The organism is Paenibacillus sp. sgz302115 (genome assembly GCF_056120445.1).
Genome location: NZ_JBVYOK010000014.1, coordinates 1 through 57,671 on the forward strand (window position 1 = coordinate 1; position 57,671 = coordinate 57,671).

Sequence of the window (57,671 nt, forward strand, 5' to 3'; positions counted from 1 at the left end):
CTTAGTACGAGAGGACCGGGATGGACGTACCGCTGGTGCACCAGTTGTTCCGCCAGGAGCATGGCTGGGTAGCTACGTACGGACGGGATAAGCGCTGAAAGCATCTAAGCGTGAAGCCCCCCTCAAGATGAGATTTCCCAGTATGTAAGACCCCTTGAAGACGACGAGGTAGATAGGTTGGAGGTGGAAGCACGGTAACGTGTGGAGCTGACCAATACTAATCGGTCGAGGGCTTATCCAAACAACTAAAACGCAGATTTCGTTTCGGATTCAGTTTTCAGGAATCAAGTTCCTGAATCATGCATTTGCACTGCAAGTGCCCGTTTGGTGGCGATAGTGGAGGGGTTCCAAGCGTACCCATCCCGAACACGACCGTTAAGCCCTCCAGCGCCGATGGTACTTGGACCGAAGGGTCCTGGGAGAGTAGGACGCCGCCAAGCGGAAATCCCCACACACCCTGTGGTATTTTTTTTGCCCTTATTAGTTGAATAGGCATATGTAAAAGGGCCTTTAGCTCAGCTGGTTAGAGCGCACCTCTGATAAGGGTGAGGTCAGTGGTTCGAGTCCACTAAGGCCCACCATTTTCCCTGATAGCTCAGTTGGTAGAGCACTCGACTGTTAATCGAGTTGTCACAGGTTCGAGTCCTGTTCGGGGAGCCATTTGGAGAGGTGTCCGAGTTTGGCCGAAGGAGCACGATTGGAAATCGTGTAGGCGCCACAAGCGTCTCGAGGGTTCGAATCCCTCTCTCTCCGTTCTGAATAGACTTCACTGTAGGGATGAGAATCCTTGTTGGTTCGTTGGAGCATAACCTTCGTTAGGAATTACATCGTAATCTCGAACGAAGTGAGAGTATCCCTCTCTCTCCGTAGTAAGTCTTCTTTATGCACTATCTTTATTTACAGCAAGGCCCGTTGGTCAAGGGGTTAAGACACCTCCCTTTCACGGAGGTAACATGGGTTCGAATCCCATACGGGTCACCAATTACATCTTCGAATTTTGGATGAGAATCCACTGGTTCGTTGAAGCATAGGCTTCGTAAGGATTACTTCGCAATCTCGTAACGGATTGGAGAGTATCCCATACGGGTCATATTATGGAGGCTTAGCTCAGCTGGGAGAGCATCTGCCTTACAAGCAGAGGGTCGGGGGTTCGAACCCCTCAGCCTCCACCATAGATTAATAACTGACGCGGGGTGGAGCAGCCCGGTAGCTCGTCGGGCTCATAACCCGAAGGCCGCAGGTTCAAATCCTGCCCCCGCAATATATCCCCAAAGGGATCCCAAAAGTGCTTATCTTGGAACCGTGGTGTAGTTGGCCTAACATGCCTGCCTGTCACGCAGGAGATCGCGGGTTCGAATCCCGTCGGTTCCGCCATATAAATTTACTTCAGGGATGAGAATCCATTTTAGGGTTCGTTGGAGCATAAGCTTCGTTAGCAATACATCGCAATCTCGTAGCGAAGCGAAGAGTATCCCGCCCTGTTCCGCCATTTGACTAATTATATTTGTTGGGGATTAGCCAAGCGGTAAGGCAACGGACTTTGACTCCGTCATGCATAGGTTCAAATCCTATATCCCCAGCCACTTCACACCATATTGTGAAGCTAAGCTGTGAAGGTGAATCCGGGTATACTCGGAAGAGACCTTATGTGAGAGCCATTAGCTCAGTTGGTAGAGCACCTGACTTTTAATCAGGGTGTCGAAGGTTCGAGTCCTTCATGGCTCACCATTTTCTTATGAAGTGTGCGCGTGTGGCGGAATGGCAGACGCACCAGACTTAGGATCTGGCGTTTCACGACGTGGGGGTTCAAGTCCCTTCACGCGCACCATGTTTTTGCGGACGTGGCTCAGCGGTAGAGCATCGCCTTGCCAAGGCGAGGGTCGCGGGTTCGATTCCCGTCGTCCGCTCCATATAGATTTTGCGCCCTTAGCTCAGCTGGATAGAGCGTTTGACTACGAATCAAAAGGTCGGGAGTTCGAATCTCTCAGGGCGCGCCATTATTACTTCTAGTATTAAAATAACGGGATGTAGCTCAGCTTGGTAGAGCACCTGGTTTGGGACCAGGGGGTCGCATGTTCAAATCGTGTCATCCCGATTTTATACCTGTGCGGGTGTAGTTCAATGGTAGAACTTCAGCCTTCCAAGCTGATAGCGTGGGTTCGATTCCCATCACCCGCTTAAATGTTAATATATAGAACTGGAACCCTTGCGAAGCAAGGGCTTTTTATCGTTTAACAGTGTATTATTTGCTAAAAATATATTGCCTTGCAGGTGGAATTGAACTATAATTTCATTGAACAGGCGGTGAACTAAAAGAATGAGAAAAGAAGACTTATCCTCCAAGCTGACCAGCCGTGACTTACAGGCCATTGAACGGCGGGCGCAGCTTCTGGAATCAGCTAAAGAGTTATTTGCCTTGCATGGCTACCATGCAACCACAACCCGTGGAATTACCAAACATATTGGCATGGCTGACGGGCTGATTTATCATTATTTTCCGGACGGCAAGAAACAGATCCTCGATACGATTATGCAGGATTTTCTGGAAGAGCGGTATCTGCAGATTGAAGCAGACATCGCTTCTTTAGACAAGAAAGCACCGATCCGTGAAATGCTGATTGCACTTGGCAAAATTCTATTCACTTATATCGCCAAGGACAAAAATGTTCTGTTGATTCTGCTTAGGGAAAAGAACATTCTTCCCGAAACTTACATGGAAAGCTTCAGCAGACACATGCAGATTCTTACTGGTCAGACGATGAAGATGCTGGAGCAGCGAGCCGAACGCAGCGAAATTCGCACCATGGATTTTTGGATGATGGGTAATCAGTTCTGGAGCGCCATCTATTCTTATCTTGTTCAGGATATGCTATTTGAACAATATAATATGTATGCCGTAGACTGGGATACCTATCTGGAACAGATTGTAGACTATACATTGTTGACCTGGAAAATAACTTAAAAACTGTTTTCCAGTTTTTTTAAATCAATTTAGTTCATCGAATGTTCAATGAAAAAAATATATAAAGGAGCGATTTATCATGAAATTCTATTTTAACGATCAGGCATTCTCTTTTGAATTGTTAAGAGCAGCGACATATGCGGGGTATCAAGGTGCTGAAATTGGGGAGTGCCTGGCAACAGCCTCCAAAATTACAGAGGGGGATTTCGAAAGCTGGTTTCTGGAATGGCACAAAATGGCTGACAAAACGGCTAGCACAGCGGAGGATTGTCTGAGCAAACGCCATAAAGTAAGTGCAAGAGAGGCCTACCTTCGTGCGCACAATTACTACAGAACCGGTGAATTCTTTCTGGATGGCACAGATCCAAGAAGAATGGAGAATTTCGACAAGAGCGTGGACACCTTTGAAAAGGCGATGGATCTCTTGGATACTCACTATGAAATTGTAAAGATCCCTTATGGTGATACTTACTTGAAGGGCTATTTTTACGGAGCAACAGCAGATCCAAGAAATGCTTTGACAGCTCGGCCAACGCTTCTGTTTATCGGGGGGTATGATTCTACGCTTCAAGAACTGTATTTCTGCGGTGCAGCACCGGCCATTAAGCGAGGATACCACTGTCTGGTGTTTGAAATGCCGGGACAGGGAGAAGCACTGCGCAAACAGAACCTGTACATGCGCCACGATGCTGAAGTTCCGGTAGGTGCCGCTATTGATTATATGGAAACAAGAAGTGAAATTAGTATGGACAAAATTGCACTGCTTGGGATGAGCTTAGGCGGCTATTTTGCACCAAGGGCAGCAGCGTTTGACGACCGAATTAAAGCCTGCATCGCCTTTAATGTCTTCTACGATACCTTTGATTCTACCTTGAATCAAAATCCGCAGTTAGAACAATTACTCCAGTTACCGGAGGAACAGAGAGAACAACTGCTGGCTGTGGCGGAAAAGGGCAACTCCAATCTGCGCTGGATGTTAAATAACGGAAAGTGGGTGTTTGGCTTACAACACCGCTACGAATTGTTTGAGGAAATGAAGAAAGCGACCTTGAAAGGAATTGCGGGGAAAATCAAATGCCCTGTGCTGCTGACAATGGGGGAGACCGACCATTTTGTATCTGAGGATCAGCTATCGGCATTGATTGATGAGATCAAATCACCCATGACCATCCGGATCTTTACCAAAGCCGAAGGCGCCGAGGAGCATTGCCAGGAAGGAAACCACGCTCTGTTCCATCAGGTGATGTTTGACTGGATGGATGAAATTTTTGACAACTATTGAAACCAGGTGAATTATGTACAAGGAAGAAATCAACAAGGTGGCACTCTCCGCGAAAATAAAAAGTGATTATCTGAATGAGAGTATCGTGAAATATTTTTTGCTGGCGGTCATGTCAGGCTTCTTTATAATCATTGGAATCGCGCTTGCTTTCTCAACTGCAGGAATCATTAATGTGGACGGAAAATTATACGGAAAGATTGCAGTCGGGCTTACCTTCCCAATCGCCCTTGGTCTACTTTACTTCGCAGGTGGAGAGCTTTTTACCGGAAATTGTTTTGTTCTTTCTGTCGGCCTTCTGGAGAAAACCATAGACCTGAAGAAAGCAGTGCAATTGCTGCTGGCTTCTTACCTCGGCAACCTGACCGGTTCCATAGTATTGGCATTTATATATGTGAGAAGCAAGGCCCCGATGGGTCTCGCAGACCGTTATATTGAAAAAGTCGCGGAAAGCAAGCTGACAATCCCGGCAGGTGAATTGTTTTTACGGGCGGTGTTATGTAATTTTGTAGTATGTCTGGCCATCTGGCTCTGCTATAAGATGAAAGAAGAGATGGCTAAGCTGTTCATGCTGTTTTGGTGTGTGTTTGCCTTTGCCACTCCGGGCTTTGAGCACTCGATTGCCAACATGGGGATATTCGCCATATCGCTCATGCTACCACACGCGGAGTCACTTACAATAACCGGCGCTGTCCACAACCTTGCATGGGTTACTTTTGGAAATATCATCGGCGGTTCCATTTTTCTGGCTTTGCCATACTGGTTTGTCAGCAAAGGGAGAAAGTCGGAAATGATGGTCTAGTAAGCTTCTAGGATAGTCCTGTGAACTTATTCATGGGGCTATTCTTTTTTGTATTCACCCGCAGGACAGACTCCTTGTGTTTCTTGGTGCGCTTCGAAAGGAACTGATATGATAATAGTGGCGAGTACAACGGTATAAATAACTGGAAGTTAAGGGGCTTACACAATGATTGACAAGGTAATTAGAATCTTTAAGATTATCAATGCAATCCAGTCTACTCCAGGAATTACGGCCAAGGATTTGGCGTTCCGGTGTGATGTGCACATTAGAACGATATACAGGGATCTGGAGATTATTAGCCATTTTGCACCTGTCGCGAATGAGGGCAGGGGGACGGGGTATAGGTTTTTGGGAAAGTTTTTTTTGTATCCGCTGGATTTCTCCGAGCAGGAGGCGCTGGCCTTCTCACTTTTGCCTTCTGTGCTAACTCCGGATAAAATTCCTCCAGGCTTCCATACAGCCTATGATAAGGTCATGGGTACACATCTGAAAGAGAAATCCCAGCAAAACGGGATTCTTGAGAATATTGCCGATATCATCCAAATGGGAAAACCGGCTTACCGAAAAGAAAGCCGGAATTTTCTGCAGCCGATCATCGGAGCCATTCTGGAGCAGCGGCGCATTCGGGCGGTGTATCACTCACAACTGCGCAATACGCTGACAGAACGGGAAATTGATCCCTACTATTTGATTCCGCGTGATCAGCGCTTTTATCTGATTGGTTATTGTCAGCTCAAACAGGCGATCCGAACGTTCCGTATCAGCCGGTTTCAACAGGTGGAGGTTATGCCTGTAACCTTTGATAAAGGCAATTTCAATATAAAAAAGTATCTGAAGAATACCTGGTCGATTGACCGGGGGAATAAAAATATCACATTCAAGGTGCGTTTTCATCCTTCGGTGGCACGTTATATTAAAGAAGAAGAGCTGTTTGTTCATCCCCGGATGAGCGATGAGCAGGATGGCAGTCTGCTGTTCGAAGTCACGCTCAACAATGAGAAGGAATTCATGAAATGGATTCTGCAATATGGATCGCATGCAGAAATCCTGGAGCCGGTGTCAGCCAGAATAGATCTGAAGCTGCAACTGGAGCAGTGGATGAGCATTTATCAGAGGAAGGAAAAATAGCGCTGCACGAATAAGCCCCGCCCTTAAAGGGTGGGGCTTATTCGTGCAAATACGGACTGGGATTACTCTGATTGAGGTACAGTCAGGCCCAGACCGTCAGCGATCCGCTGGCCGAATTCAGGGTCGGCTTTGTAGAAATGGCCGATTTGGCGGAGTTTGATCTCATCTTTATCCACTGGAGTCATAGCGCCTACGATATTGCGGACGAGACGGGTCCGCTCCTCTTCGCTTAGCAGGCGGTACAGATCACCAGGCTGTGTGTAATGATCGTTGTGATCGTAAGCCACACTGTCTGCCTGTCCGGTCACTTCAAAAGCTGCCGGCTTGTGCGCTGGTGACTCCGTCGCTCCGCCGAAGCTGTTCGGCTCGTAATAGACTGAACCGCCGCCGTTGGCTCCAGGGTGCATAGCGCCGTCGCGCTGATTGTTGTTGACTTCAGCAATTGGCCGGTTGATCGGCAAATGATTATGGTTCGCGCCTACCCGGTAGCGGTGGGCATCGCCATACGCGAAGAGGCGGCCCTGCAGCATTTTATCGGGGGAAGCCTCAACTCCGGGAACAAAAGAGCCAGGAGAAAATGTAGCCTGCTCCACTTCTGCAAAATAATTCTCCGGATTGCGGTTTAGTACCATGCGGCCGACCTCAATCAGAGGGTAATCCTTTTGTGACCATACCTTGGTAACATCGAAGGGGTCGAAACGGTACGTATCGGCATCCTCTACAGGCATGATCTGGACATACAGCCTCCAAGCGGGGAAATCCCCCTGAGCAATCGCATTGAACAAATCCTCTGTATGATAATCCGGGTTGTCTCCGGCCAGCTTTGCGGCAAGCTCCACGTCCAGATTTTTTATACCCTGCTCTGTTTTAAAATGGTATTTGACCCAAACGGAGGAGCCTTCCGCGTTCACCCATTTGAAGGTGTGGCTTCCGAAGCCGTGCATATGACGGAGTGTGGCCGGAATGCCGCGGTCGGACATCAGAATGGTGACCTGATGCAGCGATTCAGGGGAAAGGGACCAGAAATCCCAGACGGCATTAGGATTTTTCAGATGGGTCTGCGGATGGCGTTTCTGGGTATGGATAAAGTCCGGAAATTTGATGGCATCGCGGATAAAAAAGACAGGTGTATTGTTGCCGACCAGATCGTAGTTGCCTTCCTCTGTGTAGAATTTCACGGCAAAACCGCGCGGATCACGAACGGTATCGGCTGAGCCAAGCTCCCCGGCAACGGTGGAGAAACGGATGAACATCGGTGTGCGTTTGCCCACTTCGGATAAAAAAGCAGCTTTCGTATATTGGGACAAATCCTGTGTAACTTCGAAATAGCCATGCGCGCCTGCGCCTTTGGCATGAACCACACGCTCAGGAACACGCTCCCGGTTAAAATGCGCCAATTTCTCCAGCAGATGCACATCCTGCAGCAAAGTGGGTCCGCGCGACCCTGCAGTCATAGAATTCTGGTTGTCCCCGACAGGTGCGCCCCAGCTTGTTGTAAGTTTGTTATGGCTCTCGCTCATGAATACAATCACCTCGTATTAGGATTTGATTTTAGAATAAGTATAAATACTATAATATCAAAAAAATTTAAAATTTCAATCTTATTTTATAATTATTTTAAATAAGGCTAGAGATGATGTTCTTTGGGAGATGGTGAAGGACTATTTGAGGGTTATTGCTGATAAACACAAGGATACTGCTTTTTCTGTTGTGTCCGGGCGCGAGAATGAACGATAATGAGGGTATTGGGGTTAATGGTGTTCAAGCGATCAGGAGGAGACAGCATGCTCGAAAGACTGATTACACTGCCGTTCACGATGACGGAGGATGAGCGCAGAGAGCTGCGCATGCTTACGCTGAAGGAGAATATCTCCAGAGGGAAGCTGTTTGCCAAAATAATTATAGGCATCGAATCCGTGTTGGCGGCGGTTGACCTGGCGGCATCCATCACCAAGATACATGAGAGCTTTCATTTCAGCTTTTATTTTATAATGTATGTCTCTATGATTGGACTCAATGTGGCCTTTCTGCTCGGGGCGGCGGCCTATGAAAGAGATGCTAAGCTGGCAGAGGGAGGCTATCGGCTGTATGAGAAGCTTTTTATTGCCTATTCGTATTGCTTTGTGATTTGGGGCAGTGTAGTGACCTTGGCGGATCAGCGGCTGTATGGACAAGTGATGGCCTTTGTCATTAATCTGGTGAGTATTTCGGTTATTTTTTATTTCAATAACAGGATGGTTCTGCGGCTGTATGGAAGCTCAGCGGGACTGCTGTATATCGGACTGCCCTTTTTTCAAGCGTCTTCGAATGTGCTGATTGGCCATTATATCAATCTTACCTTGTTCCTCTTCTTTATCTGGATGGCGTCGAGAATTCTGTATGTGAACTTTTGCAGCAATTATTACAACCAGATTTTGCTGGAACGCAGTCACCGGAAGCTGGAGGAGCAAATTGTTCAGAATGAAAAAGTACATATGGAGCTGGCTCAGGCCAATAGGGAATTGCAAAGGCTGTCATTCACTGATGCGTTGACGGAAATTCCGAACCGCCGTGCCTTCGACCAAAAGATGCAGGAGTTGTTAAGTGAGAACGGAGAACCGCACAGTTCCGTGGCCATACTCATGATAGACATTGATTATTTCAAGCTGTTCAATGACAATTATGGGCATGCCGAAGGGGACCGGATCATTAAAGAGGTGGCCCAGGCGATTCAGGCAGAGATCGCAGGCGATTGGCGTTTTGCGGCCCGGATGGGGGGAGAGGAGTTTGTCGTCGCGGCACTTAATACCGGTGTGGATGAGGCGACGGAGCTGAGTGAAAGAATTAGAAGCCGGATTGAGAAAATGGCTTTTCAGCACGATTATTCCCGAGTGAGTTCTTACATTACGGTCAGTATTGGAACCGCTGCGGGTGAAGCGGCAGGTGCCGGAGAGGTAGCTGCACTGGTGGATCTGGCAGATCAGGGGTTATACCTCGCCAAAACAGGCGGACGCAACAGAGTCGCCACTGCCAGCGGTAATATGCAAAAATCCCGCCTGCAGCCATAGCAGCAGCAGACGGGACAGAATGGCGAGCCTTAACCTTTGATATACATCCGGTTGTAATATTCATCGAGCATACGTTTGCTGGCGAATTCGGTACGGGTGGTTTCGATGCTCTTGTGCATCATCTGTACCCATTTCTTCTTGTCCTCATAGAAGGTCGGGAGCACACGTTTCAAGAGCGTATCGTACAGAGCGTCGCTGTCATGCTGGTCAAGCACTTCAAAGTCTGAGGTCTCGAAGCCGTCGCCGATCTGCCAGCCGTTCTCGCCGTCAATGCAGGCTTCCGGCCACCAGCCGTCGAGGATCGAGCAGTTCAGGACGCCGTTCATGGCGGCCTTCATACCTGAGGTGCCGCTGGCTTCCAGCGGACGGCGCGGATTGTTGAGCCAAATGTCGGAGCCGCGTGTTAGCTGTGCCCCGATGGTCATATCGTAATTTTCCAGGAAAACGACGCTTTTCGGGTATTTTTTCATCATCGCCACGAGATTGCTGACGATTTTTTTGCCGGTGTCATCCAGAGGATGCGCTTTGCCTGAAAAGACGATTTGGATGCGGCCGCTTTCCAGGTAAGGTGCAATGATTTCTGGCTGGGAGAAAATCAAATCACTGCGCTTGTACGGCGCAGCCCGCCGCGAGAAGCCGATGAGCAGGTTATCGGGATTAAGGGAAATACCGGAGCGCTCCTCAATGAAGCTGATCAGCTCACCCTTGATCTCCTTATGTGCAGCCCACAGGTCGCCGCCGTCCTCATAAGCGCGGGTTATCCGTTCATCCACCCAGGTAGGGGTATGAATGGCATTGGTGATGCCGATGATCTCCGATCTGCCGGCAACTTCCTTCCACATTTTATTGGCGGTATCGGCATGCAATTGAGCTACAGCATTCGATATACGCGACAGACGCAGTCCGGCCACCGTCATATTGAACGGATCACCGCCGATGCGCTCCATTTGGCTGCGGGTCAAGCCGTTAAAAGCGCCCATATACTCCAGCCGGTCAAGCGGATGAGTCTCGTTGCCTTCCTTAATCGGCGTATGTGTAGTGAACACAACCTCTTCCCGCGTAGCCTTCCAGGCTTCTTCAAAGGTGCTGCCGCCGGACATTTTTTCACGGATCAGCTCGATGGCCGCCAGTGCCGCATGTCCCTCGTTGAAATGGTAGACATCAATCGGAATCTCCAGCGCGCGCATAGCTTTTACCCCGCCGATCCCCAGGACAATCTCCTGCGCAATCCGTTCCTCGCCAAACCAGCCGTACAGTTGGCCCGTAATCCAGGCGTCGCCGTTCTCGGGAATATCTGTATCAAGCAGATACAAGGGATTGTTGCCAAAATGATCGGTTCGCCACACTTTACAGACCACATCAATCTTGCGGACCTTTACGGTGACCTTCACCCCTGTATCTTCAAGAAAATCATAGATGTAATTGTGATAGGAGTCGTAAGGATTGCCGCTTGCATCAATCTTCTGGTCCGTGTAGCCCTGCTTCCACTTCAGTCCAATCGGGATGATCGGAGCGCCAATATCCTTGGCACCCTTGATGTAGTCTCCGGCCAGAATGCCCAGGCCACCGGCGTACATTTTGAAGTCGGAATGCAGTCCGTACTCCATGCTGAAATAAGCTACTGACGGTAATTGGTTCTGGTTCACTTGATAAGCCTCCTAAATACGATTTGGATTAAAAACTGGCATTGCTGCAGGCTTAATCTAGGGTGCAAACGTTTGCCCAATAGAGCGCAAGTTGATCTGGAAAACGATTCCACACCTATTCTAGCATATCTGCCAGAAAAAAGCATACTGAAGTTTTTAAAAGAAAAATCAGTAGGTCCGTATGGCTAGTACGATGGTAGCGTTGCAATTATTGCCCCGAGCTAAATATCCTAAAAATCCATAATCGCTTATAAAGCCGAATCCGGCAACCGAAATTAATAAGGAAGCACACCACAACCTAGGGGGGAACCGAACTTATGAAAAAAAGCATTAGCATCCTCGTAAGCTGCATTCTGGCAATCAGCCTGATGTCGGGAACGGCACTGGCAAAATCCGAGCACGGCAATGGCAATGGTAACGGTAACGGCCAAGGCCAAGGCCAAGACAACAGCAATGGTAATGGCAAGGACAAGGGCAATAAAGAGGAAGCCATCGTTGTACCTGCTAGTGCACCAGCGGCAACAACAGTTAACGAAAAGGATAAAGGGAAAGACGAAGATAATCAGAAGGACAAGGATAAAGATAAAGAAAAAGATAAGGACAGAGATAAAGATAAGGACAAAGATAAGTTTGAAAAAGAAACGGTTACTTCTGTTACTTATGCTACCTACGGAAAGGGCCACAATGGGTACAAGGGACTTCTGCATGCGATTGAAAATGTGAAGGATAAACCGGCGGGGGCAGTGATTGCTGAGCTTTTGCTGACCCGGTATAGCACGGAGCTGACCCCGGAAATGAAAGCAAAGCTTGAGGCGATTAAGGAGAAGGATGCGGCCCTGTCGGCGCTTGCAGATATGCTAAAGGAGCGGGGAAGCGTAACTGATGCGGTGTACGTGCAAAAGGAAGCTATTTTAGCCAATGTGAAGAACCTGAACGCTTATAAAAAGCTGGGCAAGCTGTATGAGCAAGCCGGAAAAAAAGGAATAAAGCTGTACGTGAACGGGGAAGAGTCCACCTCTGAGGTTGCCCCTATTCTTACAGCCGGAAGCACCTTGGTGCCGTTCAAAGCCATTGCCGAAGCATTGCAGGCCGAAGTGGTCTGGAACGGACAGGAGCGTTCTGTTACCATGACTAAGGATGGTATTACGGTGAAGCTATTTATTGATAAAAAGATTGCCTATGTCAATGGTCAGCCTGTCACTCTTCAAGCACCGCCGGCAATTGTAAAAGGCAATACGGTCGTACCTGCCCGTTTTGTCAGTGAAGCGCTGAAAGCCACTGTGAAGTGGGAGCCGGAATCCCAATCGGTAGTCATCTACGAAGAATAGGGATCGGGACTGAGGTTGTATGCCAAGAATTTGGCGGGCATAATAAATTATATCTCAAAGATGCGGCACGGCAGTGATTGCCGTGTCTTTTTTTAGTAAGATAAAATGCAATAAGAAGTTTGATAAAACAGGGCCAGCCCAGTTAAGATAGAGAGTAATACGTTAGGATGGTGGACAAGTTGAAAATAGTCGTAATTGGAAGCTTGAATATGGATATGGTGGTGCGTACGGAGCGTGCTCCGGAGGCCGGAGAAACCTTGTTTGGACAGGGCTTTGCGCTCTCGCCGGGAGGCAAGGGGGCCAATCAGGCGGTTGCCGCAGCGCGTCTGGGCGCAGAGGTGACAATGATCGGGAGCGTGGGCCGGGATGCTTTTGGAGGCGAGCTACTTGACGTGATGCGGCAGGAAAAGATCCGTACAGATCATATTGTGCAGAGCGATACTCATTCTACCGGCGTCGCATCCATCGTTGTGGACGGGGAAGGGGAGAACCGGATCATCGTCGTGCCTGGCGCGAATATGGGGCTTGGCGTGAGCGACATTGCGCTGCTTGAGCCGGTGCTCAAAGAGGCGGGCATTGTTGTGATGCAGCTTGAGACGGATCTCGCCATGTGCGAGCATGCTGCTTCAATAGCATACAGCTTTGGTATTCCGGTCATTTTGAACCCGGCTCCGGCGCAGGAGCTTGGACGTGATCTGCTGCAGCATGTCACATATCTGACTCCTAATGAGACAGAGGCGGGGATACTGGCCGGAATGGCTGTGAACAGTGTAGAGGATGCAGAGCAGGCGTCGCGGATTTTGCTGCAAAAGGGGGTGCAGAACGTCATTGTGACGCTCGGCTCCAAGGGTGCGCTGATCGTGAACAAGGATGGGAGTCAGCATGTCTCCGGATATCCGGTGCAGGCTGTAGACACTGTAGCCGCAGGGGATTCCTTCAACGGAGCGCTGGCTGTGCAGCTTACTGGCGGCAAACCACTGGCGGAGGCGGTCCGATTTGCCAATGCCGTCGGAGCGCTGGCTGTCGGCAAGCAGGGCGCGATTCCATCGCTGCCGTATTTGCCGGAGGTTGAGCAGTTCCTGCGGGATGCTGCTGAAAGGTAACTTTATATAGAGAAACGCTGAACCATAAGGAGCTGATCAAAATGAGCGGCACGGTAACAGTTAAAGATGTCACCCTCGGCGAAGGAATGCCGAAAATCTGTGTTCCGCTTGTCGGTACGACAGCAGGCGAGCTGATAGAGGAGGCAGAAGCACTAAAGGCGCTGGCGCCGGATGTCGTGGAGTGGCGGAGCGATTTCTTCACTGAGGTGGAGGAGCCTGCGGCAGTTCTGGGTATGCTTGAGCAGCTTCATGCCATCCTGCCGGATATTCCGCTGATTTTCACTTTCCGCAGCGCCAGAGAAGGCGGCGAGCGGGAGATCAGCGCAGAATACTACATTTCGTTGAATCAGGCCGCAGCCGGGAGCGGCCACGTCGATATTATTGATGTTGAGTTAGCTGGCGAGGAAGCGGATGTCCGCGGACTGATTGCCGCCGCGCATGCCTGCGGGGTGTTCGTGATTGTCTCGAATCATGATTTTCATGGAACACCTTCTGAGGAGGAGATTGTCTCCCGGCTCCGCAGGGCACAGGAGCTTGGCGGCGATCTGCCGAAGATTGCCGTTATGCCGCAAAATGCAGGCGATGTATTAACTCTGCTGGCTGCAACGAATACGATGCAGGAGCAGTATGCGGACCGGCCGATTATTACGATGTCGATGGCCGGAGAAGGGGTCATCAGCCGTCTGGCCGGGGAAATTTTTGGATCCGCGCTGACCTTCGGAGCGGCGCATAAGCCTTCGGCCCCGGGCCAGGTGGCTGTGGCTGAGCTGCGCAAGGTGCTGGAGCTGCTGCACCGCAGCCTGTAGCGGGATTAGCGCACAGGACAATCCCGCAAGCGTGTACCCAAGCAGGGTGTACGACCGCTTTCTGAAATGCAGGCAGCTCCGGTGGAGGGGCTGTCTTTTGCTGTATTTTCAGATAATTGGCTATTCCTGTGGAGCAATGCCCCGTTCCTTAAATACCTCTTTGGCTACAAAGGTCGCATTCAGCACCCGCGGAAATCCTGTGTAGGGCGTACAGTGAAGAATCGCTTCGATAATCTCTTTTGGGGAGAGTCCTACGTTAAGGGCGGCATTGATGTGAACGGTGAGCTGCGGTTCGCAGCCGCCCAGAGTAGTGAGCGAGGAAATGGTGATTAATTGCCGCTGCTGCAAATCCAGCCCTTCACGGGAATAAATATCGCCAAAAGCAAATTCAATCACAAACCGCCCCAGATCGGGAGAAATATCCTTCAGCGAGTTTATTACATTTGCCCCGCCAGTGCCATCCACTTCCATTAATTTGTTCCATCCGCGTTCATAACGTTCCGTTGTCATAAAATAACCTCCGTCTGATAAGGAATATTGTTGCTGAACTAAGGTTACAGCTTAGAGCGCGCTCTAATGCAAGCGCAAATAGTATGTGATAAGATCTGGTTATGGAGAACTTACTTACGATTCAGGAAATGTCCCGGCTGACGGGGCTGTCGGCACATACGCTGCGGTATTACGAGAAAGTGGGCATGCTGGAGGGAGTGGCGCGGAATGAACAGGGCTACCGTGCTTATTCGGAGGCGGATGTGTCCTGGGTGCAGTTTCTGCTGCTCCTGCGGGAGCTGGATATTCCGATCCGTGACATGAAGCGTTATTCGGACCTGCGCAGTCAAGGCCCGGCCACCGTCCATGAAAGACGGCTTATGCTGGAAGCCCACCAGAGCAGGGTTCAGCAGCAGGTGCAGAAGCTTGGCGAGAATTTGGAGAAGCTTACCAGCAAGATTGAGTATTATAAAGAAATGGAGAAGGGAGAAGCTTCGGCTATAAAATAGAGCGGCACTGGGAATATCCACTGCCGCTCCATTACTATACAAATTGTGTTTTGCTGCACTCACTAAAGGTGCATCTGTCCGTATCGTCTACTCCTGCTTCGCGCCGGTATAGACATGTACGGCATCCCGCAGAAACCGGGCCAGGCCGGGACGGGTTTTGTCGTAATAAGCGGTGAACCGCTCATCGTCAACGTACATCTGCGCTACACCTGCATGGGCTTCCTTGGAGTAGGTATCCCAGTAGAAGGTCAGCCACTGGCGGTGCAGGTCAGCCGCTTTTTGCGCCAGCTCGCTTGCCGAATCGCCTTCCTCCATCGCTTGCTCAAGTGCTTCGAACATCTCCTCCTCAAGCTGCTGTATGGCGGCGTGCTGCTCCTCGGTCATATTTTTCAGCTTAAGGTTTGATCTATCGACAGCCTCATCACCGTATTTGCTGCGGATCTCCTGTCCGTACTTCTGCTCATTATCGTCAATCAGCTTTTGCTTGAAGCCTGAGAATTTCTCTTCATTGCTCATGGTTATTCTCCCTTCGGCTTGTGCCAGTGTTTTCTCGACGTTCAGGATAAGCGTATCGAGCTGTTGTCTGCGCTGAAGCAGCTTGTCATGATGCTCGCGCAGGGCACGGGTTCCGTCAAAGGCCGGGGCGGTTATGATTTCTTTGATCCCTTCGAGACTTAATCCCAGCTCCCGGTAAAAAAGAATCTGCTGCAGGCGGTCCACCTCGGCTTGACCGTAGATACGATATCCCGAGGAGTTGATTCTCGCCGGCTTGAGAATGCCAAACTCATCGTAATACCGCAGTGTCCGCGTGCTGATTCCCGCAAGTAGCCCGAGCTTTTGCACGGTGTATTCCATTCGCTTCAGCCTCCAAACTATTCTCAGCGTATACGCTGCCTAAAGTGCAAGCAGCTGCTTACAAAATGAATCTACACCTTTACGCAGCGGCAATGTCAAACATTAATTTTTCCGGGAGGGGAAAAAACAGCGGCAGTCTCCCTAGTATGTCCACTAAAGAAACTGCCGCGATCATATGACGAGTATAGGCTGCTCAATTTCTATTTCTTGCCGAGCTGTGCCGCAAAATAAGCCTGCAGCTCCGCCAGCTTCCGGGGATCGGCCAAGGCGTCTTCGCCAGGGAAGTAATGCTCGGCGACCAGCTCCCAGGTGGGAACGATTTTTTGCGCTTTCATCGCTTTGATGGCGATCTTGACAGTTTTGCGTTCTCTGGCGTTGGAGAAGGTGTCCACGTAGTGCTGGGAACGCTCGAAGTCGAGCTCCGGGAAGACGGCGCGGAAAATATCCGCAGTCATCTTCGCATCGTCCAGCGCACGGTGCGCGGAACCGGAAGGCTCCAGCCCGAACAGCGCCATCGCTCCTTCGACGCTGATATCGTTGGTGAGGCCGCGGGCGCGCAGCACGCCTTTGAGCAGATCGAAGTAGGTGGCGGCGAGCCAGTAGGCATCGTCCATTTTGTGCATGCGGATATCCTGAATGATCCGTTTCATATCTTCGCCGCCCCAGGTCAGGAGCAGCACGCCGTCCTTGCTCTGATCAAGCCAGGCCCGAAAGGCGGTGATAACCTTGGGAAAACGGTCGGCCACGTCGATATCCTCTTGGGGGATGCCGGTTTTTTTCTTGATGAAGGAATTCAGGGTAGAGAAGTATATGGGTTTGATCAAAGCCGTGAATTCATCCTTATATTGCAGTGAAGCGTCTAACCGGACGGCTCCAATCTCAATGACCTCCATAGGGTGCTCGCTGGCAAATTTGCGGCCGTTGAATTCGATGTCCAGAATAATATAATCCACAGGTGAGGCCTCCGTTTCAGTGACTGGCGCCAAGTTTCCCTTAAAAATGCGCCGACTCCTCTATTTTAGCAAAAAAAACGCATGAATGGGGAATTCAGAGGGATTCTGCCGATAGTCATGCAGGGAGGAGGGTACCGGGGTGTCGAATAGGTGAGGGATATGGGGGAAGTGAAAGGAAATCTGGAGCTGCTGGAAATGGGCTTCGGTTAATGTAGTTTACGAGTAGATTAGGGGGTATTGTCATGGAAGAGAATGCATTACTGAAAGAGCATATCTGCGGGCTGGAAAAGCTGCTCTTGAGCGCGGAGGTACGGACATCACCGGAAAAGCTGGCGCTTTTGCTCACGGATGATTTTGTGGAGTTCGGAAGCTCCGGCAGGGTGTGGTATAAGAAGGATATGATGGGGGAAGAGGGAGCAGGTGTGGTGAAAATGACGCTGAGCGAGTTCGAGCTTTATCCACTGTCCGAAGAGACTGTACTGGCTACTTACCGGACCTGTAACGCTGGAACCGGGAGGGTGACCCTCCGCAGCTCAATATGGAAATTCCGGGATGGGCGCTGGCAGATGTTTTTTCATCAAGGGACCCCGGCCTGGGTGGGGGATTGAAACCAACGGGTATTAACAGAGGGGCGTATGTGGAAAAAGTACAACTAATCCGGGCGACTGCACGTCCGAAACAATAGTAGTGGGAAAAAGTACAACTAATTGGACCGAATGGAACAGTAACCTTTGATTTTGGTTGAAATAAGTGGAGAAAATCCAACTAAAGCCTGCTATGGCGTGGATTTCAGCAGATTTAGTGGTACTAATTCCACTTAAACTAGGCCGGCAGCCTAGGCTTGGCTCAAGTGACCGGGATTTCGCCGGGTTCAACGGTTAGCCGCAGCACGTCTTGCCAGCACAGCAAAGAGAGGGTTCTCATAACGAGGGCTCTTTCTCTGTTTGTGTGCACTACACCTAGTCCCGGATCACATGCCCCTGCCCGGGTGTGATTTCCACGAATCCGGCCATTTGCCGGGTTTGGTAGCGAATGGGCTTGCTGCTGCCCATGATGAGGATGTTGCGGATGTCGGCTGTGCCTTCCGAGGGGAGGGCAAAGGCCTTGATATAGGGGAATTGTTCGCTTAGCGTTGTGTGGATGGCGCTTATCAGGCGGTCTTTTTCGCTGCGGCCCATCAGGTTCATGATGATCGAGCCGCGGCTGTTCAGCTTGGAGCGGGCCAGGGCGAAGAACTCGCTGGAGACCAGATGCTGCGGAGTGCCGTCTTTGGTGAAGGCGTCCAGCAGGATGAAGTCATAGCGGCGGTCCGGCTCGCCTTCCAGAAGGAGGCGTCCGTCACCGACTACAACATTATCCTGGCTGTAGCCAAAATGCTGCCTGCTCAGCTCCACGACCTCCGCGCTCACCTCGGCAATCTTAAACGACTTCTCTGCGAAGTATCTGGCAATCGTTCCGATGCCGTGTCCAATGACAAATACATCCTCGAAAAAAGGCTCGCCCGCCTCCATGAGATGGATCATCGCTCGCGGATATTCAAAGACCACGCGCCGGGGGTGGTTCAGATCGAGTGCGCCTTGAATGGCGTCCCCCGAAAACTGCAGCACGCGGAATCGGCCTTTCTCACCATATAGTTCTGTCGTATCGTACACCTGGATTTCCTGCCCGTCACCGGCTGAGCTTAACCATGGCTGCAAAGGGATCAATCTCCTTACACTATTGAAATGCGTTTATATTCGTTCGGCGTGATGCCGACGATTTTTTTGAACAGCTTGTTGAAATAGGCGGGATCGGGATAGCCGACCTCGGCCCCGATTTCATGAACCTTCAGGTCCGGGGCATGCTTCAGCAGTTGTTTGGCCTGGCGGATACGGATTTCAATCACATAATCGGTCAGAGTCAGCCCGGTCTCCTGCTTGAACAGCTTGCTTAAATAGCTTGGCGTCAAAAATACCATGCCCGCCAGCATGTTCAGATCGGCGTGCTGGCTGTAGTTGGCCGCTACCCAGCGCTTCACGCTCTCAACGGCTGTGCCGGAGAGCTCCAGGCGGTGGGCGCGGATGGCGCTTAGCGCTTCCGAGATGGCGGAGGTGAATAGACGGCTGATCTCGCCAAAGCTCATGCAGGTCCCGATTTGCTCCTCCAGGGCAAGCCCGCTGCTGCTGCTGCGGTACATCGCTTCGAATTCCTGAAGCTCCTTGCGGGCCATGTCCTCAACCTCACGGCAAGCCCGCAGAATCTGTTCAGGAGAGGCATGCTGAGACTCCAGCACGGAGAACAAAGCATGAATCCGTTCCAGGACCCCGGGCACATTCAGAATCTGCAAATCATGGATCAGCGGCCCGCGCAAGGGCGTAAAGGGGTCGCTCAGACTTTTGTCCGCAGCGGAAAGCTCTTGAACTGTAATATAATGCAGCGGCTGCGGATTGTAAATCCCCGCATCACAGGCCCGCTTGGCTTCCACGTAAGCCGCTCTCAGCATGGCGGGATCGCTGTAGGAGCGGCTGGCTCCGGCATGCAGCGGCTGTCCGCCGCTTGCGGCGCTGAGAGGCTCGCCGAGCATCGCGAGTTCGGCAGCCGTAAGCGGCTCTGCGGAATACCAGATCCATGCATAGTGCCCTTTCTGCACCTCAAGAGCGTCCAGCAATAGCCCCTTCACTTGCCGAAGATGGTCTGAACAGGCGCAGACGGCTTCGCGGGAGCTTCCTTTGAGCACAAGCACGGTGAAGCAAGGCAGGGGCAAGAGAAGGCCGCTCAGCAGAACCGCAGACGGCTGCTCAACATGCAGCAGGGAGAGCAGCAGCCCGGAGCGCTGGCGTTCCTCCTTCTCGCGCTGCTGCTTCCGCTCCTCATCCAGATGGTAGAGCACCTCAAAGAGCTGCTCCTTGTTGATCGGCTTCAGCAAATAGTCTACGGCCGAGCTGCGGATCGCCTCGCGGGCATAATTGAATTCAACAAAGCCGCTCATCAGCAGGGTGCGGATGTGCGGATGTGAGGCTTTGAGGCGTTTGATCAGCTCCAGCCCGTCGACTTGCGGCATCCGAATATCTGTAATGACTACATCAACCTGAAGGCCGGGGAGGGCGTCAAGCAACTGCTTGCCGTCAGCATAGGTTCCGGTAACCAGGAACCCGCTACTCTCCTTGAGGACCATCCGGGCTAGCCCCTCACGGATCAGAATCTCATCATCTACAATTGCAATACGCAGCAATCCAGCTCGCCTCCTTCTGACTACTTGGATTAACCCTCACGGAGACGGGTAGAGAGGCCATCAATCCGCAGGGTAACACGGGTGCCTCTGCCAGGCTCGCTCTCCACATTGAGCCCAAACGAAGGGCCATAATACAGGCGCAAGCGCTCGTTCACATTCCGCAGCCCAATGCCGAACATTTCACCGTCGGCCCCGCTGCTCAAGCTATGGTTCAAGGCGTGCAAAGTGTCCTCATCCATGCCGACGCCGTCATCCTCTACGCAAAATACCGCTTTGCCGTTCTCCTCCCGGCCGCTGATGCTAAGTGTGCCCGGTCCTTCCTTCGGCTCAAGGCCGTGGAAGACAGCGTTCTCGGCAATGGGCTGGAGCACCAGCTTAATGACGGGAATGGGGAGCAGGGTCTCCGGCACATCAATATGCAGCCTGAATTTGTCCGGGAAGCGGATTTGCAAGAGGTCCAGATAATTCCGCACATGGTCCAGCTCATGGCGGATCGTGACCATCTCCTCGCTGCGGACCAGCCCATAGCGCATCTGCAGTCCCAGCAGATAGGTCAGCTCCGCTACGCGCGGATCATCACTGCCCTCAGCCAGCATGCGGATGGATTCCAGCGTGTTGTATATGAAATGCGGGTTGATCTGATTCTGCAGTGCCCGCATATCGGCCTTCTGTTTTCTTTTCTCCGTAATGGAGACCTCCTGAAGCAAATCCTTGACCCGCACAATCATCCGGTTGAAATGGCTGCCGAGCATGCCGATCTCGTCGTTGTATTTGGGATGCAGCCACACCTCCAGGTTGCCGTGCTGCACCTGCTTCATCAGCCGGACCATTGATTTCAGGGGCTTCGTCAGCGCGTATGAAATAATGGTAGCCACGAACAGGGCGAACGCAATAATCGCCAGCGTTGTCAGAATGAGCGTATTGCGGTTTTTCTCCACCGGCGAAAGGATGCGGGAGAGGGGAATGGTGACCATTGTGGTCCAGCCCGTTTGCTTCGATACGGTATATACAGCCAGATAGGACTGCCCATCCAGCTTAATTTGAAAATGCCCCTGAGCCAGCTTGACCTGATCCAGCAGCAGTTGTCTGGTGTGAGCCTGCTCCTCCTTGACCCCACCCTTTGTGCCTTCACCGGCATAAATCAGCTTCCTTTGATCATCCACGACCATTGTGCTGCCCTGAGTAACGGCATTTACCGGCTCCACAATGCCTTTGAACAGGTTGATGTCGATATCAAAGACGAGAATCCCGATATTGTTCAAGGTGCTTACGGATTTAATGGTACGCAGCACACTGAAGACTTCCCGGTGTTCGGACGAATTCACCCGGATGCTGTGTCTGCCCTGTACGACAGCAGATGTCCCGCCGGCTTCGCTGAGTTTTTTCCATGAGGCCAGCCGTTCCGCCGGAAAAATTTCATTGATGCCCGCAGCCCTGTCATAAAAAATGGTATCATGCTGGTCTGCCATATAGACGGCCAGAATCTCGCTTTTGGTGTGCTTCAGGTAGCTGAGGAACATCGACATCGCGGTATTTTTTTCCCAATCGGTGCTTGGCTCGGCCAGGTAGAACTGCACATCGGTATTGTACAGCGGCAGAGAAGTGTATCTTTTCAGGTCGGCAACGTAGCGGTCCATGGTATCCGAAGCATTCGAGGTCATCTGACCTGCGCTTTCGGTAGCGCTCTCCAGAACGGAATTGAACATGGAGCGGGAGGACATATAGCTGACATAGGTAATGGGTATGGAAATGAGAAACACAAACACGACAATGAGCTTCCGCTCCATCGGCAGATTGGCCAGGAACAACCACATTTTGCGAAAAAACCTCAGAAAGGCAGATATCATGCTGTTATTCCTCTCCGTACATGCCGCTTACTTGACCGCGCCGCTCGTTACGCCTTCAAAGATATAACGCTGCAGGAAAAAGTACAGAACCACTGTAGGCAGCAGAATCAGCAGTATCGCCGCACAGATCAGGTTCCATTCACCCGAATTGACCCCCTGGAAACGCATCAGGATGGTGGTGACAACACCAAGGCTCTGTTTGGGCATATATAGGTAAGGGATGTACATGTCGTTATAAATGCTGATCGTCTTCAGAATAACCAGCGTCGCCGTGGCCGGAGTCAGCAGCGGGAAGATGATCGAACGGTAGATTTTGAAGAGGGAAGCGCCCTCTACCATCGCACTCTCGTCGAGATCGACAGGAATGTTGCGGATAAACTGCAGGTACAGAATAATCTGGATCACGTCTGCGCCGATATAGAGCACGATGGGGGCGCCGAGCGTATTGTATAGGCCCATATTCTTAATAATGCCGAAGGTTGCTACTTGAGTGGTAATGCTTGGAATGATGGTGGCTACCAGATAAGCTCCGAACACAATCGGCTTCAGCTTAAAAGAGAAGCGGCCCAGCACGTATGCAACCATTGTCCCAAACAGAATGTTCAGGGTCAATGTAATTATGATAATGATGAGGACATTGCCGAAGCCGCTGAGCAGACCCCCGCGCTGGAAGACGGCGACAAAGTTGTCGAAGTTCAAAAAGCTCTTGGGCAGCGCCATAGAGCTGCTGGAATTGAACTCATCCGTAGATTTAAAGGCGTTGACCACTACTACATATGGGGGAAAGAGGACGACAAAGACCCCGATCAGGAGCGATAAGTATTTGATTACATCGGTGAAGCGGAACTTGGTGTGTGTCATAGTTACTTGTCTCCTCCCCGGCTCAGAACTAGCTGCTGCACCAGCAGCACGATAACGACAAAGAACAGCAGAATGATGCTCATCGCCGATGCCAGGCCGTAATTGTTAAAAGCGAATGCCGTTTCGACTACGCGCTGCACATAGGTCTGGCTGGCGCCGGCAGGGCCGCCTTTGGTCAGCACAAACGGCAGATCGAACACTTCCAGCGCACCGGTCACGGTCAGGAAAAGATTGAGCTGGATCACAGCCTTCATATTCGGCAGGGTAACTCTCCACAGCGTCTGAAAGGAGCCTGCGCCGTCGATCTTGGCAGCTTCATAAATATCGCTTGGAATGGCCTGCAGGGAGGCAATGTAAATAACCATGTTGTAGCCCATGAAGCGCCAGAAGCCGGTGGAGGCTAGTGAATAGTTGACCAGCCCTTCGGTCCCGAGCCAGCTGGTCTCTGCCAGATGCGTAAGCCCGAGGCTGTTCAGGAACAGATTCAGCGAGCCGTTCGTGGTATCGAAGACATAACCGAACATAAACGCAACAGCGACACCGTTCATAATGTAGGGCAGGAAGAGCATAATGCGGAAGCCGTTGCGGCCCCGCAGCCTGCTGTTCAGGACGACGGCGAAATAAATGGCTACGATATTCTGGACAATGCCCATGACGAAGTAGGCAAAGTTATGCGCGAATACCTTGAAGATATCAGGATTGCTGAACACCTCACGGTAGTTGTCCAGACCGACCCAGGGCTTCTCAGGACTATAGCCATCCCAGTTCGTGAAGCTGTAGTAGATCAGCTTAAGTGCCGGATAATACGTGAATGTAGCCAGCAGCAGCAGCGGAATAAGCAGGAATGAGATGATAATGATCGTCTTCTGTTTGTTATAGGATAACGTTCCGAACATGGCTTGACCTTCTTTCCTTAAGCTATTGACGGCAAAATGGATTATCCGTGAAGGCGATAATCCATTTTGCGCCGTGTTTATGAGGCCTGACTGTGCAGCGTGAGTCTTAGATCAATAGCCGAGTTCTTTTTTGGCCTTGGCCCAGGCTTTGTTCCATTTGTCGAATACGGTCTGCGGATCTTTGGCGAGTACAAATTCCTGCGCCATAGCCGGCAGGTCGAGCTGTGCTTTATTGGTGATTTCCGTAACTTTGGCGTCGTCAACGGTGCCTTCCTGCAGCGTTACGCCGGTGGCCTGGAATTCCTTGAGCTGGGTCAGCTTGGATTCCTTGCCTTTGAGCGGAGAGATAAATCCGGCAAAATCCTCATAACCGGAATCTTCGATCATCCATTTCACGAAGGCTTTGGCAGCGTCTACATTTTTGCTGTCCTTGGATACTGCATAGAAGAAGTCAGGGCTGAGCGGTGCGGTCAGTTTACCCGAGTTGTCATATGGCAGCGGGAAGAAACCTACGTTGTCGGATGTTGCACCTGCGCCGATGACTTGATTGATGACCCAGTTGCCAAGGAAGTACATGGCGAACTTGCCGGATGCGATGTCTTTCTTGGACTGTTCCCAGTTGGTGGAGTTGATGTCTTTTTCTAAGTAGCCCTTTTCGTTAAGCTCTCTTAACAGGCTAAGTGATTTGCCGTATCCATTATCCATTGTGAATGGAGTGTCGGTGTTCAGCTTCTCATTAGGGAAGTCCGGTTTGCCTTCAATGATGCGCGGCACTGCATATACCCAGTCGTTCAGCGGCCATTTGTCCTTGAAGTTGGAAGCAAGTGGAATGACACCTTTGGCTTTCAGCTTCTCGCAGGCGGCGAGGAATTCATCCCAGGTCTTAGGGATTTCGGTGATGCCGGCATCGGCGAAGGCTTTCTTGTTGTATACGATACCGGAGGTGGAGTTACCGGTTGTAATTCCGTAGAGCTTGCCTTCGTAGGATTTGAAATCTTTGAAGGTAATCTTATCGTTCAGGCCGAGATCGTCAAGTGAGGCAAAATATTTCGGCAGGTCGGAGTTCGGGATGGTAGGGACAAACATAACGTCTGGCAGCTCTCCGCTGGCCATTCTGACTTTAGCTTGCTGGTTGTAGTCGGTCTGGGAGGCTTCGAATTCAACCTTAATGTTCGGATATTTCTCATTGAAGCGCTTTACATATTCGTCATACTCTTTGCCGATCATGTCGGTTCTGTTGGTGAGGAAGGTGATTTTGCCGCTGATATCGGAGCCGCTGGCCGCTGCCGGTTCAGTGGTCGCTGCCGCATCGCCGCCGGTGTTCTCTGGAGCTGTAGACTCTGCGGGCTTGTCGGTGGCTGTAGCGGCGTTATTGTTGCCATTGGAGCCACAGCCTGTCAAGGATAGAGAGAAAACCATGATGATAACAAAACATAACGAAAATAACTTGTTTCTCATTGCGTTGTCCCCTTTTCGTGTTATTGTTAGCGTTTACATCATTTATTATAGCGATGAATTTACCGTTGAGAAATGGAGTGATTTATTATTTATTGTCTTCATTTATTCTGTTTGAAAGAATATAATTAGTGTATTGCTAACAATAAGATAACAAAATAGAATGAATATGAAAACGATTTATATTCGTATTTTAGGAGGCCCCATGAAACAAATGCAACTTCAATTGAACAACTGGGAATTTAGAGCCTGCGGTGATGACGCGTGGCTGCCGGCAGCCGTGCCGGGAACGGTGCATACTGATCTGCTTCGCAATGGACTTATTCCGCAGCCTTTTAATGGAAAGAACGAGCACGAGCTGCAATGGATCGACAAAAAGGACTGGGAATACCGGACGGTCCTGCAGCTAGATGAGGAATGGGAGCGTCTCGCAGTGACCGAACTGGTCTTCGCCGGTCTGGACACGTATGCCGATGTTTTCGTAAATGATGTCCATGCGCTCTCTGCGGACAATATGTTCCGGTCCTGGACCGTGGATGTGAAAGAGCTGCTGCGGACGGGAGAAAATGAAATTCGCGTCAGATTCCGTTCAGTGGTGCAGGAGGATCTGCCTAAGCTGGAGCAGCTCGGCTATGCGCTTCCTGCGCCCAATGACCAATCGGAGCTGGGCGGGCTTGGGGAGCAGCAGATCAGCGTGTTTGCCCGCAAAGCTCCTTATCATTATGGCTGGGATTGGGGTCCGAGATTCGTGACCAGCGGCATCTGGCGCGAAGCGGTGCTGGAAGGCCGGGACAGTGTGAAGGTGACTGATTTATATATCCGCCAGAATGCGGTCACAGCCGCAGAAGCCAGGCTGACGGCGGTGGTAGAGGTGGATTCGCCGGCAGGCTGGGACGGGCTGCTGCGGATCAGCTCTGGCGGACAGGAATGGATGAAGTCCGTCTCGGTACAGCCGGGTAAGCAGATTCTGGAGCTGGAGGCTGTAGTTGATCAGCCCCGTCTCTGGTGGTGCAACGGACTGGGTGAGCCTAATCTGACCGCGTTCCGCGCGGAGCTGCTGCAAGGCGGCAAAGCCATAGCGCAGGCGGAGGTAACTACCGGGCTGCGGGAGATCAAGCTGATCCGGCAGCCGGATGAGCGGGGGGCGTCGTTTTATTTTGAACTGAATGGTGTTCGGGTCTTTGCCAAAGGCTCTAATCATATTCCGAACGACAGTTTTTCCACAGAGGTTACTGAGGAGCGTTACCGTCATGAGATCGCTTCAGCGGTTGCGTCCAATATGAACATGCTGCGGGTGTGGGGCGGCGGTATTTATGAAGAAGATGTTTTTTACCGGCTGTGCGATGAATACGGTCTGCTGGTGTGGCAGGATTTCATGTTCGCTTGCAGCATGTATCCCGGGGATGAGCATTTCCTGAAGAGTGTGCAGGAGGAAGCCGAGTACAACGTGCGGAGACTGCGCAATCATCCGTGCATCGCCCTGTGGTGCGGCAATAATGAGATGGATTCAGCCTGGGCGCATTATGAGGAGAACATAGGCTGGGGCTGGAAAGAGAAGTTCAGCCAGGATATCCGTGAGACATTATGGAAGGATTATGAAGCTGTGTTCCACCATATTTTGCCGGAAGCTGTAGCTGCCGGTCACCCGGATGTGGATTACTGGGCATCTTCTCCGCTGCGGGACCTTACCGGGGATGCCAATCAGCACGCGACAAGGATTGCCGGTGAGGGCGATATCCATTATTGGGGCGTGTGGCATGCGAGCGAGCCTTTTGAGAACTACAATGTCAAGGTAGGCCGCTTCATGAGTGAATACGGCTTCCAGTCCTTTCCTGAGCTGAAGTCGGTGCTTAGCTACGCGGAAGAGAGCGATATGGCGCTGGAATCGGAGGTCATGCTGGCCCACCAGAAGAACGGACGCGGCAACCTGCTGATTAAGGAGTATATGGATATTTATCTGCCGGAGCCAAAGGATTTCAGAGGGTTCCTCTACATGAGCCAGATTCTTCAGGCAGAGGCGATGCGGATTGCTATTGAAAGCCATAGAAGAAACAAGCCTTATTGCATGGGTACGTTGTATTGGCAAATGAACGATTGCTGGCCGGTGGCCTCCTGGGCGGGCATGGATTATTACGGCCGCTGGAAGGCGCTGCAATACACGGTGCGTAAAAGCTTCCAGGAGCTAATGCTCTCTATCGTCAGCATTGACGGAGAGAACCTTCAGGTGCATGCCGTGTCCGACCGGCAGGAAGTCACTGACGGCGTGCTGCAGATCCGGCTGCAGGACTTCAGCGGCACTCTGCTGCAGGAATGGTCTGAGCCGGTGACGATGGCAGCGGATTCGGCAGGGATTGTATTTACAGCGAAGCTGGCCGATCTGCTTGCGGACCACGATCCCGGCCGGGTGCTGTTGACCGCGTCTCTACTGGCAGGCAGCGGACTGTCCGCGCATTCGCGGCACTACTTCGCATCCGCCAAGGAGATTGCAATGACCCGGCCAGCCCTTGCAGTGGAAGAGGTTCCGGGCAGCGGCGGACTACGCTTCACCGTAACCAGCGATGTGCTGGCGAGAGGGGTGTATCTGACAGCGGACGAGGAGGGAATCTTCTCGGACAACTACTTTGACCTGCTCCCGGGCGAGACAAAGATCGTGGAATTCTTCCTGCGCGGCAACGCGAACGAGGACTTCATTCCGGCTGCACCGAAGGGTCTGGAGGTTCATTCGATGGCGGATTATGTGAACGGCAGCCTGGTGTAAGCAGGAAGAGGCTTCGTGAATCCGAGCGATGGCATTTTTTCTGAAATAGGCTTAATTGAAATGTACTGTTGTTGATTCTGTTGAACTAAAGAAAACATAAAAAGGGCAGAAGTGACGGAGGGGAAGTTTGGATACTTACGGAGCGGTAGCGTCCGCCTGAGAGCTTTCCGTAGGAAAGCTGGCCGTATGATTAGGCTGTCTGCGGATTTCCACCGCGAAGAGCGGTATAAATCAAGAAATCTGCAGACGGGCAGCGGCCGGAAGTTCAAGCATTCCCCGCAGTTACGACCAGCCCCTAATATGGAAATCTATAGTTCAACGGATATAACTTTCAGGAGAGAAGGAACTAAGGCTATGGCAATTTGGATACAGGAAGACAAAGGGATATTCCATTTGCAAAGCAAGGGCATGAGCTACATCATCGAGCTGGTCAATGACTATCCGGCGCATGTCTATTGGGGGAAAAAGCTGCGCTACGGCAGCAATCTGGAAGGCTTGCACCCATTGGTGACAGGCGGCTCGCTTGACCGCCTGCCGCAGGAATACCCGCAGTACGGCACGGGGGATTTCCGCGTGCCTGCGTACCAGGCGAAGCTTGAGGATGGAACACGGATCACTGAGCTGCGCTACCAGGGATACCGCGTAATGGAAGGGAAACCGGCACTCGCCGGGCTGCCTTCAGTCTATGTGGAGTCGGCGGAGGAGGCGGACACGCTAGAGCTTACGCTGCGCGATGACTATGCCAAGCTGAACGTGATCCTGCGCTATACGGTGTACAAGGAACTGGATGTGATTGCACGTTCCGTGGAATTTGTAAATGACGGCCCGGCTCCGCTGCAACTGCAGCGTGCGCTGAGCGCCTCTGTTGATTTCCAGGTAGGCGGGATGGAGATGATCTATCTCTCCGGCGCCTGGTCGCGGGAAGGCAATATCACCCGCAGACGTCTAGAGCAGGGCAGCACTGGAATCCAGAGCCGGCGCGGGATGAGCAGCCACCAGCACAACCCTTTTGCCGCGCTGGCTAAGCCCGGCGCGGATGAGAACCGGGGGGAAGTATACGGCTTCTCCCTGGTGTACAGCGGCGGCTTTGAAGCTGAAGCAGAGGTCGATTCATTTGGAATGACCCGCATGGCCATCGGGCTGAATTCGTTCGACTTCTCATGGAAGCTGGAGCCGGGCGAGCGGTTCCAGACCCCGGAAGCCGTCATGGTCTACTCGGGACAGGGAATCGGGGAAATGTCCAGAACCTATCACCGTTTGTACCGGACGCGGCTCAGCAGAGGACAGTACAGGGATAAGGAGCGGCCTATCCTGGTGAACAACTGGGAAGCAACCTATTTCAATTTCAACACCGAGAAGCTGGAGGCGATTGCCGCCGAAGGCGCAAAGCTCGGCATCGAGCTGTTCGTGCTGGATGATGGCTGGTTTGGCAAACGGGATTCGGACAACTCCTCGCTAGGCGACTGGACCGAGGATCTGCGCAAGCTGCCCGGCGGTCTGTCCGATCTGGCGCAGCGGGTGAACGGTCACGGCTTGAAGTTCGGCCTATGGGTCGAGCCGGAGATGATCTCGCCGGACAGCGATCTGTACCGCAGCCACCCGGACTGGTGTCTGCATGTTCCGGGCCGCCGCCGCAGTGAGTTCCGCTGGCAACTGGTGCTGGACTACACCAGAGAAGAGGTGCGGCAGTATATTTTTGAATCGCTCAGCCGCATTTTCTCTACCGTTCCGGTAGCCTATATCAAATGGGATATGAACCGCTGCCTGACGGAGATCGGCTCGGCGCAGCTTCCGGCAGAACGCCAGAGCGAAACGGCACACCGTTATGTGCTGGGGCTGTATGAGCTGCTGGAACGTCTGACCTCGGCATTTCCGCATATTTTGTTCGAAAGCTGCTGCAGCGGCGGCGGGCGTTTCGATCCCGGCATGCTCTACTATATGCCGCAAACCTGGACCAGCGATGATACCGATGCAGTAGAGCGGCTGAAGATTCAGTACGGCACAAGCCTTGTCTATCCGGTCAGCGCGATGGGCGCGCATGTCTCCGCTGTGCCGAATCATCAGGTCGGGCGGATTACACCGCTGTCCTTCCGCGGCGATGTCGCCATGTCCGGCAATTTCGGCTACGAGCTGGATCTGACCAAATTCACTCCAGAGGAAAAAGAGCTGGCCAAGGCGCAGGTGGCAAACTATAAGGAGATCCGCAGCCTGGTGCAGCAGGGCAACCTGTACCGTCTGCAAAGTCCGTTCGAAGGCAATGAGACGGCCTGGATGTTCGTCTCAGATGATCAGCGTGAGGCGCTGGTCTACTATTTCCGGGTGATGGCGACGCCGCACCCGGCGCGCCGTACGCTGCTGCTCAGCGGGCTGAACCCGGATTTCGACTACCGCCTCGCGGACAGCGGTGAAGTCTACGGCGGCGACCGCCTGATGCAGGCGGGGCTGACGCTGCCGGACATCCAGCAGGATTTTGTGAGCGGATGTTATCGGCTGGCGGCGCAAGCTTAGCAAAGAAAATTTGTACATTTGGGGCAGGTCAGGGCATGCGATGCTTTGACTTGCCCCAATTTTTTGGGAAGAGGATTCCGATTGATCCTCCAGAGAAAAAGCGCTATTGTTCGTGTTTGGCGTCACTTTCATGTTAAGTATGGCTTTTTTCTTGCCCGAAATGCAATAATTATGTATAATAACAATTGCTATCGATGTGATTGTACGATATTCTGTTTTCAAAGGTGGTTTCATGGCAGAACTGGAAAACAGCGAGCAGAAGAAGAAGATGTGCCAGATCTATAATGAGATATCCAAGGAATTGTTTGGTTTCGGTACGACCCTGCTCCGCGTTACTGTCGATCAGCGGGTCATTACCTTTCACGCCAAGCACCGCCGGTCTCCACGGTCTTCCGCACTTGAAGGAGAAGCACCAGAGCTTAAGCAGGAAGTGGATTTTCGCATGTCACTGCTGTTCAAGAAGAGATTCAGAGAGCGGCTGGAGGAAGAGATGGGGCTTCGGATTGAGGTTCTGCTTAGGGATTACGATGCACCGACTGGGTGGGCTTTTACGAATATGATTTTGGGTGGGGAATGACAATTTATATACCAACCTGCGGATTTTCGTTTTTGATCTATCTTAAGCGAAGACCGTCCTTCTATAACGGGTAGCTCTTTTACTTTGTTTACACAAAGGAAAGTGTTCTTGTTCCTACAAGAATGCTTTCCTTTTTTTTATGAAAAAATAAGGGGAATTAAGATTTTATTACCAATGGGAGGTGCTGCGCAACCGGACTCCGCTATTTAGACAGCTTGGAAAGTGGCTAATCGATTATGCCTGGAATTATACGGGTAACTGCTGGAATTGTACCGCAAATTACATTTGGGAGGTTATTTACTAATGAAAAAGATTTGGACTACTAGCCTTGCTCTTGCACTGACTTCTTTGCTTGCCGCTTGCGGCACATCCGGCGGTAACAACAACGCTGCGTCGAATAGCACCGCCGCTACTAATGCAGCCGCACCGGAAGCGACCCAATCGGGTACTCCTACGGAACTGGTTATCTCGACATGGGGCTTCTCGGAGGACTTCTTCAAGGAGTCGGTCTATGCGCCGTTTGAGAAAGAGCATAATGTGAAGATCGTCGTTGAAATTGGCAACAATGCCGAGCGATTGAACAAAATCCGCCAAGGCAGCTCCGATGTGGATGTGGTCTATCTGTCAGACTATTATGCGCAGCAGGCGATTAACGAAGGGCTGTTCGAAACGATTGACCGCAGCAAAATCCCGAACCTCGAACAGATTTATGACATCGCCAAAGCACCGCTGGGCGAAGAATATGGTCCCGCTTATACGATTGGACGTCTGGGAGTTGCCTACAACCCTGCGCTTGTTAAGGGTGAAGTGAAATCCTGGAGCGATCTGTGGACACAGTTTGACAAGAATCTTGCAATGCCGGCAATTACAGCTACAGCGGGTCCGATGGTTGTGGATGCGGCGTCCGTGGCGGCGGGCAACACCGAATTCAATGCAGACCAGGCGTTCACGAAGCTGAAGGAGCTGGATAGCAACGTAGTTAAATACTACAGCCAGACTTCGGAATATGTGAATATGTTCGGCCAGGAGGAAATTGCCGGCGGTCCGATCATGGAAATGTACTTCAAGGACTTGCAGGCTGCTGTGCCGGATGCCAAGTTCGTAGCGCCGTCCGAAGGTGCTTATGCTGTAATGAATACGGTCAACGTCGTCAAAGGCAGCAATAATAAAGAGCTTGCCGAAGAGTTCATCAACTGGCAGTTGAGCCAGGAGGTACAGGAGAAATCCGCCAAAGCCAAGGTCGATTCCCCTGTCAATATCAACGTAATGCTGACTCCTGAAGAGGCAGTGGGTGTAACTTACGGAGCGGATGTTATCGGACAGTTGCGCAAGCTGGATATGTCCTTCGTCAATCAGCATATTACGGAGTGGACGGACCGCTTCAACCGTGAGATTGGCGGCTAAGGATGACGGGGCGTAAAAAAGTCATTCTGGACGTGGATACAGGGGTGGATGATGCCCTGGCGATCATGCTGGCGGTCACGAGCGGGCAGCTCGACATTCTGGGCATCACCACAGTCAGCGGCAATGTCTCGCTGGATCAGGCAACTCTGAACACCTGCAAGATTCTGGAGCTGCTCGGGGTATCCGGGCAGATTCCGGTATATCGCGGAGCTGATAAGCCGCTAGTGCGCGAGCAGCTCTTCGAGCACCGTGTACACGGTGCGGACGGCATCGGCGGCGCGCTGGGCGATATGCCGGTTATGAAGCAGGCGGAAGTGGAGGCTGCGGAAGACTTCATCATCCGCCAGGTGCTGGCGCAGCCCGGAGAGATCACGCTGATTATGACCGCGCCGCTGACCAATCTGGCCCGGGCACTGCAGAAGTGCCCGGAGCTTGTGCAGCATGCTGCCGAGGTGATTGTGATGGGCGGCGTGGTGCAGGGCTACGGCAATATTACACCGACGGCGGAATACAACATGTACGTCGATCCTGAAGCTGCGAAGCAGGTGCTCGCCGCAGGGTTCCCCCGGCTGACGCTGGTCGGTCTGGATGTTACCCGCCGGGCGCTGCTTGGCGCAGAGGATATCAAGAAGCTGCGCATTCCTGCTATCCGCGATTATGTGGAGCGGAGCACAGCCGGCTACCGGGAGCGATACTATGAGCGCAACGGTGTGCAGGCCTGTGCCCTGCATGATCCGCTGGCGGTGGGTGTGGCGCTGAACAAGGATTTTGTCACGAAATACGATTATTATGTGGACGTGGAGACCCGCAGCGAGCTGTGCGACGGCCAGACGGTCTGTGATTTCCAGAACCGGCTGAACCGGCCGCCGAACACCAGTGTTTGCCTGGAGGTGGACGCGTCCGCTTTTCTGGAATGCTTCATCAACAGCTTGAACCAAGAGCCGAAGAAGGACGGGAGTCGTTAGAATGAATAAAAAAGCGATGGTTCTCCTGCTGCCGGGACTGCTGTTCCTGGCAGCCTTCATGCTGATACCAATTACGCTGACCATTGCCTCCACGTTTGTGCAGGACGGGAAGCTGACGCTGGAAGGGTATTTGCATTTTTTCCGCGACGGGTACTTTAACCGCATCCTGCTGACTACGCTCCGGGTGAGTGCCCTGACCACGCTGGTCTGCATGGTGCTGGGGTATCCGGTGGCTTACTATATTTCGCGGACCAGCGCCCGCAAGAAGAGTATTCTGCTCGCGCTGTCGATTTTTCCGCTTCTGACAAGTCCGGTTGTCCGCTCCTTTAGCTGGATGATTATTCTCGGTAAAAAAGGGCTGATCAACTCCTTTCTCGTCAACACCCATCTGATCGATAAACCGCTGGATATTCTCTACACACCTACGGCAATGATGATCGGGCTGGTGCATTTGTTCCTGCCGCTGATTATCATCACCCTGCTTGGAGTGATGGAGAATCTGGATCATGAGCTGGTGCGGGCGGCGCGCAGTCTGGGCGCTTCTCCATTCACGGCTTTCCGTAAAATCACTTTTCCGCTGACTGTGCCGGGTCTGATCATCGGCGGCATTCTGGTCTTTGTCGGCAGTCTGACGGCGTATACGACACCGGCGCTGCTTGGCGGCAAGGAACGGGTGGTCTCCACCTTTTTATATCAGAACGCGATGACGCTGAACGACTGGCAGGCGGCTTCGGTCATCGCCGTGATTATGATCGTCATTACATTCGTGGTCGTGGGGCTGATGAACGCCTGGGCCAACCGATTAAATCCGAAGGGGTGAGAACATGAAGGAAGGCAACCGCGCGTTGTCCTTGTACACGCTGCTGGTCTTTATTTTTTTGCTGGGCCCGCTCGTTATTATTTCCGTGACTTCCTTTGAGCCGGGCACTGTCCTGAAATTCCCCCCTGAGGGCTTTTCATTGCGGTGGTACAAGAACATTTTTGAGGTCAGCGCATTCATGGAAACGTTCAAGACCTCGATTGTGATCTCGCTGCTCGGCAATCTGCTGGCGCTCCTTCTGGGTGTGCCTGCAGCCTATGCGCTGAGCCGTTACCGGTTCCGCGGACGGGACACGCTGAATGCGATTTTTCTGTCTCCTGTGCTGATTCCCGGCATTGTGCTGGGCTTCACGCTGCTGCGCTACCTGATTGTGGTGTACGGGCTGCCGATTGTCGCCGGACTCTTGATCGGGCATACGGTGATTATGCTGCCTTTTATTATCCGGGTCATCGCTTCGAGTCTGGAGAATTTCGACTTTGCCGTGGAAGAAGCGGCGCAGAGTCTGGGGGCCAGCAGGCTGTATACGTTCTTCAAGGTAGTCCTGCCCAATATCCGTTCCGGCATTCTGGCGGCCATTCTGATCGCCTTCCTGGAATCTTTCAACAACGTGGACATTTCCGTGTTCATGACCGGTCCGGGGATCAGCACGCTGCCGATTCAAATGCTGACTTATGTGCAAAATTATTTCGATCCTACGATTGCCGCCATTTCGCTCCTTCTGATGGTGCTGACGGCGGCGCTGATGTTCATCATCGAGCGGCTGATGGGATTCGCCTATTTCACCAAACGATAGACTATTTAACCAAAAGATACGGAGGCATAATGCAATGGCGCTCTTAAGTCTGGAACATGTATCGGTTGCTTATGACAACCGTCTGATCCTGGAAGATTTCAATCTGTCGCTGGAAAAAGGGCAGCTTCTCTCACTGCTCGGACCCAGCGGCTGCGGCAAAACAACCACGCTGCGGCTGATCGCCGGATTCCTGAATGCGGAAGCGGGCAATTTCATGTTCGCCGGGAAGGACTACACTAAGGTTCCGGTGGAAAAGCGAAATTTCGGCTTTGTGTTTCAGAGCTATGCGCTGTTCCCGCACTTGTCAGTGTATGACAATGTGGCGTTCGGCCTGCGTCTTCGTAAGCTGAAGGAAGCGGAGGTCAAGAAGCGCGTTACACGGATACTGGAGATTGTTAGTCTGGGCGGTTTTGAGAAAAGGCTGCCAGCTGCCCTGTCCGGCGGACAGCGCCAGCGGGTAGCGATTGCCCGGGCGCTGGTCATCGAGCCGGACCTGCTTCTGTTCGACGAGCCGCTTAGCAATCTCGATGCGAATCTGCGGGTGAACATGCGGGTGGAAATCCGCCGCATTCAGCAGGAGCTGGGCATTACGACGGTCTATGTCTCCCATGACCAGGAGGAATGCTTCTCCATCTCCGATCAGGTGGCCGTCATGAATAACGGCAAGATCGAGCAACTCGATCAGCCGTCAGCGATCTTTAAATATCCGGCCAGTGAATTTGTGGCCCGGTTCATCGGGTTCGGGAACTTTATCTCGTTTGAGGGCAGAAGCGATGAGGGCGCAGATATTGAGCTGAGCCGGGGAACGCTGAAGTTTCTGGCGGCCAAACGCCCGGGCGGCGAAGGCAATACCGGTCTGCTCGGGGCAATCCGCCCAGACGATCTGCAGCTCTATGGCAGCACGCCGGATTCCGGCATGTCCGGCAATACCTTGACCGGCAAGGTGCAGGTCAGCACGTATCTCGGCCGCAGCTACCAATATCAGGTGGAGACGGAACTGGGAGTCTTTACGGTCAATCAGGAGATGGAGCACCCTTTCGTGCAAGGGGAGCAGGTCACGGTTTATTTTCCAAAAGAGAAGCTGGTGCTGGTGCAGTAGCGCTTTATAAGGAGCATACACGATGATTACAGATCAACTTATACTGAACGCGAAAGTATACAACAGTTACTATAAACGGTTCGAGCTGGCGAATGTCGCCGTGCAGGACGGACGTTTTCTCTATATCGGGCCGCTCGGTGCGGAGACGTTTGAGGCGAAGGAAATTATTCAGGCAGAGGGGCAATATATGGTGCCCGGCCTGATTGATATTCATCTGCACATCGAGAGTACGATGATTACACCGGAGACCTTTTCCTACGGTATTCTGCAGCATGGGGTAACGACGATTGTCCCTGAGCCGCATGAAATGGCCAATGTGTTCGGCGTCGAGGGCGTACATGAGATGATCCGGGCGAGCAGTGAATGCGCGGTGGACATGTTCTATTCGATACCGAGCTCGGTGCCGGCAACTACGCTGGAGACAACGGGGGGTTCCATTGAAATTGCGGATATCGACGAGCTGATGGAGACGGAGCGGATGATCTGTCTGGGTGAAGTGATGAATTATGTTGATGTCATTCGTGATCCCGAGGGGAAAAGCAACCGCATCCTGCAGCATGTCCGCAGCCGTTATCCGGGTCTTGTGATTGAGGGCCATACGCCTAAGCTGCTGGACCTTGATCTGCACCGCCTGATCTATGCCGGCATTGATTCGGACCATACGCACCAGAGCATTGAAGGCCTCAAGGCGCGGATCGCGGCGGGGATGTTCATCGAGATTCAGGAAAAATCAATGACCCCGGAAGTCGTGGATTACCTGGTCCGCCATACGGTCAGCGAGCATTTCTGCTTCGTGACCGATGATGTGATGACCGATTCGCTGGTACAGACAGGGCATCTCGACAATCTGGTGCGTAAGGCCATCACTATGGGCATGGCCCCGGAGGACGCGGTTTATGCCGCCACGTTCACTCCCGCCCGCCGGATGAAGATGGATGACCGCGGCGTGATCGCGCCGAACAAAACCGCCGATTATCTGCTGCTGTCTGCTCTGGACAGATTTGTCATTGAAGCAGTCTATAAGAGGGGCGCACAGGTCTATGACCGCAAACAGCCCTTACCGCAGGCGGAGCGGGGGCCGCGGTTCCCGGCCCATTTCTATAAGAGTGTGAAGCTGGCTCCCTTGGCCGTTGCCGACTTCGCGGTGCCATCGGAGCTGCCGGACGGCCGCTACGGCTGCCGTGTGATGATGGTGGGCAACGTCTCCACATTCACCGAGGAGAAGCATGGGGAGGCCGGGGTTAAAGACGGCCTGCTGCAGTGGCAGGAGAGCGGCTTCGGCCTGATCGCCACCTTCGAGCGTTATGGCAAGAACGGCAACCGTGCCTACGGCCTGATCGGCGGCGACACGATCAAGCGCGGCGCGATTGCGACCACATATTCGCACGACAACCACAATCTGCTGGTTGTGGGCCATGGCCCTGAGGACATGGTCCTGGCGGCAAATACGGTGATTGCCGGGCAAGGCGGCTTTTGCGTCGTGCTGGATGGTAAGGTCGTTGCTTCGCTGGCGCTGCCGGTCGGCGGCATTCTGACCGAAGCTCCGCTTGAAGAGACGGCGGAGCGTGTGCTCGCGCTGCGGACAGCGATGGAATCGCTGGGCTACAATCATTACAACCCGATTATGTCGATCAGCACACATTCCCTTCCGGTCAGCCCGGCGCTCAAAATCACAGACCACGGCCTGATTGATGTCGGGGCGGGCCGTGTGGTACCGCTGCTGTTTCCGCTTGGGGAATAGCAGCCCATTTGGAGTATGAGATAGTGTAACAGAGTATGGCCGGAGACGGGGTATCCCAGCATGGGGTATCCCGTTTTCTGAATTTAGATGGCTATACAAACTGGCCTGATTGCACTTTCTGCAATAGAAAGCCCATCGATCCGTGATAAATCGCGTTCTGCTGTATTTCGTGCAATAGATTTCTGAATTTTGGAGCAAAAGCACCCGTTCCAATGAATTCTAGTGCATAGAGTGCAATAGATTCTGTTTTTCGGTGAATATAGGAGGAGTCTGTTGTAGAAAATGCAATAGGATGCACCGCCATCTGAAATGAGAACATCATCCTAAGGATCACGCGATCAGGCAAAGCGGTTTTTGTACATTCCATGTTGTGCCTAATTGTATATAATGGAAGTGTTGCTTGATTTCGGAGGAGGGCGGAGCGGTTATGCTGGATCAGGGGAACGGAGCAGAGCGGGCGGAGAAGACAGAGAATCCGGAGCAGGCGGAAAATCGTAAAAATCCGGGTGAACGGAAGAAGTTTGGGACGTGGTGTAATCCGAGAATGTGGAGGAAGCCGACGCTGACGCAGATATTCCTGACGATTTTTCTGCTTGGAATGGCTGTGTACTGGGTGGGGACGCTCGTGCAGATGTTCAGCTCCTTTGAGGACCGGGTATCCGGGCGCATCCAGTTGCAGGATATTACCTCTATTGCAGTTACCCGAACCGCGAAGGGAGCGGCGGATGGGGTCAAAGTCACTGTAACCGATAAAGCGAAAATCGCAGAGATCATGGACGCTTTTGCCGATGTCAAATTAAGAAGCTCCGATGTTTCCCGCAATTATACCAATAGGTACTCGATTCAAATTGCTGTAAACAAATACTTAAGATTCAGCATTGAACTGGATGACCAAAAGCACATCGACATCTTTGACCATGACAGAAAAGATAAGTACAGCAGCGGGTCTTTCAAAATCATCAATCATTATGACATGCAGTCGATCAGCAGCCTGTTCCCATAAGATTTCGGGTTACCGATTGACTTGCGTATGACCCGCCCCTATCATGATAAATAATATAAAGACTGTACAGAGGAGAGACACAGCATGGGCATGGAGATTGAACGCAAATTCCTGCTGCCGGAATACCCGGAGGGGCTGATTGCGGAAGGTCAGGTGAAGGTGCTTACCCGGCACAGCATTGACCAGACCTATCTTGCGATTGAGGACGGGCAGGAGCTGAGAGTACGCAAGATCACCGATCTGGATTCGGGCGAGATTACATATACCCATACCTTCAAGGACGGCAAAGGCATCAGCCGCAAGGAGATCGAATATTTCATCTCGGAGGGCTTGTACAATCAGATGATTGAGGCGGTAAAGGCGGTGCCGCTGGTGAAGACGCGCATTACAGGTCTCTGGAACGGAACCACTATCGAGATTGACCTCTATACCCAGCTTGAGCTTACGGTGCTTGAGGTTGAGTTCGATTCTATGGAGGAAGCTGAGCGCTTCGCGGCCCCGGAATGGTTCGGCAAGGATATTAGCGTAGAGAAGAAATATAGCAACAAAACCGTATGGAAAGATCTGCAGGACAAATAGCGAGTATGTGCGCAGCGGTGTCGAAAGTCAGTGTAAGCCCGGCTGGAGGATGGATGGCATATACCCGTAAAAAGACGCGCACTACATTTTATCGCAAAAGTTGACACAGAAGTAACGGACTTTAACGCTTAAACGTGTTACTATGTAGATTAAGCTTAAGCATCGTGTATCAGCAGGTTAAATAAAGAGGGGTTCAGGAGGATGAGAGAGGTATGGAGTATATAAGCACAAGAGGCAATGTAAAAGCTAAAGGCTTTATTGATACGGTTCTGATGGGGCTGGCGGATGACGGCGGGCTGATGGTGCCGGCTCAGATTCCGGTAATCTCCCCCGAGAAGCTGGAGGAATGGCGGAGCCTTAGCTACCAGGAGCTCTTTCTTGAAATTTTCTCATACTATACTAACGACGAAATTCCCTATGATGATCTCAAAAAAATGGCCGCTACCAGCTACGGCAATTTCCGCACACCGGAAGTAACGCCGCTGCACAAAGTCAATGACTCCTTGTATGTCCTGGAGCTGTTCCACGGGCCTACGTTCGCTTTCAAGGATGTGGCGCTGCAGTTCATGGGCGAGCTGTATTCCTATATTGCCAAGGTGCGGGGCGAAATTATCCATATCCTCGGAGCGACCTCAGGCGATACCGGAGCGGCGGCGATTCAGGGCGTGCGCGGCAAGGAAGGCATCAAAATCTGTATCCTTCACCCGCACGGCAAGGTCAGCAAGGTACAGGAGCTGCAAATGACAACGGTGGACGACAGCAATGTGCTGAACCTGTCCGTGGAGGGCAACTTCGACGATTGCCAGAAGGTAATTAAGGAGCTGTTCGCCGATCTGGACTTCAAGGGACGGTATCATCTGCGGGCGATCAACTCGATCAACTTCGTGCGCATTCTGGCGCAGACAGTCTATTATTTCTATGCCTATCTGCAGATTAAAGACAGTGCGGAGAAGAAGATTAACATCAGTGTGCCTTCGGGCAACTTTGGCAATATTTTCTCGGGTTATCTGGCTAAAAAGATGGGCCTGCCGATTAATAAGCTGATCATCGCCACCAACGAAAATAACATTCTCGAACGGTTCGTGCTGACCGGCGAATACAAACCAGGCAGCTTCACCGGAACCTACAGCCCGTCGATGGATATCCAGGTAGCGAGCAACTTCGAACGTTATCTCTATTACCTCGTAGACGAGGATGCGGTGAAGCTGTCTGCGTATATGGCTGAGCTGCAGACAGAGGGAAAAATTTCGGTGACTGGGGAAGCCTTTGCCCAGGTACAGCAGGATTTCGCCGCTCTGGGGGTTAAGAATCAGATGTGCCTTGATACCATCAGCAAATACGAGCGGGAATACGGCTATCTGCTGGACCCGCATACGGCTTGCGGCATCGCAGCATACGAAGCGTTCAGCAGCCCGGATGAAACGGCCATCACCTTCGCGACAGCCCATCCGGCAAAATTCGACGAGGCGATTGCCCTGACCGGCATCAAGCAGGAGTTCCCGGCACCGATAGCAGCCCTGTTCTCTATGCCGCAATTTATGACCGTAGTGGAGCACGACAAGGCGGAGATCGTGCGCCAGTTGCAGAATTTCTACGCTTAAACATTACAAGCAGCGCTTGCAGGCATCCCCTGCCGGCACCTTAATACAACCTGTTGCGCAAGGCCCTGTCCTGATCTAGGACAGGGTTTTTGTGTTGTTCATATTCCGTTCATATTGCCGTCACGAAGGGGACATCTTGCTTGATTACACTTTAAATATGTCGCCTAGGCGGCTCTACAGATACAAGGACAGGAGAAGATGAACGTGACAAAAACGGTGGAAATAGAAAAAACCGGGACCAAAAACCGCAAGAAACGGAAGTTATGGTTAAAAATAATTGGAGGTATTCTCGGGGCGCTTGTGCTGTTCATGGGCATCGTGTTTGTTGTTAATGTAATCAGTAACGGGGTCGAGAAAAAGAAAATCGAATCGTACGGCCAGTATGTCAATGTGGATGGGAAAAAAATGAATGTGCTCATTCAAGGCAGTGGCGAACAGACTATCGTCCTCCTTCCGGGACAAGGAACCCCGTCGCCTGCGCTTGATTTCAAATTGTTGATCGATGAATTGTCTCCGAATTACAAGGTCGTAGCGATCGAGCCTTTCGGATATGGGCTCAGCGACGAAACCGGGAAAGAAAGAACAACAGAGAATATCGTCAGCGAAATTCACGAAGCTGTGCGGCAGCTTGGTATTGACCGTTATGTTCTGATGGGACATTCCATCACGGGACTTTACGGAGTGTCCTATGTGAACGCCTATCCGGATGAAGTTCTTGCTTTTGTCGGCATCGATAGCAGCGTTCCTAATCAACCCGGCATGGATGTCAAATTGCCTTTGAAATCCATGCAGTTTCTTCAAGAATCAGGTCTGATGAGATTTCTCAAAAAAGTGAGCGGAGATCCATATAAATCGCTTGCATTCGATGAGCATACCAAAGAACAGATGAATTTGATTTCGAATCAGGTCTCGAGCAATCCTACGATGATGAATGAGCTCCGGCACCTCGGTTCCAATTTCAAAAATGCTGAACAGCTCACCTACCCTCATGATTTGCCGGTGCTTCTCTTCGTTCAATCGAATAACGAGGACATTAAGATGTGGGTTCCGCTGCATGAGGAGCAAGTCAAACAATCTGCACAGGGCAAAATGATCCCGATGGAAGGTTCACATTACCTGCATCATACGAAATTCAAGGAAATCGCTGAGGCATTCAAAGAGTATATGAAGCAAATCCAATAGTATGGTTCCCATTGAAAGCCGCTAAAATTAGCGGCTTTTTTGCGCGGATTCGCAGGTGCTTTTTTTCACATATATAATGTAGCGTAATTTGTCGGAATTTACGGCAGAAAAGTGGACAACCCTATCCCGGAATGAGAAAATAGCAGATAGAGATTAACATGGCAGTGTGATATTAGAAAAAGGACGGGATCTTGATGACCATTCGTTTCGGAGTCGTAGGCACCAACTGGATTACAGACCGCTTCATTCAGGCAGGTCTTGAGAACGAGGAATTTATCCTGACTGCCGTTTACTCCCGCACAGAGGAGAAGGGGCGCGATTTTGCCGCGAAATACGCCGGTGCTTCCATATACACCAATCTGGAGGAGATGGTTTCCAGCGGTGAGGTCGATGCCGTATATATTGCCAGCCCCAATTCCATGCATGCTGAGCAGGCGCTGATTTGTCTGAATCACGGGAAGCATGTTATCTGTGAAAAGCCAGCGGCCTCCAACAGTGCGGAGCTGCGGACGATGATCGAAGCGGCCCGGAAGAATGATGTGGTTTTTATGGAAGCGATGAAATCGACCTTCATGCCCAATTTCGGTGTGGTCAGGGATAATCTGTACAAGCTGGGCCAGGTGCGCCGTTATTTTGCCAGCTATTGTCAATACTCTTCCAGATACGATGCTTACAGACAAGGGACGGTGCTGAACGCCTTCAACCCGATCTACTCCAACGGCTCTTTGATGGATCTCGGCATTTATTGTCTGTACCCGATGGTGGCGCTGTTCGGCAAACCGGAATCCGTGCAGGCGGTGGGCTTGATGCTGGCTTCCGGGGTGGACGGCGAAGGCAGCATGATGATGCGTTATGCGGACATGGATGCTGTTGTGATGCACTCCAAAATTACGGATTCCTATCTGCCCGCCGAGATTCAGGGAGAGAACGGGACGATGGTCATCGACAAGATCAACCAGCCCTATCAGGTCAAAATCCAGTACCGCGACGGTACGGTTGAAGAGCTTACTGTGCCGCAGGTGTTCGAGGCGATGTATTATGAGGTTGAGGAATTTATCAGCCTGATCCAAAGTGGACTTCGCGAGAGCAGCATTAACAGCCACGCCAATTCACTGGCTGTCGCCGAGCTGATGGAGGATGCCAGAGCACAGATCGGCCTCCGCTATGCCTCGGATCTGTAGCGGAAGCTTCTCTGATGAATATTTGAAATGGGGAGCGGAACTTGAAAACTTTTAAAAAGGTGTACATCGAGATTACAAGCGTCTGCAACCTGGCCTGCAGCTTCTGTCCGCCAACTGAACGGCAGAAAAACTTCATAAAGCTGGATACCTTTAATAAGATTCTTGACGAGATTAAGCCACACAGCAATCATATCTATCTGCATGTCAAAGGCGAGCCGCTGCTGCATCCGAAGCTCGGGGAGCTGCTGGATGCCGCCCACGCCAAAGGGTTCAAGGTCAACATCACAACCAACGGAACCCTGATTCACAAGGCGGGGCCGAAGCTGCTGGGCAAGCCGGCGCTGCGCCAGATGAACTTCTCGCTGCACAGCTTCGACGGTCATGCCGGCTCGGAGAACCGCGAGGGTTATGTGTCGGAGATTATTTCGTTTGTGCGGGAGGCTTCCGCGCAGGGGGTCATTATCTCCTTCCGGCTGTGGAATCTGACCGAGGACAACCGGACGAATCTGGAGAAGCAGCGCAACCGCGAGACGCTGGAGCTGCTGGAGGAAGCCTTCAATTTGGACTTCAAAATTGAAGAAAAGGTAGTGCCCGGCAGCGGGGTAAAGATCGCGCCAAGGGTGTATCTGAACCAGGATCACGAGTTCAGATGGCCTGCCCTAAGCGAGCCGGAGGATGACGGCAAAGGCTTCTGCCACGCGCTGCGCAGCCAGGCGGCGGTGCTGGTGGACGGCACGGTCGTGCCGTGCTGTCTGGATGGCGAGGGCGTGATTAACCTCGGCAATATCCATGAGCAGCCGTTCTCCGAGATTGTCGAGGGCGAACGCGCGAACAATCTGTTCTACGGCTTCTCCCGCCGGGAAGCGGTGGAGGAGCTGTGCCGCAAATGCGGGTACAGACAGCGGTTCGGAACGTAATAAGCGTATGTAGAAACAGCGGCAGTCCTGGACGAGAACATAAAGTCCGGGATTGCCGCTGTTTTGCCTGAGCTATATTTTTGCGGGAGCCAGTGACTTGCCCGCTTTGGCAGATACGGAAAAATAACTCATCTCAACAGATGACATGGGTTTTGGTTTCGGTTCCCCCGTCGTTTTCTCTAACACGCCGTCCTGACGTTCATTCGAGCAGTCCCGGCGGTAGCTCCCCTCTTCCAATTTCATGTCGATAAAATCGACGACCTGCTGCAGCGAGGCGATCTGGCTGAGGATATTTTCCCGGTGGCTCCTTAAGAGCTCCACCAGCTCGGGATATTCCGCAGGATCGGTGTCAGCGGAGACAGCTAAAAATGGCCGCATCTCCTCCAGCGGCATCCCCGTTTTTTTCAGACAGGATATCAGTTGGATTCTATCGACGTCCTCCTGCCGGTAGACGCGGTGCCCGTTGTCCCTCCGGTCCGCACGTTGCAGCAGCGAGATTTTTTCGTAATAACGGATCGTATCCTGAGAAATTCCGGTTTGCTCGGCGGTTTGCTTTATGGTAAAGGTTTGCTCTGCCTTCATGCGATTCCCTCCCGGGATTGCTTTTTTGCATATTTTATATCTTAGAGCTGGCTCCAAGTCAAGTCTCTTATCCATGAGAAATAGCTTTGTTTTCGCGTCTTGACTTGGAGCCGACTCCAAGTTATAAGATGTGCGCATCAAAGAAACATTATCTGGAGGAGACGATACGATGGACACGAAGCAACGCGAAAATATCGCACTTATTACGGGAGCGAGCGCCGGAATCGGGCTGGAATTAACCCGGAAATTGCTGTCGGAAGGATGGCAGGTTATTGCTGTGAACCGTTCCGGCTTTCCGGAGGACGATGTGAAAATTCTGGAGGCCGTTAAGAACGGATGGCTTCGCACTTATAAAATAGCGGATCTCGCTGATTATGCCAGCCTGAGAGAGACTTTGGAGGAGATCAAGGACAAGGAGCGGCGGATTGATATTTTGTTCAATAACGCCGGCGGGAGCTTTCACGAGCTGAGCTATTCGAAGCAGGGGCGCGAGAAGCATTATGAGCTGATGACGGTCGTGCCGTATATCATGCTTATGGAATTGAAGGAGCTCATAAAAAATAGCCGTCTAAAAACGGTAATCAATACCTCATCTTCTGCACTTAAATTTACGAAAGAGTTGAATATCGAAATCCTGGAGCGCCCAAAAACCTTCCGCAAGCTGCTTGGTCCTTACGCTACCTCAAAGCTGGCGCTTTCGCTGTGGACTCAGGCCATCGCGCCGGAGCTTGCGAACGACGGCATCAAGGTCCGCAGTGTGGACCCGGGTGGCAACAATACGTTAAGAAAAGGAAAAAAATCCGGTCTGCCCATAGTGGTTAATGCGTTGATGAAGCTGTTTTTCTCTCCCCCTACCCACGGCGCAAGCCAATTATATGAGGGGGCTCTCGGGGAACATCGCAATGAGACAGGCGTGTTTTTGCTGAAGGGTCAGATTGGGAAATTGAAATTTGAAGATCAAGCACGGAATGTGCTGGAAAGAATTAAAGTGATTTACGAGGACGAATTTCTCGTGTCTTGAAGAAGTGCTTTTTCTGAGATTTCGTAAAATATTATTCGATTTGTTCGAGCCTGGAGAAGCAGCGCAAGTGGAATATTTACAAAGTAGCATTTGGTAGCCTATGATTTAAATATTCGTCCATTGGGCAATTGTATCGGATTCCAGCCCGCGTCTATTGAAGGACCACTACGCCGCAATGAAATCAAGCTGGGGGAGATGAACAAAAGTGAAGAATAGATTTGAATTTACTGCGGTCGTCTTAATAGGCAATGGCGAGTTAACAGACCACTTTACCATCGATATCGCCAAAATGGCTGACCGTTTAACCACACAGCTGGAGATCGCAAAGAAAGCGCTCCAAACTATTGTGGAAAGCTCAGCGCAAGACAACGAGGCAGCTAAGATAATTGCCGCAGAAGCTTTGAAATCGATTGAGCTGCGAAAGTTGAGTTAAATAGAAACAGCGGCAGTCTTGGACGAGAACATTAAGTCCGGGCAGCCGCTCTTTTATTGAGCTTTATTATTTTGTTAGCGGGATATAATGTGGCCTTCCTTCATGACAAATCTAACCTTCCGAAGATTGTCTATATTGGCAAGAGGATCATCTTCAATGACAAAGAGATCAGCCTTCTTGGCAGTTTCGATTGTTCCAATCTCGTGAGACAGATTACATATCTTTGACCCGACGGAAGTGGCCGCTACGATAATTTGCATTGGTGTGAGACCAGCTTCGCCTAACAAGTGAATTTCTTCCCACGGCATTCCTAGCCTATACCATGGTTTTTCTTCTTCAATAAAATCATCACCCAAGCCGATTTCTCCGCCTGCCTGGACAAACCTCCGGACATTATCCAGGCCTTGTTCTAATAGCGGGGCTCCAAATTTGTTCTGGAACATCTTTAATACCGTGAGTGTTGGTACTATCCAAACGTTTTTTGCTACCATCTGCTGTATCAAGTTATCGTCCAAACGGTCATAGATCATATGTGCAGCATCGTTAATTCCCGAATTCACAAGAATCTGAAGATTTTTGGCGTTGGTTACATGGGCAGATACATAAGTCCCCATCTCCCGGGCTTCCTGACAAATGGCTTCAAGAATCTCCTGATTAAGCTTAGGCAGTCCGTAGGTGCTGGGATCATATCCGTCTTCAAGTGCCGTTTTTATAAAATGAATTCCTTTTCCTAATACCTCACGAACCTTAAGCCTGGCTTCTTCCGCGCTTCCAACACCAATCGGCGCTTGCCCTCCATATCCCCCGGGGGCCGTAAATACTTTACCTGATGTGATCATTCTGGGAAAAGACAAACGATCCAGCCCATTCGTATGTGCTATAACATCGTCAATGGTTGCATTTGTAGACATTCCCTCGTCACGAATCGTGGTAATTCCCTCTTGAAGGCATGCAGCTAAATACTCTTTATGGTACCCGTGCAGAGGCTCATTCTGCAAAAATTTGAAACCGGTGTGCGCATGTGTATGAATAAATCCCGGCAGGATGAAAAGCCCATTCAGGTCTATTTCCTGTACTTCTTCATTCTTTGATTGGTTATCCCGATATTGTGTAATAGTACCGAAGCGTCCGTTTATAACTTCAATTACTGCATTTGTTAACGGCTGCCGTCCGGTTCCATCGATCAAAGTCCCGTTTTTCAGTAACAAGGTTTCGTGTCTCATGGCAGAACTGACCCTCCAGTAAGGATTGTTTTTATCCAAGGGAAAGTATATTCCACAATAATTACTGGTTGAAGATATTCTTTCTTTCTAAACCGTTTATTACTTACAAGCATATTACACTAGTAGTTGAACTAAAGAAAAAATAAAAAGGCAGAAGTGACGGAGGGGAAGTTTGGAACTGTAGGAGCGTAGCGACCGCCTGAGAGCTTTCCGCAGGAAAGCTGGCCGTATGATTAGGCTATGTTTGGATTTCTACCGTGAACAACGGTATTAAATCAGGAAATCCAAACATAACAGCGGCCGGAAGTCCAAACATTCTCTGCAGTCACGATCAATGCCGATTTGGTAAATCTATAGTTCAATTTATACAGTATCAAGCAAAATTTAGGAGGTAAACGACATGCTGAAATCCTTGCAAGCCATTGAAGCGTATCGTATGACGGGAATCGTACACGAAGCAAGCTGCCCTTGGCTGCAATATATCGTCCAGGCCGAAGAAACGATTGTGAATTTTGAACGCGTAGAGTCACTCCAAGAGCTGAAGTACATAAATCCGGTGCTTGATTACGTGGAACGCAGTCTGCGTCTGCTGGACAGTCTGTCGCTGTCCTATTGGATTAAAGAGCTGGTTGAAGAGACACTGGTCTGGTCGGAAACGGCAAAGGGCGGAACACGGCGCCAGCGGCGGTTGTGGGAGGCGGAAGGTATTAATATTTTTGTCCATAATATTGGTTCGGCCCAGTTGTATTGGCGTCACGCGGGTGGGATCTCCACTGGCGATGAGGTACGCCGGCTGCATGCTGACCGGGTGATAGAAGTGGGAGAAGCTGAAGCGGAGAGAAAAGTGATTGTACACCGGCTCATCGAGACGCATGGCCTGATCGGGCAGCAAATTCGCGGTGAGGTGCCGCCATTCGTTAATCGTCCGCTGTCAGCGATGGTGGAGGAAGGGCTGCTGACCGCCGATGAGCTGGAGCGGCTGCTGTTTGCGCTGAACCACTGCATTATTTCTGCTGTGTCCCCGGAGCTGTGGCAAGAGGTTCGGACCGAGGTAATGAAGCTGATTGCGGTAATCTCTTCAGGGGATCTGCACGCCGTGGTGCCGATGAAGGAGCGCTTGCGGAGAATGCGTGCGGGAGCGATTGCCGGGGGAGAGGACTTCGATGCAGAGTGGGAAGGTCTGGAGCAGGCAGGCTGGAGTGCCGCTGTACTGGAGCCTATGCAGCATATTACTTTCTGGTATGTGGAATCCGCACTGCAGACGTTTTCGCTGGAGCAATTCCTTAAGATCATGACTCTGGCGGCCTGCGGCGGCAAGCTGTCCACGCTGAACCACATCAGCTATGAGGTGGTCATGAACAGCATCTATTATGACTACAAAGGCGCGAAGAAGATCAATGTGTACAAGAAACGGATTATTGAAAAGTATCTGTCCGGCTTGGCATGGGAGGATATTTTGAACGGGGTGGAACCCGCCGGCAACCCGCATCTGATGCATCGGCTGCGGTTGGAGGAGCATCTGCCTGACACGTTGTTTGTTGATTTCGAATTCTCTCCGGCGGCTGAGAAGCTGATCGAGTTCTGCATGGAGGCTGAAAAGTCGGCGCTGTATGAACGGGCTGTGCTGCTGCTGTTCGATTTGTTCGAGCTGCGCCGGGATGCCTTTGACCGGTTCCATAATGAGGATACCTATTTGAGCCAAATGAATGAGACGGCAGATTATAAATCGGTCATTCTGGAATATGTCACTGGCCGGAAGGTGCTGGACATTGGCCCTGGCGGCGGTGTGCTGCTGGATCTGATCGAAGAGCGCATGCCGGGAGTGGTTCCGGTCGGCATTGATATTTCCAGCAATGTTGTGGAAGCGCTGCGCCAGAAGAAGCAGCGGGAGGGCCGCCGCTGGGAGGTGCTGCAGGGCGATGCACTGAATCTGAAGGATTTTGTCGAGGCAGGCACGGTGGACACAGTGATCTTCTCCTCCATTCTGCACGAACTGTATTCCTATGTGCCGCTGAACGGTGCGAAGTTCAATCATGAGACCGTGGCTGCCGCGCTGGTTAGCAGCTTTGAGGTGCTGGCAGATGGCGGAGTTATCATCATCCGCGACGGGATTATGAGCGAGCCGACGGAAGAGCGGCGCCGAGTGCGTTTTCTGGAGACAGAGGGGATGGCTTCGCTGGAGCGTTATGCCAAGGATTTTGCCGGGAGAGTAATTCAGTACGAGCGGGTGGCTGAGCAGGAGGTGCTCATGCCGATGAACGATGCCATGGAGTTTCTGTATACCTATACGTGGGGAGAAGAAGCCTATATTCATGAGGTGCAGGAGCAGTTTGGTTACTTCACTCCTTCGCAGTATGGAGATTTCATCCGGCAGACCCTGGGCGAGCGGGCAAAGATTGAAGTCTTGCGGCACTATTTGCAGGAGGGCTATACGGAGGCGCTGCAGAACCGTGTTGTCATAATGGATGAAAGCGGACAGGAGGTTCCGCTGCCGGACAGCACATGCTTTATTGTGATCCGCAAGGAAGCGTGACCGGCTGGGGGGCTGGCCCAGTCAGACTTGAATCAGATAAGCCCCTGGCATCAAGGATGCCGGGGGAGGTTAGGCAGCGCTTCGGGTTGTTGCTCCAGACTGCAGTCTCAGGTTTCTGCTTCAGGTTTCTGCTCCAACTGTTGCTCCAGGCCGCCACTTCAGGTCGGTTCTTCAAGCTACTGCTTCAAGGCCGCCGCTCCATTTGCAGCATGCTCAAAGTCCAGCGGACATAATTTGGTGGAATTTGTACACTTAAAATATATTTCAAAGCGAACATATTAGGCTTTAGGTGGAATTTGTTCACCTATTCCGCTGATATTACCCTGAAGAGGGCATACGAGCAGAATTAGGTTTCCTTATTCCACTTATTTCTCCTAACAAGGTGAATATGACGAAATTAGGTTTCCTTTTTCCACCTAATTCTGGCGCGGCGGCTGCTGCGGATACCATGTGCCGACGTGAACTGCCCGGCTGGCCTGCCCTGTTATGGGTAAAGCTGTACTAGTCTGCTCGGCGTTCATGGATAAAGCTGCGCCTGACCAGCCCTGCTCGGCGTTCATGGATACAACTGCGCCTGGCCAGCTCCTAATCCCGCTCCTTTGCGGAACTCCGAAGGAGAGCATTTCATCGCCTTGCGGAACACCTTGATGAAATAGCTGACGTTGTCGAAGCCGACCTCCAGCGCGATGTCCGAGATTTTGCGTTCGCTCTGCTGCAGCAGGTCAGCGGCCTGGCGGATGCGGTAGGAGTTGATGTAATCGACCGGCGTTTTGCGGGTCATTGCCTTGAAGAAGCGGCAGAACTGGCCTTCACTCATCGGAATCAGCTCGGACAGGTCGCGGGTACGGATCGGTTCCTGATAGTTGTCCTGAATATAGAGAATGACCTTTTTGAGCCGGTTGATCTTGGTGGTATCGGCGCCCCCGGACTGGCTGCGGTTCACCGCGTGGCCTTCAATGGCGATCTGCGAGAGCATGATCAGCAAGGTTCCTTTCATAAATGCTTCAAAACCGGGTAACTTATGGTCATATGCCTCCATCAAGCGCTCCAAATGATGCAGCAGCTCAAGCTGCCAGGGAATTTCCGGCGTCAGATGTCTGGGGAAGCTCTGGCGTTTCTCCTGCAGCGGCAGAATCACCATCTGCTGAATGACGTCATATTGGGCGCTGGCCAAGAGATCGGGGTGAAAGACAAGGGCACAGAACCGGCAAGGGCCTTCCTTCAGCACATAGGCGGCATGGATATCACCGGAGTCGATGAATACAGCTTCCCCCGCCCGGAGCGGAAAATAATCGGTGTCCACCTGAAACAGAATTTCGCCTTCCAGCAGCAGGAAGAACTCGGCTTCCTCATGCCAGTGTGTATCCAGGACATGGGTTCCTGCCGGAAGCTCGACCCAGTAGGCTGCCAGTGGAAACATAATATCGCCATGTACACGGTCTTCTTTGAGCAATCGCTGTGATGTACGGTCCATATTCGCTCTCCTTTTTGGCGAAACATCAAAATAGTGTTATAAATAAGCTATATTATATTAGTTTTGTCTATTTGTTATCGTTATAATGCAACTATAAACACCAAATTGAAGGGTGGCAAGTGCAAACATGAAATTTACTGACGGTCTTTGGCTGGTTCGTGACGGCATTACCATTAATGGCGCTGTCCAAAACTATGTAGTGGAAAAAACTCCAGAAGGTTTGACAGCAGTTACCCAAACTACTCCAATTACAGGTCGTGCAGCAACGCTGAACTCGACACTGCTGACTGTGAAATTCCATTCCCCGCTTCCGGGCGTGGTTGGCATCAAGATTACTCATCATGACGGCTTGCAGGAGCGCGGCCCGGCTTTTGAATTGACCAAGGGAACTGGCGATCATGTACAAATTGAAGAAAATGATACGCAAACTGTGCTGATCAGCGGCGGACTCCGTGTAGTCATCAACAAAGGAACCCAGTGGTCTGTAGATTTCTACCGCGGCAACGAGCGCATTACCGGCAGCGGTTTCAAATCCATGGCTTACATCACCGATCAGGACGGAAACACGTTCATGCGTGAAGAGCTGGATATCGGCGTAGGCGAATTCGTCTATGGTCTGGGCGAGCGCTTCACCGCTTTTGTGAAGAATGGACAGGTTGTAGATATCTGGAATAAAGACGGCGGTACAAGCTCTGAGCAGGCATACAAGAACATTCCGTTCTATGTAACCAGCAAAGGCTACGGCGTATTCGTGAACCATCCTGAGCTGGTTTCGTATGAAATCGCTTCGGAAAAAGTGAAAAAAGCCCAATTCAGCGTAGCTGGAGAGAGCCTGGAATATTTCGTAATTGAAGGACCTACGATCAAAGAGGTTATCAGCAAGTACACATCGCTTACCGGCAAGCCTGCGCTTCCACCGGCATGGACCTTCGGTCTGTGGCTGACCACTTCGTTCACTACCGACTACGATGAAGCAACGGTAAATTCCTTCGTAGAAGGCATGGCAGAGCGTGATCTGCCGCTGCATGTGTTCCACTTCGACTGCTTCTGGATGCGTGAATACCAATGGACGGATTTCCAGTGGGATGAGCGTGTATTCCCGGACCCGGTTGGCATGCTGAAACGCCTGAAGGAAAAAGGCCTCAAAATCTGCGTATGGATCAACTCCTATATCGGACAGCGTTCACCGCTGTTTGAAGAAGGCAAGAAGAATGGCTATCTGATCAAAAAACCAAACGGCGACGTCTACCAAACGGATCTATGGCAAGCGGGTATGGGACTCGTAGACTTCACGAACCCTGCGGCTTGTGAATGGTATGCCGGCTACCTGCGTAAGCTGGTGGATATGGGCGTAGACAGCTTCAAGACCGACTTCGGCGAACGTATTCCAACCGATGTGGTGTACTTCGACGGCTCCGACCCGCAGAAAATGCACAACTACTACACGCAAATGTACAACAAGGTAGTCTTTGAAGTGCTGGAAGAGAAGCTTGGCAAAAATGAAGCAGCGGTATTCGCACGTTCAGCAACGGCTGGTGGACAGCAGTTCCCGGTTCACTGGGGCGGCGACTGCTACGCGGATTACGAGTCGATGGCGGAAAGCCTGCGCGGCGGCCTGTCTCTCGGTCTGTCCGGCTTCGGCTTCTGGAGCCATGATATCGGCGGCTTTGAAAATACAGCTCCGGCGCATGTCTTCAAACGCTGGCTGGCCTTCGGCCTGCTCTCCAGCCACAGCCGTCTGCACGGCAGCACCTCGTACCGTGTGCCTTGGGCTTACGACGACGAAGCTGTGGATGTTACCCGCTTCTTCACCAAGCTCAAATGCAGCCTGATGCCTTACCTGTATGATGTGGCCGGACAGGCGCATGAGCAGGGCTGGGCTTCGATGCGGGCCATGGTGATGGAATTCCCGGAAGATCCTACTTGCGAAGTGTTGGACCGTCAATACATGCTGGGTGATTCCCTGCTGGTAGCCCCAATCTTCCAGGAAAACGGCGAAGTGAAATACTATCTGCCGGCTGGCCGCTGGACCCACCTGCTTAGCGGTGAGACCGTTCAGGGCGGATCATGGCGCAAAGAAACTCATAATTTCTTCAGCCTGCCGCTGTTCGTGCGCCAGAACTCCTTGCTTGCCACAGGCAGCGTGGATAACCGTCCGGACTATGATTTTGCTGACGGCGTGAAGTTCGGCCTCTATTCACTTGAAGACGGAGCGAATACAACCGCAACGGTCCGTGACATCAAGGGAACGCCTGAACTGACCGTTAAGGCTGAGCGCAAAGGCAATACCGTAACCGTTGCTGCAGAAGGCAGCGGCAAAGCCTTCACCCTGGCTGTGAAGGATCTGGGCACTATCGCTTCTGTAGAAGGCGCTGAGCTGGTAGATGAAACTACGGTGAAGGTAAACGCCGGAGCCAAATCGGCAGCGGTCACGATTACGCTGAAATAAGAACGGGGATTCTGCTGACTTCCCGAATGAACAACCTCTCTGAACGGCAGGGCTGCGAAGGCTCCTTGCTTTCGGAGAGGTTTTTTCGCTGAAATGGCAGTAAGATTTAGCTGAAGGAGGAGCTGCTCAGCCGGTCCAAGATCAGAATTGTGTTATATGTTGGCAGTTTCGTATTAGTTTTATGCTGCTAATGTCCGTATACTTTGGTTGTTTACAGATTTGATTCGTATGAAGGAGCACTGATCTATGCATAGTCAAAAAGACCAAGCCGGAGTGTTCAGCCAGTCTGAGTATTCTTCGGCTACGGCGCTGTCGACGGCCGCCAATTATATTATGAATTCGCCGGAGCCGTTCACCCATACGTACCGGGCGTATATCCGGCTGCGGGAGACCGGGAATCTGACCCTGAGGTTCTGGCACAGCAATGCGGTGGATTCGACCTGGGATCTGGGAGCGGAAGCCGCCGGGAGTGAGCCGGGCGGGGAGTGGAGCATTGAGTCGGCTTATATTGCCGATGGAGGTCTGGCACCAGATGGCACAGTAGCGCCAGGCACACAGATTCCTGTGACCTTCGCGGGAGAGGTGTCGAAGCAGGTAGCTCCCGGAGAAGCCTTCTGGAGTGATGAAGCGGCGCTTGCGCTGCCGGAGGGACATTATCTGGCTTTTACCTGGACGATTAGAACGGCTTCATCCGGTAAGACGATCCCATACAACGTGGAGGACAATCTGGTTTCCGCCTTTGATGCACCGGGCCATCTTGCCGGGCAGGAATCGGCAGATTCCTTCAGCGTATCGAATAAGCTGCTGGTGCTGCCAAGCTATATTGGCTATAAGAAAAAAGTGGACAAAAAGCTGGTATTCCTCGGAGACTCCATCACCCAGGGTGTGCGGACCGGGAAGGATGAATATTCTTACTGGGCAGCGCGGATCGCCGAAGGGCTTGGAACATCGTATGGACTGTGGAATATCGGTTCCGGCTGGGGCCGGGCTTATGATGCCGCCGCTGACGGCCCTTGGCTGAATAAGGCCAAGCAGGGCGATGAAGTGCTGATTGTGCTGGGCGTGAACGATCTGGATATCGGCAAGCGCTCGGCTGAAGAGCTTCTTGAAGACCTCTCGCATATCGTTTCCCTGATCAAAGAGGCCAACCCGGATATAAATATCATCCTGAGCACGGTGCCGTCGTTTAATTTCCAAGACGAACGGGAAGCCGCCTGGCGCAGCGTAAATAAGCAGATTCTTACCGCTCCGCCTGCCGGGGTCAACCGCGTATTTGACATCGCGGCCGTATTGTCTATGCCGGCTCCTGCGGACCATAGAGTTCGTGCGGAGTATATGAGCAACAGCGAGGACCCGCATCCGAACGGTACCGCCGGCAAAGCGGTGGCGGATGCTTTTCTGGCATGGTACAGCGAGCAGCCGGTTAAGTAAGGCTAAGCGGAAAGGCTTGATTGGATGGTTCGAACACCTACAGCACACTAGGCATACTATGTAGTACTTTAAACAGGAAGGTAGTGTGCCTAGCGTGGGAATGCAAATGGGATCGCAGCAAAGAGTGCTGTATCAGGCGGATGGGAATTATATTCAAAATATGAAATCCCTCAGAAATCACTTGCACAGCATCTGTAGACAACATATGAATCAGATTGTTCAAGTAAAGACATTGGACGGCCAAGTGGTTGTCGGGAGAATTGTGGGCTGCGATAGAGGCTTAATGTATTTGGGAGTACAGCATCATGGAGAACAACGCGCTTTTTTCGGATTTACCAGCGATGAAGCTATTTTAACTCTTGTGCTATTCGAATTGCTTGTTATCACTCTGTTGTCATAACTCTGTTGTACACTTAACAATAAGATGAGAGCCTACATTTTACTGTAGACTCTCATTTTTTTCGGCTTATCAAGGTTAGAACGTTTTAAGAATAATCACCAACAGAATGTACAGCACCAGGATTGTAGTAGTGGAAGTAACAAAACATCCAACATTTCCATAACCGCCCATTGCCTTACCTCCTTCGCAGTATCATCTTACAAACCCATGATATGCACTTTCCCAAATTAGTGTATGGACGATTGACCAGATGTAAATTTTTGAATGGTCGATTCATCACGGGGTAATCTGACTGCGGTAATCCTTAGGAGAGCTGCCTACCTGCTTCTTGAACACCTTGCTGAAATATTTGACATCGTGGAAGCCGACCATTTCCGAGATTTGCGACAGCTTCAGGTTAGGATTCTGGAGCAGCAGCTTGGCTTTGTCGATGCGGACGCTGCCGATGTAATCGGAGAAATTGATGCCGTACTCCTGCTTGAATTTGCGTGAAATGTACTCACGGCTTACGTAGAATTTGCCGGCCACCTCCTGCAGCGACAGGTCGGATTGGTAATTCTGCTCGATATATTTAACGATGTCCGTAATCGGGTTCCGCTCTTTCGCCGCTCTGTCCGTAAGCTCCCGTGACAGGCGCTGCATCAGTCCAAAGGACCAGTCACGCCAGGCGAATAACGAGAAGGAGTAGCCGCCGGGAAGCGGAGACGGATTCAGCAGGTCCGTGCGTTCCAGCTCTGCCAGGGCGCCATCCGCTTGAGCACCCAGGACCTCCCGCACCAGCCGGGAACGGAACAGCAGGGCATCTGCCTTCCAGGAATTCAGCATCTCCGGTGTGATGATGCCCCGCCGTCCAAGCTCCTGGGTCCAGTGCTGCGCTGCCGCGGCCAGCACCTCGGGACTGCCGCTGATCACGGCCAGCCGCCATTCCTCCTGCACATCGGCAAATAGAATCGGCAGTTCGCCTCCTGTACTTACGGGTTCAGCAGGAGGATAGAAATGGCAATAATCCTCATGTCTCAACAGGTTCCGCCGGAGCAGCGCTTCGGCGGCTTCTGCACGTTCTGCCGGCAGTCCTCCGGGCAAGGCTCCTATGGAGCTGATGCCAAAATGCATCCGGAACTGCAGCGTCAAAAAAATCCCCTGATTGATCCGGTTGATCAGCTTGGTCACAGATTCCTGAACATCCCACAGGATCATCGCGATTTCCGGCGGTCCTCCCCAATACCGGAAGGCAATGCCCTTGCGCTGCTGCTGCAGGAACTCATTGCAGATATTGACGATGGCGTAATACAGCAGTTCGCTGTCTCCGCCGAACCGCTTGATCAGCGGATTATTGCCGGGGTCAGTCTGCACCAGAATCAGCCTGGAGCTGTCGGCGCTTTGCGGGATTACCCCCTCATCCAGAAGTCTGCGCAGCGAAGCTTCGGCATTGATCGGGTCGTCGATCAGCGCCGACAGCAGCTTCTCACCATAGATCGGCTTGATTTCATTCAGCCGGATGCTTTGCCGCTGCCGGTGGCTGCGCTCCTCTTCCTCGGACCGCCAGGCAGCGACGGCCTTGGACACGGCGCCATTGATCATTTCGGCTTCTATCGGCTTAAGTATATAGTCAATCCCGCCATGACGGACTGTCTGGCGGACGAAATCAAAATCATTATGGCCGCTGACCACAATAAACTTGGTGTTGCCGGCGAATTCATTGACCCAGGTCATCAGCTCGATTCCATTGCCCGATTCCATCATCATGTCCATGATGACCAGCGCGGGTTTCTCCTTGCGGATCAGCTCGATGGCTTCATTGCCGTTTCCGGCCTCCAGAA

At 51.8% G+C, this 57,671-nt stretch carries 47 protein-coding genes, 14 tRNA genes and 2 rRNA genes (1 of these 63 running past the window's edge); 46 read left to right on the forward strand and 17 right to left on the reverse strand.

Features of this window, described 5'->3' with window-relative positions; all coding sequences use genetic code 11:
• The 20 genes from AC0LWN_RS22410 to AC0LWN_RS22505 all read left to right on the forward strand — a co-directional run.
• Positions 1-241 (forward strand): 23S ribosomal RNA (locus AC0LWN_RS22410); the annotation flags it as partial.
• Between the two features lie 82 nt (positions 242-323).
• A 5S ribosomal RNA gene (rrf, locus tag AC0LWN_RS22415) occupies positions 324-440 on the forward strand.
• A gap of 64 nt (positions 441-504) precedes the next feature.
• Positions 505-581: transfer RNA gene (locus AC0LWN_RS22420), tRNA-Ile, on the forward strand.
• A 3-nt stretch (positions 582-584) separates the two neighbouring features.
• A tRNA-Asn gene (locus AC0LWN_RS22425) sits at positions 585-660 on the forward strand.
• 3 nt (positions 661-663) lie between these two features.
• Positions 664-753: transfer RNA gene (locus tag AC0LWN_RS22430), tRNA-Ser, on the forward strand.
• Positions 754-906: 153 nt separating this feature from the next.
• Positions 907-981, forward strand: a tRNA-Glu gene (locus tag AC0LWN_RS22435).
• 115 nt (positions 982-1,096) lie between these two features.
• Positions 1,097-1,172: transfer RNA gene (locus tag AC0LWN_RS22440), tRNA-Val, on the forward strand.
• A 15-nt stretch (positions 1,173-1,187) separates the two neighbouring features.
• Positions 1,188-1,261, forward strand: a tRNA-Met gene (locus tag AC0LWN_RS22445).
• Positions 1,262-1,296: 35 nt separating this feature from the next.
• Positions 1,297-1,374: transfer RNA gene (locus AC0LWN_RS22450), tRNA-Asp, on the forward strand.
• Positions 1,375-1,508: 134 nt separating this feature from the next.
• Positions 1,509-1,583, forward strand: a tRNA-Gln gene (locus tag AC0LWN_RS22455).
• A gap of 69 nt (positions 1,584-1,652) precedes the next feature.
• A tRNA-Lys gene (locus AC0LWN_RS22460) sits at positions 1,653-1,728 on the forward strand.
• Positions 1,729-1,744: 16 nt separating this feature from the next.
• Positions 1,745-1,828, forward strand: a tRNA-Leu gene (locus AC0LWN_RS22465).
• Between the two features lie 7 nt (positions 1,829-1,835).
• Positions 1,836-1,910 (forward strand) — tRNA-Gly (locus tag AC0LWN_RS22470).
• A 10-nt stretch (positions 1,911-1,920) separates the two neighbouring features.
• Positions 1,921-1,997: transfer RNA gene (locus AC0LWN_RS22475), tRNA-Arg, on the forward strand.
• A gap of 24 nt (positions 1,998-2,021) precedes the next feature.
• Positions 2,022-2,095: transfer RNA gene (locus AC0LWN_RS22480), tRNA-Pro, on the forward strand.
• 12 nt (positions 2,096-2,107) lie between these two features.
• Positions 2,108-2,178 (forward strand) — tRNA-Gly (locus tag AC0LWN_RS22485).
• Between the two features lie 139 nt (positions 2,179-2,317).
• The gene (locus AC0LWN_RS22490; protein WP_474669256.1) at positions 2,318-2,962 is read left to right on the forward strand and encodes a TetR/AcrR family transcriptional regulator; all 645 of its coding nucleotides are present in this window, start codon (positions 2,318-2,320) and stop codon (positions 2,960-2,962) included.
• Between the two features lie 79 nt (positions 2,963-3,041).
• Complete coding sequence (locus AC0LWN_RS22495) at positions 3,042-4,244, forward strand: alpha/beta hydrolase family protein (RefSeq protein WP_474669258.1); 1,203 nt, start codon at positions 3,042-3,044, stop codon at positions 4,242-4,244.
• 13 nt (positions 4,245-4,257) lie between these two features.
• Entirely contained in the window at positions 4,258-5,043 is a 786-nt protein-coding gene (locus AC0LWN_RS22500) for a formate/nitrite transporter family protein (protein ID WP_474669260.1), read from the forward strand.
• Between the two features lie 165 nt (positions 5,044-5,208).
• Entirely contained in the window at positions 5,209-6,171 is a 963-nt protein-coding gene (locus tag AC0LWN_RS22505) for a helix-turn-helix transcriptional regulator (protein ID WP_474669262.1), read from the forward strand.
• 62 nt (positions 6,172-6,233) lie between these two features.
• On the opposite strand, the gene katA is transcribed toward AC0LWN_RS22505, so the two are convergent.
• Positions 6,234-7,691, reverse strand: coding sequence for a catalase KatA (gene katA / locus AC0LWN_RS22510; protein WP_474669264.1), 1,458 nt, complete (start codon positions 7,689-7,691; stop codon positions 6,234-6,236).
• 264 nt (positions 7,692-7,955) lie between these two features.
• Between katA and AC0LWN_RS22515 the strand changes: the two genes are divergently transcribed.
• Positions 7,956-9,218: a GGDEF domain-containing protein gene (locus AC0LWN_RS22515; RefSeq protein ID WP_474669266.1), complete on the forward strand. Its 1,263-nt coding sequence runs from the start codon at positions 7,956-7,958 to the stop codon at positions 9,216-9,218.
• A gap of 29 nt (positions 9,219-9,247) precedes the next feature.
• Here AC0LWN_RS22515 and glgP read toward each other — a convergent pair whose 3' ends face one another.
• Positions 9,248-10,864 carry an alpha-glucan family phosphorylase gene (glgP, locus tag AC0LWN_RS22520; RefSeq protein WP_474669268.1) on the reverse strand — a complete coding sequence of 539 codons (1,617 nt, stop codon included), beginning with the start codon at positions 10,862-10,864 and terminating at the stop codon, positions 9,248-9,250.
• Between the two features lie 317 nt (positions 10,865-11,181).
• On the opposite strand from glgP, the gene AC0LWN_RS22525 reads away from it, so the two are divergent.
• From AC0LWN_RS22525 to aroD, 3 genes are all read left to right on the forward strand, one after another.
• Complete coding sequence (locus tag AC0LWN_RS22525) at positions 11,182-12,192, forward strand: copper amine oxidase N-terminal domain-containing protein (RefSeq protein WP_474669270.1); 1,011 nt, start codon at positions 11,182-11,184, stop codon at positions 12,190-12,192.
• A gap of 179 nt (positions 12,193-12,371) precedes the next feature.
• On the forward strand, positions 12,372-13,295 hold the full coding sequence (rbsK, locus tag AC0LWN_RS22530) for a ribokinase (protein ID WP_474669272.1): 924 nt from the start codon (positions 12,372-12,374) through the stop codon (positions 13,293-13,295).
• 41 nt (positions 13,296-13,336) lie between these two features.
• A complete protein-coding gene (gene aroD, locus AC0LWN_RS22535; RefSeq protein ID WP_474669274.1) occupies positions 13,337-14,101 on the forward strand; it encodes a type I 3-dehydroquinate dehydratase in 765 nt (254 codons plus the stop codon).
• Positions 14,102-14,221: 120 nt separating this feature from the next.
• Here the strand turns inward: aroD and AC0LWN_RS22540 are convergent, their stop codons facing one another.
• Entirely contained in the window at positions 14,222-14,611 is a 390-nt protein-coding gene (locus tag AC0LWN_RS22540; RefSeq protein WP_474669276.1) for a carboxymuconolactone decarboxylase family protein, read from the reverse strand.
• 101 nt (positions 14,612-14,712) lie between these two features.
• Between AC0LWN_RS22540 and AC0LWN_RS22545 the strand changes: the two genes are divergently transcribed.
• Complete coding sequence (locus AC0LWN_RS22545) at positions 14,713-15,099, forward strand: MerR family transcriptional regulator (protein ID WP_474669278.1); 387 nt, start codon at positions 14,713-14,715, stop codon at positions 15,097-15,099.
• A gap of 87 nt (positions 15,100-15,186) precedes the next feature.
• On the opposite strand, the gene AC0LWN_RS22550 is transcribed toward AC0LWN_RS22545, so the two are convergent.
• Together AC0LWN_RS22550 and AC0LWN_RS22555 are read right to left on the reverse strand one after the other, a co-directional pair.
• Positions 15,187-15,954: a MerR family transcriptional regulator gene (locus AC0LWN_RS22550; protein ID WP_474669280.1), complete on the reverse strand. Its 768-nt coding sequence runs from the start codon at positions 15,952-15,954 to the stop codon at positions 15,187-15,189.
• 200 nt (positions 15,955-16,154) lie between these two features.
• Positions 16,155-16,907, reverse strand: a complete 753-nt coding sequence (locus tag AC0LWN_RS22555) for a 3'-5' exonuclease (RefSeq protein ID WP_474669282.1) — start codon at positions 16,905-16,907, stop codon at positions 16,155-16,157.
• A gap of 242 nt (positions 16,908-17,149) precedes the next feature.
• Here AC0LWN_RS22555 and AC0LWN_RS22560 point away from each other — a divergent pair, with 242 nt between their 5' ends.
• Positions 17,150-17,515 carry a nuclear transport factor 2 family protein gene (locus AC0LWN_RS22560; protein WP_474669284.1) on the forward strand — a complete coding sequence of 122 codons (366 nt, stop codon included), beginning with the start codon at positions 17,150-17,152 and terminating at the stop codon, positions 17,513-17,515.
• A gap of 351 nt (positions 17,516-17,866) precedes the next feature.
• Here AC0LWN_RS22560 and AC0LWN_RS22565 read toward each other — a convergent pair whose 3' ends face one another.
• The 6 genes from AC0LWN_RS22565 to AC0LWN_RS22590 all read right to left on the reverse strand — a co-directional run bounded on the left by AC0LWN_RS22565 (position 17,867) and on the right by AC0LWN_RS22590 (position 25,180).
• Complete coding sequence (locus AC0LWN_RS22565; protein WP_474669286.1) at positions 17,867-18,604, reverse strand: spermidine synthase; 738 nt, start codon at positions 18,602-18,604, stop codon at positions 17,867-17,869.
• 14 nt (positions 18,605-18,618) lie between these two features.
• Positions 18,619-20,118 (reverse strand): response regulator, encoded by a 1,500-nt coding sequence (locus AC0LWN_RS22570; RefSeq protein ID WP_474669288.1) that lies wholly within the window; start codon positions 20,116-20,118, stop codon positions 18,619-18,621.
• A gap of 29 nt (positions 20,119-20,147) precedes the next feature.
• Positions 20,148-21,965, reverse strand: coding sequence for a cache domain-containing sensor histidine kinase (locus tag AC0LWN_RS22575; RefSeq protein ID WP_474669290.1), 1,818 nt, complete (start codon positions 21,963-21,965; stop codon positions 20,148-20,150).
• A 27-nt stretch (positions 21,966-21,992) separates the two neighbouring features.
• Positions 21,993-22,826, reverse strand: a complete 834-nt coding sequence (locus AC0LWN_RS22580; RefSeq protein ID WP_474669292.1) for a carbohydrate ABC transporter permease — start codon at positions 22,824-22,826, stop codon at positions 21,993-21,995.
• A 2-nt stretch (positions 22,827-22,828) separates the two neighbouring features.
• On the reverse strand, positions 22,829-23,722 hold the full coding sequence (locus tag AC0LWN_RS22585) for a carbohydrate ABC transporter permease (protein ID WP_474669294.1): 894 nt from the start codon (positions 23,720-23,722) through the stop codon (positions 22,829-22,831).
• Positions 23,723-23,833: 111 nt separating this feature from the next.
• Positions 23,834-25,180 carry an ABC transporter substrate-binding protein gene (locus AC0LWN_RS22590; protein WP_474669296.1) on the reverse strand — a complete coding sequence of 449 codons (1,347 nt, stop codon included), beginning with the start codon at positions 25,178-25,180 and terminating at the stop codon, positions 23,834-23,836.
• Between the two features lie 202 nt (positions 25,181-25,382).
• On the opposite strand from AC0LWN_RS22590, the gene AC0LWN_RS22595 reads away from it, so the two are divergent.
• The 15 genes from AC0LWN_RS22595 (at position 25,383) to AC0LWN_RS22665 (ending at position 44,305) form a co-directional block, all read left to right on the forward strand.
• A complete protein-coding gene (locus AC0LWN_RS22595; protein ID WP_474669298.1) occupies positions 25,383-27,935 on the forward strand; it encodes a beta-mannosidase in 2,553 nt (850 codons plus the stop codon).
• A gap of 354 nt (positions 27,936-28,289) precedes the next feature.
• Positions 28,290-30,443, forward strand: a complete 2,154-nt coding sequence (locus tag AC0LWN_RS22600; protein WP_474669300.1) for an alpha-galactosidase — start codon at positions 28,290-28,292, stop codon at positions 30,441-30,443.
• A gap of 232 nt (positions 30,444-30,675) precedes the next feature.
• Positions 30,676-31,020 carry a DUF2294 domain-containing protein gene (locus tag AC0LWN_RS22605; protein WP_474669302.1) on the forward strand — a complete coding sequence of 115 codons (345 nt, stop codon included), beginning with the start codon at positions 30,676-30,678 and terminating at the stop codon, positions 31,018-31,020.
• Positions 31,021-31,323: 303 nt separating this feature from the next.
• The gene (locus AC0LWN_RS22610; RefSeq protein WP_474669304.1) at positions 31,324-32,424 is read left to right on the forward strand and encodes an ABC transporter substrate-binding protein; all 1,101 of its coding nucleotides are present in this window, start codon (positions 31,324-31,326) and stop codon (positions 32,422-32,424) included.
• Positions 32,425-32,426: 2 nt separating this feature from the next.
• Positions 32,427-33,389 (forward strand): nucleoside hydrolase, encoded by a 963-nt coding sequence (locus tag AC0LWN_RS22615; RefSeq protein WP_474669306.1) that lies wholly within the window; start codon positions 32,427-32,429, stop codon positions 33,387-33,389.
• A gap of 1 nt (position 33,390) precedes the next feature.
• Complete coding sequence (locus AC0LWN_RS22620; RefSeq protein WP_474669308.1) at positions 33,391-34,209, forward strand: ABC transporter permease; 819 nt, start codon at positions 33,391-33,393, stop codon at positions 34,207-34,209.
• Between the two features lie 4 nt (positions 34,210-34,213).
• Positions 34,214-35,002, forward strand: a complete 789-nt coding sequence (locus tag AC0LWN_RS22625) for an ABC transporter permease (RefSeq protein WP_458967341.1) — start codon at positions 34,214-34,216, stop codon at positions 35,000-35,002.
• Positions 35,003-35,036: 34 nt separating this feature from the next.
• Positions 35,037-36,101, forward strand: a complete 1,065-nt coding sequence (locus AC0LWN_RS22630) for an ABC transporter ATP-binding protein (protein ID WP_474669310.1) — start codon at positions 35,037-35,039, stop codon at positions 36,099-36,101.
• 22 nt (positions 36,102-36,123) lie between these two features.
• The gene (locus AC0LWN_RS22635) at positions 36,124-37,842 is read left to right on the forward strand and encodes an adenine deaminase C-terminal domain-containing protein (RefSeq protein WP_474669312.1); all 1,719 of its coding nucleotides are present in this window, start codon (positions 36,124-36,126) and stop codon (positions 37,840-37,842) included.
• A 427-nt stretch (positions 37,843-38,269) separates the two neighbouring features.
• A complete protein-coding gene (locus tag AC0LWN_RS22640) occupies positions 38,270-38,845 on the forward strand; it encodes a hypothetical protein (RefSeq protein ID WP_474669314.1) in 576 nt (191 codons plus the stop codon).
• Positions 38,846-38,929: 84 nt separating this feature from the next.
• A complete protein-coding gene (locus tag AC0LWN_RS22645) occupies positions 38,930-39,424 on the forward strand; it encodes a CYTH domain-containing protein (protein WP_474669316.1) in 495 nt (164 codons plus the stop codon).
• Between the two features lie 212 nt (positions 39,425-39,636).
• A complete protein-coding gene (thrC, locus tag AC0LWN_RS22650; protein ID WP_474669318.1) occupies positions 39,637-41,025 on the forward strand; it encodes a threonine synthase in 1,389 nt (462 codons plus the stop codon).
• A gap of 198 nt (positions 41,026-41,223) precedes the next feature.
• Complete coding sequence (locus AC0LWN_RS22655) at positions 41,224-42,207, forward strand: alpha/beta hydrolase (protein ID WP_474669320.1); 984 nt, start codon at positions 41,224-41,226, stop codon at positions 42,205-42,207.
• Between the two features lie 194 nt (positions 42,208-42,401).
• Positions 42,402-43,388 carry a Gfo/Idh/MocA family protein gene (locus AC0LWN_RS22660; protein ID WP_474669322.1) on the forward strand — a complete coding sequence of 329 codons (987 nt, stop codon included), beginning with the start codon at positions 42,402-42,404 and terminating at the stop codon, positions 43,386-43,388.
• A 41-nt stretch (positions 43,389-43,429) separates the two neighbouring features.
• The gene (locus AC0LWN_RS22665) at positions 43,430-44,305 is read left to right on the forward strand and encodes a radical SAM/SPASM domain-containing protein (protein ID WP_474669324.1); all 876 of its coding nucleotides are present in this window, start codon (positions 43,430-43,432) and stop codon (positions 44,303-44,305) included.
• A 72-nt stretch (positions 44,306-44,377) separates the two neighbouring features.
• On the opposite strand, the gene AC0LWN_RS22670 is transcribed toward AC0LWN_RS22665, so the two are convergent.
• Complete coding sequence (locus AC0LWN_RS22670) at positions 44,378-44,887, reverse strand: MerR family transcriptional regulator (RefSeq protein WP_474669326.1); 510 nt, start codon at positions 44,885-44,887, stop codon at positions 44,378-44,380.
• Between the two features lie 169 nt (positions 44,888-45,056).
• On the opposite strand from AC0LWN_RS22670, the gene AC0LWN_RS22675 reads away from it, so the two are divergent.
• Complete coding sequence (locus AC0LWN_RS22675; RefSeq protein ID WP_474669328.1) at positions 45,057-45,908, forward strand: SDR family NAD(P)-dependent oxidoreductase; 852 nt, start codon at positions 45,057-45,059, stop codon at positions 45,906-45,908.
• A gap of 205 nt (positions 45,909-46,113) precedes the next feature.
• Positions 46,114-46,341: a hypothetical protein gene (locus AC0LWN_RS22680; RefSeq protein WP_474669330.1), complete on the forward strand. Its 228-nt coding sequence runs from the start codon at positions 46,114-46,116 to the stop codon at positions 46,339-46,341.
• Between the two features lie 74 nt (positions 46,342-46,415).
• Here AC0LWN_RS22680 and AC0LWN_RS22685 read toward each other — a convergent pair whose 3' ends face one another.
• Positions 46,416-47,564 (reverse strand): amidohydrolase family protein, encoded by a 1,149-nt coding sequence (locus tag AC0LWN_RS22685; protein ID WP_474669332.1) that lies wholly within the window; start codon positions 47,562-47,564, stop codon positions 46,416-46,418.
• A 400-nt stretch (positions 47,565-47,964) separates the two neighbouring features.
• Here AC0LWN_RS22685 and AC0LWN_RS22690 point away from each other — a divergent pair, with 400 nt between their 5' ends.
• Positions 47,965-50,097 carry a class I SAM-dependent methyltransferase gene (locus AC0LWN_RS22690; RefSeq protein ID WP_474669334.1) on the forward strand — a complete coding sequence of 711 codons (2,133 nt, stop codon included), beginning with the start codon at positions 47,965-47,967 and terminating at the stop codon, positions 50,095-50,097.
• Between the two features lie 416 nt (positions 50,098-50,513).
• On the opposite strand, the gene AC0LWN_RS22695 is transcribed toward AC0LWN_RS22690, so the two are convergent.
• Together AC0LWN_RS22695 and AC0LWN_RS22700 are read right to left on the reverse strand one after the other, a co-directional pair.
• A complete protein-coding gene (locus AC0LWN_RS22695; RefSeq protein ID WP_474669336.1) occupies positions 50,514-50,657 on the reverse strand; it encodes a hypothetical protein in 144 nt (47 codons plus the stop codon).
• Entirely contained in the window at positions 50,654-51,571 is a 918-nt protein-coding gene (locus AC0LWN_RS22700) for an AraC family transcriptional regulator (RefSeq protein ID WP_474669338.1), read from the reverse strand. The genes AC0LWN_RS22695 and AC0LWN_RS22700 overlap by 4 nt, the downstream gene beginning before the upstream one ends.
• Positions 51,572-51,698: 127 nt before the next feature.
• On the opposite strand from AC0LWN_RS22700, the gene yicI reads away from it, so the two are divergent.
• Together yicI and AC0LWN_RS22710 are read left to right on the forward strand one after the other, a co-directional pair.
• Entirely contained in the window at positions 51,699-54,020 is a 2,322-nt protein-coding gene (gene yicI, locus AC0LWN_RS22705) for an alpha-xylosidase (RefSeq protein WP_474669340.1), read from the forward strand.
• 246 nt (positions 54,021-54,266) lie between these two features.
• Positions 54,267-55,451: an SGNH/GDSL hydrolase family protein gene (locus tag AC0LWN_RS22710; protein WP_474669342.1), complete on the forward strand. Its 1,185-nt coding sequence runs from the start codon at positions 54,267-54,269 to the stop codon at positions 55,449-55,451.
• Positions 55,452-55,926: 475 nt separating this feature from the next.
• On the opposite strand, the gene AC0LWN_RS22715 is transcribed toward AC0LWN_RS22710, so the two are convergent.
• Positions 55,927-56,022, reverse strand: coding sequence for a YjcZ family sporulation protein (locus AC0LWN_RS22715; protein WP_474669344.1), 96 nt, complete (start codon positions 56,020-56,022; stop codon positions 55,927-55,929).
• A gap of 105 nt (positions 56,023-56,127) precedes the next feature.
• On the reverse strand, positions 56,128-57,671 hold the 3' portion of the coding sequence (locus AC0LWN_RS22720; RefSeq protein ID WP_474669346.1) for a helix-turn-helix domain-containing protein. Its footprint extends 88 nt past the window's final position; only the last 1,544 of its 1,632 coding nucleotides appear in the window; its start codon lies off the right edge, out of view; it ends in the stop codon at positions 56,128-56,130.

Coding starts and splice junctions, on each gene's coding strand:
- AC0LWN_RS22550 (WP_474669280.1), bottom strand. CDS start 15,954: ATGGAATACACCGTGCAAAAGCTCGGGCTACTTGCGGGAATCAGCACG.
- AC0LWN_RS22500 (WP_474669260.1), top strand. CDS start 4,258: ATGTACAAGGAAGAAATCAACAAGGTGGCACTCTCCGCGAAAATAAAA.
- AC0LWN_RS22640 (WP_474669314.1), top strand. CDS start 38,270: ATGCTGGATCAGGGGAACGGAGCAGAGCGGGCGGAGAAGACAGAGAAT.
- AC0LWN_RS22635 (WP_474669312.1), top strand. CDS start 36,124: ATGATTACAGATCAACTTATACTGAACGCGAAAGTATACAACAGTTAC.
- AC0LWN_RS22615 (WP_474669306.1), top strand. CDS start 32,427: ATGACGGGGCGTAAAAAAGTCATTCTGGACGTGGATACAGGGGTGGAT.
- aroD (WP_474669274.1), top strand. CDS start 13,337: ATGAGCGGCACGGTAACAGTTAAAGATGTCACCCTCGGCGAAGGAATG.
- AC0LWN_RS22700 (WP_474669338.1), bottom strand. CDS start 51,571: ATGGACCGTACATCACAGCGATTGCTCAAAGAAGACCGTGTACATGGC.
- AC0LWN_RS22625 (WP_458967341.1), top strand. CDS start 34,214: ATGAAGGAAGGCAACCGCGCGTTGTCCTTGTACACGCTGCTGGTCTTT.
- AC0LWN_RS22600 (WP_474669300.1), top strand. CDS start 28,290: ATGGCAATTTGGATACAGGAAGACAAAGGGATATTCCATTTGCAAAGC.
- AC0LWN_RS22670 (WP_474669326.1), bottom strand. CDS start 44,887: ATGAAGGCAGAGCAAACCTTTACCATAAAGCAAACCGCCGAGCAAACC.
- AC0LWN_RS22675 (WP_474669328.1), top strand. CDS start 45,057: ATGGACACGAAGCAACGCGAAAATATCGCACTTATTACGGGAGCGAGC.
- AC0LWN_RS22595 (WP_474669298.1), top strand. CDS start 25,383: ATGAAACAAATGCAACTTCAATTGAACAACTGGGAATTTAGAGCCTGC.
- thrC (WP_474669318.1), top strand. CDS start 39,637: ATGGAGTATATAAGCACAAGAGGCAATGTAAAAGCTAAAGGCTTTATT.
- AC0LWN_RS22495 (WP_474669258.1), top strand. CDS start 3,042: ATGAAATTCTATTTTAACGATCAGGCATTCTCTTTTGAATTGTTAAGA.
- AC0LWN_RS22710 (WP_474669342.1), top strand. CDS start 54,267: ATGCATAGTCAAAAAGACCAAGCCGGAGTGTTCAGCCAGTCTGAGTAT.
- AC0LWN_RS22645 (WP_474669316.1), top strand. CDS start 38,930: ATGGGCATGGAGATTGAACGCAAATTCCTGCTGCCGGAATACCCGGAG.
- AC0LWN_RS22515 (WP_474669266.1), top strand. CDS start 7,956: ATGCTCGAAAGACTGATTACACTGCCGTTCACGATGACGGAGGATGAG.
- AC0LWN_RS22660 (WP_474669322.1), top strand. CDS start 42,402: ATGACCATTCGTTTCGGAGTCGTAGGCACCAACTGGATTACAGACCGC.
- AC0LWN_RS22575 (WP_474669290.1), bottom strand. CDS start 21,965: ATGATATCTGCCTTTCTGAGGTTTTTTCGCAAAATGTGGTTGTTCCTG.
- AC0LWN_RS22560 (WP_474669284.1), top strand. CDS start 17,150: ATGGAAGAGAATGCATTACTGAAAGAGCATATCTGCGGGCTGGAAAAG.
- katA (WP_474669264.1), bottom strand. CDS start 7,691: ATGAGCGAGAGCCATAACAAACTTACAACAAGCTGGGGCGCACCTGTC.
- AC0LWN_RS22580 (WP_474669292.1), bottom strand. CDS start 22,826: ATGACACACACCAAGTTCCGCTTCACCGATGTAATCAAATACTTATCG.
- AC0LWN_RS22695 (WP_474669336.1), bottom strand. CDS start 50,657: ATGAACGCCGAGCAGGGCTGGTCAGGCGCAGCTTTATCCATGAACGCC.
- AC0LWN_RS22605 (WP_474669302.1), top strand. CDS start 30,676: ATGGCAGAACTGGAAAACAGCGAGCAGAAGAAGAAGATGTGCCAGATC.
- AC0LWN_RS22630 (WP_474669310.1), top strand. CDS start 35,037: ATGGCGCTCTTAAGTCTGGAACATGTATCGGTTGCTTATGACAACCGT.
- AC0LWN_RS22540 (WP_474669276.1), bottom strand. CDS start 14,611: ATGACAACGGAACGTTATGAACGCGGATGGAACAAATTAATGGAAGTG.
- AC0LWN_RS22525 (WP_474669270.1), top strand. CDS start 11,182: ATGAAAAAAAGCATTAGCATCCTCGTAAGCTGCATTCTGGCAATCAGC.
- AC0LWN_RS22585 (WP_474669294.1), bottom strand. CDS start 23,722: ATGTTCGGAACGTTATCCTATAACAAACAGAAGACGATCATTATCATC.
- AC0LWN_RS22545 (WP_474669278.1), top strand. CDS start 14,713: ATGGAGAACTTACTTACGATTCAGGAAATGTCCCGGCTGACGGGGCTG.
- AC0LWN_RS22590 (WP_474669296.1), bottom strand. CDS start 25,180: ATGAGAAACAAGTTATTTTCGTTATGTTTTGTTATCATCATGGTTTTC.
- AC0LWN_RS22715 (WP_474669344.1), bottom strand. CDS start 56,022: ATGGGCGGTTATGGAAATGTTGGATGTTTTGTTACTTCCACTACTACA.
- AC0LWN_RS22620 (WP_474669308.1), top strand. CDS start 33,391: ATGAATAAAAAAGCGATGGTTCTCCTGCTGCCGGGACTGCTGTTCCTG.
- yicI (WP_474669340.1), top strand. CDS start 51,699: ATGAAATTTACTGACGGTCTTTGGCTGGTTCGTGACGGCATTACCATT.
- AC0LWN_RS22685 (WP_474669332.1), bottom strand. CDS start 47,564: ATGAGACACGAAACCTTGTTACTGAAAAACGGGACTTTGATCGATGGA.
- AC0LWN_RS22655 (WP_474669320.1), top strand. CDS start 41,224: ATGAACGTGACAAAAACGGTGGAAATAGAAAAAACCGGGACCAAAAAC.
- AC0LWN_RS22610 (WP_474669304.1), top strand. CDS start 31,324: ATGAAAAAGATTTGGACTACTAGCCTTGCTCTTGCACTGACTTCTTTG.
- AC0LWN_RS22505 (WP_474669262.1), top strand. CDS start 5,209: ATGATTGACAAGGTAATTAGAATCTTTAAGATTATCAATGCAATCCAG.
- AC0LWN_RS22690 (WP_474669334.1), top strand. CDS start 47,965: ATGCTGAAATCCTTGCAAGCCATTGAAGCGTATCGTATGACGGGAATC.
- AC0LWN_RS22490 (WP_474669256.1), top strand. CDS start 2,318: ATGAGAAAAGAAGACTTATCCTCCAAGCTGACCAGCCGTGACTTACAG.